Here is a 57,671-nt window from a genome sequence, read left to right as displayed (position 1 = left end):
TGCCGCCCAGTGTGGAAAAGTCCGCACTTGAGGGATCGGGTGGATAAAACAGGCCGTGGCCGGCCACGGCCCGCTGAAACGCTCCGGTGACCACCCCGGGCTGGACAACCCCGATGAAATTGTCGGCATCAATGCGGACAATCCGGTTAAAACGGGTCATCACCAGCACCAGGCCCTGCCTGGCGGCAAGGGCTCCGCCGCTCATGCCCGATCCCGCCCCCCTGGGAGTGACAGCAAAGCCGTGGGCCGTGGCCAGACCCAGGATTTCAGCCACTTGTCCGGGATTTTGCGGAAATGCCACGGCCTCGGGCACGTGCTCCTGACGGGTGGCATCATAGGCATAGCTCACCCGGTCTTCTTTTTGCCGGGAATAGTTATCCGGCCCCAGGATCTGGCTGAGCCGGTCATGGACTTTGGGAGAAATGGGTTTAATCGCTTCCGGACTCCAGTTTTTTCTCGATGATCTGCACCTGTCGGAACAGCTCGCCCTTGAGCTTGAGTTCCTTTTCCACCGAGTTGATGGAATGGATCACCGTGGCATGCTTCCGGTTAAACTTTCTGCCAATGGACTGCAAAGGCTGGCTTGTATGTCTGCGGGCCAGGAAAATGGCCACCTGCCGGGTCCGCACCACGGATTTTTTCCTGGACCTGGAAATCATATCCTTTAGCGGAACCCCGAATTCCCGGCTCACAAGCCGGGAAATGGAATCAATGGTAATGGTTTTTTTCCGGGTGACAATATTTTTGACCACCTGCTCGGCCAAATCAAGATCGATTTGATCGCCCATCAGGCAACTGCGGGAGGCCACGCCGATCAGCCCGTTTTCCAGCTGCCGCACGTTGTCCACCAGTTCGCCGGCCATGTATTCAGCCACCTGCCCGGGCAGTTCAATACCCCGGCAGCGCGCCTTTGCCCGCAGAATCCGGAGCCGGGTTTTGAAGTCCGGGGCATCGATTGCCGTCATCATACTCTGGCCCAGCCGGGATATGAGATGATCGCTCATTCTGGGAATCTCTGAGGGGCTTGCGCAGCTGGAAAATATGAGCTTCTTGCCGGACTCATACAGGTGATCCAGCACCAGGGCCAGTTCGGTCTGCGTGCGGGTGCGGCCCGAAAGCATGTGGATTTCCTCGAGCAGCAGCACGTCACAGCCGTCCCGGTACCGTTTCTTGAAGGTGTCCAATGAATTGCTCTTAATGGCGTGCACCATTTCATTGGTAAAATCCTCAGCACTCATGTAATAGACGCGCTCGCCCGGGGAAACCGACAAAATCTTGTGTCCCACGGCCTGGGACAAGTGGCTTTTGCCCATGCCCGTGCCCGACAGAAGAAACACGGCATTGACGTTTGCGCTTTTTCCGGATGCCAGCTCCATGGTGGCCTGGTAGGCCAGGTTACAATTGTGGCCCACCACAAAATGATCAAAGGTATAATCCTTGCGCAGTATCCGGCCGTTCATGGGCTGGGCGGCTATACCGGGCAGGGTCAGCTGCCGGCCCCGGGTTCTTTGCCCGGCGGCGGGATTGCCGTTTTGCGCCCGGTCATTGTTGTGGGCCTGGTTCTGGTTTGCGCTGTTTACCTGCAGGGAGAATGTCAGCGGCCGGCCGTTTTTGCGGTTGAGCTCATGGTTGATCAGATCCGTGTAATTGGCCATGATTCTTTTTTTGATGAAAAAATTGGGGCATGCCAGAATCATGGTGTCGCTTTGTGCCTCGACAAACTCAATGGGCTCAATCCAGAGGCGATACAGGCTCGGAGAAATCTGGTCCTTGATAGCGGTTTTAACATTGTTCCACACGGTCTTCATGAGCCATTCTCCATTAAAATACAAACAGGATGAACAAAAATATACAGTCACAATCAGCAATGGATATGATATGCTTATGCAAAAGCCGAAAATATCAGAACCGTATCTTTATGGTAAATCAATACGACTGGAAGGTATCCAAACGGCCTTAAATCGCCGGGAAATATTGAATTGACGGGATCTGGCTCCCATCGAATGCCCCTGGTTATAATACAGGGCCCGAAAGCGATCAAGTCCGATGAGACTCGGTTTTCCCCCTTTTCGTCTCAGGCCCTGATGTGTTATGAACAATTCTATATATAGCGGAATCTTCTGCCAATCAGTGGATTGCCGGGCCATTGCTGAATTCTGAAATGGAAAAATTTTGTCGCAATTCTGTAACATTTACCCGCCTCTTTTTTTAAAGACCGGGACAACCGGCCCGGGGCGGGGCATTGAGCGATCTTTTATTTTCGTCAATTTTTGTAAAATTTCAGGGCCAAACGATATTGTCTTGCAGGATGGGATCTTATAATTATAAATAATCATTTCAGATAATTAAACTTGATTGACACCAAAAACACCAGTTTTTTTCACCTTTTGGACAAAAACCGGCAAATCCGCCCGCAGTAAAGGAAAACAAAATGAGCGCCGTTATTACAGGTCTCAAACACCTGGCCCATTGCCCGCTTTCGGACCTGGCGGAAAAACGCCTGGGACTGCTTTGCAACCCGGCCTCAGTGGACGACCGTTTCCGTCATGCCCGCCACGTGATTTCCCGGGTTTTTCCGGGCCGGCTCAAGGCCCTGTTTTCCCCCCAGCACGGTTTTTTTGCGGAAAAGCAGGACAATATGGTGGAATCGGCGGATTTTTTCGACAAGGAACTCCAAATCCCGGTATTCAGCCTCTACGGGGCCACCCGCATTCCCACTGCCGAAATGATGGACGGCATTGACGTTCTGATCGTGGACCTCCAGGACGCCGGAACCCGGGTCTACACCTTTTTCACCACCCTTTCCTATTGCATGGAGGAGGCCGCAAGACAGCAAAAGGCGGTGGTGATCCTGGACCGGCCCAATCCCGTGGGCGGGCTGCAGGTGGAAGGAAACTGCCTTAACCCCTGTTACGCCTCATTTGTGGGGCGCTATCCCATCCCCATGCGCCACGGCCTGACCATCGGGGAATACGCCCGGCTGATTAACGCGGAATTTCACATTGGATGCGATTTGAGCGTAATTGCCATGAAAGGGTGGAAACGGCACATGTACTATACAGACACCGGTCTTGCCTGGATACCCCCGTCGCCCAACCTGCCCACGCCGGCATCGGCAATGGTATATCCCGGCCAGGTCCTGTGGGAAGGGACCAATGTGTCCGAGGGCCGCGGCACGACCCAGCCGTTTGAACTCTTTGGCGCGCCATGGATGGATACCAATGTCCTGGAAAAGGCCCTGGGAGAAACGCCCATTGCCGGCGCAGTGCTCCGGCCTGCGATGTTTGAGCCCACCTCGGGAAAATGGGCCGGAAGATCCTGCCATGGATTTCAGATCCATGTCACTGACCGGGAGAAATACCTGCCCTACCAGACCAGCCTGGCCCTGGTGGGTGCGGTCCGGAAACTTTTTGGCAATGAATTTGCCTGGAAAATGCCGCCTTATGAATATGAGTGGGAAAAACTGCCATTTGACCTGATCACCGGTGATGCACAAATCCGTGTTCAACTGGAAGCCGGTGCAGATGCCGCTGAAATGGCAAGACACTGGCAGGCGCAGACAGAAGCCTACCAGCAGCAGATACGGCCGTATCTGCTCTATGAATAGGGAAAAACAAAAAACCGCACCATACCCGAACAGGAAATATCATGCCAAAAAATGCCGTACCCGGCTGGCGGCGCATGCGCTTTAAAAAAAACAAGGTCTGGGTGGAAACCGACGACCAGGGCCGGCCCGCCATTGAAAACAAGCGGGTCCGAATCAAATACCAGCTTGACCAGCCCCACGAATACCGGGTCAATCCCGATCATCTGTCAGAACTGGAAAACGCGCCGCAGCAGACCAAATCCGGCAAAAAGCGCACAAAACCAAAACCAGCAAACCTTGATGAACAACAAGAAACCACCGCCCACCCTGAAAATGCCGTTGTCATCTATACCGACGGGGCATCGTCGGGCAATCCGGGACCGGCGGGAATCGGTGCGGTGCTTCGCTATAAGGGGAAAAAAAGGGAAATCTCGCAATATATCGGCCACGCCACCAACAATATCGCCGAACTCGAAGCGGTGCGCACCGCACTTGCCGCACTCAAGCGCAGGGACCTGCCTGTACGGGTCCACACTGACAGCAGTTATGTGCACGGACTTTTGGTCAAAAACTGGAAGGCGCGGCAGAATCCGGAGCTGGTTGGCGCGCTGAGGGAGCTGGCAAGTCAGTTTTCAGACCTAAAGATCATCAAGGTCCGCGGGCACAGCGGGGTTGCAGACAATGAACAGGCCGATCATCTGGCCACATCAGCCATTGACAAAAAAGGTGGAGGCAATTGAGCCATATCCGAAAACAAGCCCCCGGCCGGTGGTTTAAAAAATAAAACCCCGCAAACGCCTGGCGCAGCGGGGCCTGGGACCGGAAACAGCCCTGGACAGTTACAGAAGACGGCTATTTTTCCGCTTTTAACTCTTCGAGTTGCTTTTTAAGCTCTTCATTTTCCTTGCGGTATTTTTCCGCTTCGCTTTCGCTCTGGCCAGAGCCGCCGGGCTCCACGCCCGTGTCTTTCTGCCAGGTATCTTTCAACTCGTCAAAGCCCAGATACAAAGCCAGGCAACCGCCGAGGAGCAGCATCACCGGAATGGCACCCGCCAGAAGCTGCAGAAATGCATCAAACCAGATTGCCAGACCGATTACGCCGATTACAGCTGCGACTGCACCGCCAATTAAAGTTTTCATAACGCCACGTCCTCCTTTGTTTAATATTTATGATCGGATCACAATATTGATTGTTTCGATCAGGTGGGACCCACCTCCCGTGCTTTTGATAATAACAAATTTTCATCTAACACAGGCGGATTTGTAAAGCAAGCAAAAACCCTGGGGGCGGATGCCACATCCCTGGGCCGCCCGGAGCACTGATATCCGCACCAAAGGCACGGACAGTTTGCCGCTTGAAAAGCCTTGGCCAACTTGGTATGGTTCCATAAAAACTCTTTACCAAAAAGGCGGCAGCCATGGCTTATAATCGACACCCGCTGCAGGGAAAAACAGCAGCTGACAAAACCCCGCAAGATGACATGAATCCCGCGGACAGCGACATAGCCCCGTTTTTCTGCTATCTGCCGGCCTGCAGAGGATTGCTGGCGCGGCTGATCAGCATCCTTTTGTTTAACCGCCCGAAAATCGATGCCCAGCTCCAGCAGACGGTCCGGGAACTCAGCCATTCAGGCATTGTCGTGTATGTTAGCAAGTACCGCAGCAAATTTGAGTACTTTTTTTACCACTGCAGGTACCGCAAGGAAGGTCTGCCCTATCCTGTTCTTGGTTTTGATTATTCCACCTACTTCTGGCAGCCTTTGAAACGGGTCTTTGACGGCTTTGTTTTTAACGTCAGCCATTTGTTGAAGTATTTTTCCTGGCCGGATCCTTACCAGCAGCACTTTTACCGCAACCGTCTTTTGGCCGGGGATGCGGCAATGGTTTCGCTGATCGAGGAAAAGCAGAGTTACCGCCAGCTTGCCAAATCCGGCACCGACCCCATGGACTACCTCATCGAGATCCAAAAAACCATAGATACGCCAATTTACCTGGTTCCCCAGCTCATTCTCTATGACCGGGACCCGCAGACCACCTGGCTGACGCTCACGGATGTTATTTTCGGCACCCGGGAAAAACCCGGTCGGCTGCGCAGGCTCTGGATGATGCTCAAGCGGCCCGGCAAGATCTGGATTGAGGGGGCTGAAATTGTCAATCTCAAAGATTTTCTCCAGACCCGGGAAGCCACCAGTCTCAATCAGAAAAGCCAGGCCATTTATTTGCGCCGGTTTCTCATCGACCGAATCAACCGGCACCGGCAGTCCATTACCGGACCGGTTCTCAAGACCCGCACGGAAATTATGCAGGGGGTGCTGACCCATCCGGAAACCCAGCGCATCATTTCCGAATATGCGGCCGAACACAAGGTCCCCATTTACAAGGCCCAGAAGGAAGCGGCGGATTTTCTCGATGAAATTGCCGCCAACTACAACCTCAAGATTATCAAGATCTTTGATATCTGCCTGCGCTGGATTTTCCGGGCCATGTTCGACGGCATGGTGGTGGACCAGCAAGGCCTGGACCGGATCCGGCAGGCCTCCAAGACCGGGCCCCTGGTGCTGGTGCCCTGCCACAAAAGCCATCTGGATTATCTGATCCTTTCTTTTGTGTTTTTTCACAACAACCTGCCCTGCCCGCATATTGCCGCAGGCAAGAACCTTTCGTTCTGGCCCATCGGGCCGTTGTTTCGGGGCGGCGGGGCATTTTTTCTCAGGCGGACATTTAAAGGCGAGCCCCTGTATCCAAAGATCTTTTCGGCTTATATCAACAAGCTGCTCACAGAAGGCTTTCACATGGAGTTTTTCATCGAGGGCGGCCGAAGCCGCACCGGCAAACTGCTGCCGCCCAAGATCGGCTTTCTGTCCCTGCTTGTGGATGCCTACATGAAAAACAACTGGGATGACATGCTCTTTGTGCCCATCTTTATCGGATATGACCGGGTCCTGGAGGAAAAGGCCTATATCCACGAAATGGAAGGGGGCAAAAAAAGCCCGGAGAACCTGATCAATATCGTAAAGGCCAGAAAATTTCTCAAAAAGAAATACGGCAAGATTTATATCAACTTCCATGAGCCCTTTTCCTTAAAACAGCATTTCTCCCAAAGCAGCACCCCGTTTTTCAAGCTGGACCGTGAAACCCGGGGACAGAAGCTGCACTCATTCGGGGAAAAAATCATCAGCGCCATTAACAGCCAGGCCGTGATCACCCCCCATGCGGTGGTGGCCGCCACCCTGCTCAACTGCTCCCAGAAGCGCATTTATTATCGCCAGCTGCTGGAACATGCCGAAACCTACATGAAGTATCTGACCACGCGAGGGGTCAGGCTTACCGACACCCTTTACATTGACAACCAGGGGGCCTTTGACACGGTGTTAGACACTTTTATCTCAAACAAATACATTGAGCGATCCGCATCCACCAACCCGGCCGGCACACCGCCGAATCCCATTTTCAAGATCCATGAAAACAAGCGGCCCAACCTGGAATATTACAAGAACAACGGGGTGATCTTTTTTGCGCCCGCAGCCTTTACCGCTCTTTCCATTCTGGCCCTTGACGCGTTCCAGTTTACCGCAGAGGACCTGTATCCCCATTACGGGTTTTTAAAGGATTTTTTCGCCCTGGAATTTATTTTTGACCCTGAAGAGGACGTGGAAGCCTCGGTGCGCAAAAACATCAAGGCGTTTATCGACGATGCCGTACTCACCCCGCATCCGGCCCTGCCGGAGACCTATAACGTGACATCTGCGGGATTTCGCAAGCTCAATCTGTTTGCGGGATTTCTCACCGCCTATTTTGAGTCCTACTGGGTGGTGCTCAATTTCTACATGCGCTATACCCGCGGGCCGATTCTTGAACGCAGAAATTACACCAAAAAAATTCAGGCCCTGGGCAGCCGCATGTACAGGAGAAACGAAATTCTGCGAAAGGAAGCCCTGTTTAAAATCAATTACAAAAATGCAGTGGCGTTTTTTACCAGCCAGGGCTTAAACAATCCGGAAAATCCGGAAGACCAGGAAGTGCTGGACTTTTATACGCAAAAAATCCAGTTCTACCGGCGCTGCCTTCCCAATTAGGATCTGTGGTTTTTCAAATGGCGGATAACGCTTTTAATGCACTGATCCTTGCCGCAGGGCTGGGCACGCGCCTGCGCCCCCACAGCCGGAAGGTGCCCAAACCCCTGTTTGCCGTGGCCGGCCGGCCGGTTATTGACATCATCATCTCCCGGCTGATCGATGCCGGGGTGGGCACCATTGCGGTCAATGTTTTTCATCTTCCTGACCAGATTACCGGATATATCGCATCCCGCAATTACCCGGTGCCGGTGATCTGCCGCCGGGAGCCGCACCTGCTGGGCACTGGCGGTGCCATCGGCAATTTCTCAGACGTGCTGGGAAACCGGCCTTTTGTGATGATCAACAGCGACATCTTAACCGATATTGCCATTGCAGACGTGGTCTGCCAGCACAATGCCAGAGGCCCGGCAGCCACCCTGGTGATGCACGATCATCCGGAATACAACAAGGTGGCCGTGGATTTGGATGGCGGCATCGCCGCCTTTACCCCCCCGGCCGGCCGGAATCAAAGCCTTATGGCATTTACCGGCCTGCAGGTGATCGATCCGGTGATTTATGAATATATTGCCCCCAAACAGGCGGTCAGCAGCATTGACCTGTTTTCCGCCATGATCGCAGACGGCCGGAGAATCGAAGCATACCAAGTCTCGGGCCATTACTGGATGGACCTGGGCACGCCCCATTGCTTCCGGCAGGCGGTAATCGACACCATGGCCCCGGAAATATTCCAACGCCTAACAGGACAAAAGCCCCGTGCAGATGATCTTTACTGCCGGGCCCTGGCCGGGGACGGCTCGGACCGGCAGTGGCTTCGGATTGGGTTTAACAACCAAAGCCTGATCGTGGCCGACCACGGCATCAACACGGACCAGTCGGTCACGGAATTTGATGCCTTTGTGGCCATTGGCCGCCATCTTTTTGACAAGGGTGTTTGCGTGCCCGAAATCCATGCCCATGAACGGTTTTCCGGGCTGGTGTTTGTGGCTGACCTGGGAGACACCCTGCTGCAGCAAGCCGTTGAAAACGCGCCCGGCCCGGACCTTGTTGAAAGATATTACAAAAGCGTCATTGACCGGCTAATGAATATGCACAGTCTGGGCTGTGAAGGTTTTGACCCGGCATGGGCGTATCAGGGCGCGGCCTATGACCGACAGATGATCCTGGAAAAAGAAGGGCGCTACTTTGTGACGGCGTTTTTGCAAAATTACCTGGAAATGACAGAAATTGAAACAAAGGCCCTTGAATCCGAGTTCTGTGCCATGGCAGATGTGATTTCCGAATCCTGTTGTTTCGGGTTCATGCACCGGGATTTTCAGTCCAGAAACATCATGGTCACCCCAAAAGGTTTTTTTTTCATTGATTTTCAGGCCGGCCGCATGGGGCCTCTGGAATATGACCTGGCATCGCTTTTAACAGATCCCTATGTGGCCCTTGCCCCGGAGTTCCAGAACCGGCTTGGGGGTTATGCAATGCACCAATTGGGAATCAGGGCCGGCACAAGAAAAAAAACTTTTCAAAAAGGATACCGCTGCTGCGCCATATCGAGAAACCTCCAGGCCCTGGGCGCCTATGGCCGGCTGGTCCGGGAAAAGGGCAAAACCGGTTTTGCCCGCTACATGCCCGCGGCCCTGGCCAACCTGGAAAGGCTCACCGCCGAAGCCGCAGACCCGCCCCTGCCTGTTCTGGCAAAAACCGTTACCCATGCCGGCCGGCTTCTGAACAGGCGGCGGCACGAAAAATGAGTTTCCCTGGAAATCCTAAAACTGATATAATCGCCAACCAACAAAGAAATAACTTCTCGATTTTACTTAACACTTGATGGCGCTGTAAAAAGTCTGATTTCAGATGGTGCCGTAAAAAGTTCAAGATCAAGACTTGCGCAATTTCGAAGAATGCAGCGTACTTATCCGTACGTGAAATTCTGAGAAATTGCGCGTAACGCAGATATTGGACTTTTTACGGCGCCATCAACACTTAATCACTTAAAACTTAACACTGCCTGTAAAAAAGACTTTTTACAGGCTCACCAATTTTTGAAAGGAAATTTTGTATGCAGCCCATTTCCCTGATGATAAACGGCCTGCCCGGAAACGTGGCCGCCATGCTTGCGGACAAGGCCGCCAAAGACAGCCGGTTTCAGCTCATTGACGCCTCTTTGACCGGTGCTGAGATCACGGCAACCACACACACGGTAAACGGCCGAAACATCGCCCTGATCCCGCCCAAAGACCGGCAGGACGCCGTTGCCGAAATCAAACAAGCCCACAAGGACTTGATTGCCATTGATTTCACCCATCCCTCTGCGGTCAATGACAATGCCCGGTTTTACTGTGAAAACCAGCTCCCCTTTGTCATGGGCACCACCGGCGGCGACCGGCAGGAGCTGGCGGCCACGGTTGAAAACTCGGATACCTGCGCGGTGATCGCCCCGAACATGGCCAAGCAAATCGTGGGCTTCCAGGCCATGATGGCCTATGCGGCCGAAAACTTTCCCAACCTGTTTGCCGGATATGAACTGACCATCGAGGAAAGCCACCAGCAGACCAAGGCCGACACCTCGGGCACGGCCAAGGCCATGGTGGATTATTTCAACAAGCTGGGCACAGCTTTTTCCCAAAACGATATCATCCGGATCCGCGATCCCAAAGAGCAGAAAGACCGGCTGGGCGTGGCCGAACAATACTTGTCCGGCCACGGCTGGCACACCTACACCCTGGTTTCGCCGGACAAGACCGTGACCTTCCGGTTTACCCACAATGTCAACGGCCGGGACATATATGCCCAGGGAACCTTTGACGCGGTTTTGTTTCTGGCCGGAAAAATCGACCAGGGACAAAAGGGCCGGGTCTTTTCCATGATTGACGTGCTAAAGCAGGGTTAAGGGCGGCAAATGGGAAACAAGGCGCTGACGTTCCGGTTTCTTGCGACAGCTGTTGCGGCACTTTTATGGATACTGGCCGCGTCGCCGTGCCCGGCGCAAACCTTTCCGGAACCCGGGTGGCAGGACCGCCCCGACCCCGTGGCATCGCAAAAGGCCCGACAGGGCGGGGAAATCTGCATGTTCGGGGGCCAGTACCCCAAAAGCATGAACTATTACACAGACAACAATGTCTTGTCCTCTCAATTGTTTTCCCTGATGTATGACAGTCTGCTGTCCCTGCACCCCACGAACCTGGAATATGAACCCGGGCTTGCGCAAAAATGGGAAATATCGGCAGACAAAAAAACCTTTACATTTCACATGGACCCGGATGCGCGCTGGAGCGACGGACGGCCCGTGACCGCAGGCGATGTGGCCTGGACCTATGCGGCGATCATGGACCCGGCCCATATGACCGGATCTCACAAGGTCAGCCTGGAGCGGTTCAAGCCCCCTGAGATCATCGATGAGCGCACCATCCGGTTTACCGCAGAATCGGTCCACTGGAAAAATCTGCTGGCCCTGGGCGGGCTCAACATTCTTCCCGAACACGCTTTTTCAGGAAAGGATTTTAACAAGATCAACTTTTCCTTTCCCGTGGTCTCAGGTCCGTACAGGCCCGGACAAATCCGGGAAGGCACGTCTCTGGAAATGGAGAAAAGAGACAACTGGTGGCAGGCCGGTTTTGCCCGAAACCAGGGGAAATACAATTTCAACACCTTGAAATTCCGGTTTTACGCAGAGCGGCAAAACGCCTTTGAAGCCTTTAAAAATGGCAGGATTGACCTGTTTCCGGTCTACACCTCCAGGATCTGGATCCAGGAAACAACAGGGGATTCTTTTTTGCGCAACCACATCCTGAAGCAAAAGATCCACAACCACAAGCCGGTGGGCTTCCAGGGATTTGCCATGAACATGCGCAAGCCGCCCTTTGACGATGTTCGCGTACGAAAGGCCATGGCCCTTTTGCTGGATCGGAAAAAAATGAACCAGACCCTGATGTACAGCCAGTATTTTCTGCACCGCTCCTATTACGAGGATCTTTACTCCGATGCCAACCCGTGCCCGAACCCGCTGATCAAAGTCGATCAAAAGCAGGCCCGCCGGCTGCTTGACCAGGCCGGCTGGCAGGTCAACCCCGAGACCGGATGGCGGGAAAAACAGGGCCGGAAACTGACCATCCGGTTTTTATCCCGGGATGCGGCATCTGAAAAATTTCTGTCCATTTACGCCGAGGACTTAAAGGATGCGGGCATTGATCTGGTGATTGACAAAAAGGACTGGGCCGCCTGGGCCCGGGACATGGATGAATTTAATTTTCAGATGACATGGGCGGCCTGGGGCGCATCCATGTTTAAGGACCCCGAGGGGATGTGGGCATCAGAGGAGGCCGACAGGCAGGGAAGCGCCAATATCTCCGGATTTTCAGATCCAGAGGTGGACCGGCTCATCAAGACCCAGAAAACCGAATTTGACATTGAAAAACGGCACCGAATCTGCCGGCAGATCGATCAAATCGTATTTGCCGCCCACCCTTATGTCCTGCTGTGGAACATCGACTACACCCGGCTTTTGTACTGGAACAAGTTCGGCACCCCGGCCACGGTGCTGTCGAAATACGGCAATGAGATGAGCGCGCTGACCTACTGGTGGCACGACCCGGATGCCGACGCCCTGCTCAAAGAAGCGGTAAAGCGGGATTTGTCCCTGCCGCCAAAAGCGCCGGCAATCTATTTTGACGAAGTGTTTTCAGAAGATTCTTCGCCAACCAGTTCATAGACCTTTTTTAAGGCCTGTTCCAGGTTTTCGGGCCTGGAGCCGCCCGCCTGTGCCATGTCCGGCCGGCCGCCGCCGCCGCCGCCCACTTCTGCGGCCACATGCTTGATGATGTTTCCGGCATGGAAGCGGTCTGTTAAATCCTTGGTCACCACGGCGATCAAAAGCGCCTTTTGCCCCTGGACCGCGCCGAGCACCACCACGCCGGATCCGATCTTTTCCCGGAACTGGTCAGCGATGCTGCGCAGGGCCCCGGGGTTGTCTGCCTGAACGCTTTTGGCCACCACCTTGACACCGTTGACCGAACTGACCTCATCGCCCATCTGGTCAGCAGACGCGGATGCCAGCTTCAGCTTGAGCTGCTCCACCTGTTTTTCCAGGTTTTTCTGCCCGGCAAGCAAGTCCTCCACCCGGCCGGCCACGGCCTCGGGCCGGTCCTTTAACAGGCGGGCGGCCTCATTTAAGCACCGGTTGATCTCCTGGATGTGGGCAAATGCCGCCCGCCCGGTCAGGGCCTCGATGCGGCGCACACCTGAGGCTACGCTGGCCTCGGAGACGATTTTAAAAACGCCGATATCCCCGGTTCGCCCGGTATGGGTGCCCCCGCACAGCTCCTGACTGAAATTCTCAAGGGAAATCACCCGGACCCGGTCGCCGTATTTTTCCTCAAAAAGGGCCATGGCCCCGGTTTTAAAAGCCTCTTCCGCATCCATCTCCTCCACGGACACGGCCAGGTTTTCCCGGATGCGTTCATTGACGCGAATCTCGATTTCCTCAATGGTTTCGGCATCGATCCGGGAAAAATGGGTAAAATCAAAGCGCAGCCGGTCCGGGCCCACAAGCGAGCCGGCCTGGCGCACATGCTCTCCGACCACCTGGCGCAAACACTTGTGCAGGATATGGGTGGCCGTGTGATTGCGGGCCGTGTCCCGCCGGTTTTCCGGGTCCACGGCCAGGGTGGCGGTGTCGTTTTTGCGCACCTTGCCCGAAACCACCCGGCCCCGGTGGATGATCAGGCCCGTGGGGTCCTTGAAGGTATCTTCCACCCGGATTTCAAAGCCGGGCCCGGATATTGTGCCCGTATCTGCCACCTGACCGCCGGATGTGGCGTAAAAAGGCGTTTTTTCCGCCACCACCTCAATGGGGGAATCAGCCTGGGCTTCATCCACGGCTGCACCGTCGACCACCAGCAGCATGAGGGTCGACTCGCAGGTCAGCCGGTCATAGCCCACAAATTCCGGCCGCTGGTCCGTAGAGGCGGAAAAATTGCGGTAGGCCTCACTGATGGACGAAAATGCGGTCACGCTGCGTGACTGTTCCCGGCGCTGTGCCATGGCCTTGTCAAAACCGTCCATGTCCAGATCCAGGCCCTTGTCGCGCACCACGTCCCGGACAATGTCCACGGGAAAGCCAAAGGTGTCATAGAGCTTGAAAATCACCTCTCCCGGCACCACGGTGGAGCTTTCCCGCTGCATCTGCTCCATGGTTTCCGCCAGCAGTTTCAGGCCGTGATCCAGGGTTTCGAGAAACCGCACTTCCTCGTTTTTCACCACATTGGTGATAAACACCCGGTCTTCAAACAGCTCCGGATAGGCCTCCTTCATGATCTCAAAAACCGGCTCCACGGTCTTGTGCAAAAACGACTCGGTCAGACCGATATTTCTGCCGTAGCGGATGGCCCGGCGCATGATGCGCCGCAGCACGTATCCCCTGCCCTCGTTTGAGGGCAGCACCCCGTCTCCGATCAAAAACGCCGCAGCCCGGCTGTGATCGGCAATGACTTTGACCGCCACATCGGTTGTGTCATCAACTCCCATCTGACGGCCGGACAGAGATTCGATGACATCGATGATGGGGGTAAACAGGTCTGTGTCAAAATTGGTGGGCACGTCCTGGATAATGGAGGCAATGCGCTCCAGACCCATTCCCGTGTCAATGCTCGGCCTGGGAAGCGGGGTCATCTGCCCGTCTTCTGAGCGGTTGTACTGCATAAACACCAGATTCCAGATTTCCAGGTACCGGTCGCACTCGCATCCGGGCATGCAGTCTGGCGAGCCGCAGCCGGCGGCCGCGCCCCGGTCGATGAGAATCTCCGAGCAGGGACCGCAGGGGCCGGTTTCGCCCATGGACCAGAAATTGTCTTTCTCGCCCAGGCGGACAATGCGCTCCGGGTCCACGCCGATATGATCGCGCCAGATCTCAAAGGCCTCCTCGTCATCGAGATAAACCGTGACCCACAAATCCTTTGGGGCAAGACCCAGACCATCGACCAGAAGCTCCCAGGCATAGCCGATGGCCTCTTTTTTGAAATAATCGCCAAAGGAAAAATTGCCCAGCATTTCAAAAAAGGTGTGGTGCCGGGCCGTGTAGCCCACGTTTTCCAGGTCGTTGTGCTTGCCCCCGGCCCGCAGGCACTTCTGGGAAGTGGCCGCGCGGTTGTAGGCGCGCTTTTCCTCGCCGAGAAACACCCGCTTGAACTGCACCATGCCGGCATTGGTAAACAGCAGGGTGGGATCATCCCGGGGCACCAGCGAGGAACTGCGGACGATCTGGTGATTTTTTTGTGCAAAATAGTCGAAAAACTTCTTTCGGATCTCATTTCCCGTCATGAGCTTCCCCTATTTTTCCGCTGCTTCGGGTTCGCCGCCGGCGGGCTCCTGGCCGGCTTCGGCTGTGGCCTCCTGCTTTTTGCCCGGGGTCAGGCCCAGGGCCGTCTTGACCCGGTCGCGCAGGTTGGCGTGCAGGTCCGGATTTTCGTGGAAAAACTTCTTGATGTTCTCCCGGCCCTGGCCCAGACGCTGGCCGTCATGGGAATACCAGGAACCGCTTTTTTCAATGACCCCTGCCTTGACCCCCATATCCAGCAGATCGCCTGCGGCAGAGATGCCTTCGCCGTACATGACATCAAACTCAGCTTCCTTAAACGGCGGGGCCAATTTGTTTTTGACCACCTTGGCCTTGGTGCGGTTGCCCATCACCTCCTGGCCCTCCTTGATGGACCCGGTCCGGCGCACCTCGATGCGCACCGAAGAATAAAATTTCAGGGCGTTGCCGCCGGTGGTGGTCTCGGGATTGCCGAAAACCACCCCGATTTTCATCCGAATCTGGTTGATAAAGATCAGGGAGGTGTTGGTTTTGGAAATGGTGCCGGTGAGCTTGCGCAAAGCCTGGGACATGAGCCGGGCCTGAAGGCCCATGTGGGAATCGCCCATCTCCCCCTCGATTTCCGCCCGGGGCACCAAAGCGGCCACCGAATCGATGACCAGGATGTCCACGGCCCCGCTTCGCACCAGCATATCAGCGATTTCAAGGGCCTGCTCCCCGGTATCCGGCTGGGAAACCAGCAGTTCATCAGTATTGACTCCGAGCTTTTTGGCATAAGCAGTGTCCAGGGCGTGCTCGGCATCCACAAACGCGGCAATGCCGCCCTGCTGCTGGGCCTCGGCCACGGCATGCAGGGCAAGAGTGGTTTTGCCCGAGGCTTCGGGCCCGTAGATCTCGGTGACCCTTCCCCTGGGAATGCCCCCGATACCCAGGGCCAGGTCCAGGGCAATGGAACCGGTGGGGATTGCCGGAATATCAATGATGGTGTTGCTGCCCAGCTTCATGATCGATCCCTTGCCGAACTGGCGCTCGATCTGACCAATGGCTGTCTGCACCGCCTTTTCCTTGTCCATGGACTTGCTCATATCCGCCTCCTGAAGGATGTGTCATGCCCCTTGCCTGAAAACCAGGATCCCCGGCGCTTGTGCCGGTGACAATCATTTTTTGCAAGGCTGCAAAATGGATTTCGTGTGTTTGGCCAAAAATATATTAAACCATGGGGTTTGCGTCCAGCCCGTGGCCGGAAATCACCCTGTAAACCGGGCCTTTCGGGGTCAGGGTGCTTTCAAACAATTGCACGGATTGTATTTCAAAAGGGCCTGTGCAAAAATCGCCGAATTGTTCAATGGCATCTGCAACACCGGCCGGATCGGGCTTTGCCTTAAACCGGCCCAGGGTCAAGTGCCCGGTAAATTCCCGGTTCTCCCTTTCAAATTCCAGCTCCGCCATTTTCTCTTCCACGGCCTGCTGCAAGGATGCCAGATATTGGGTCTGTCCCCCGATTCCGGTCCACATGACCCTGGGCCGGCGAATACCGGGAAACACCCCAAGACCCCGGGCGTCTATACACATTTTGGAAAAACCGGAAACCGCATCTGCTATGGCGGCAGAAACCGCTTTTACGGCCGAAGCCGGCACAGGGCCCAAAAATTTCAGGGTCAGGTGAATATTTTCCGGGGCCGTGTATTTCATTTTCAGGCCGGATTTCCGGAGCCGCGCCTGCAGATCGGCCAGGGCCGCTGTCACTTCACCGGGCAGGCTCACTGCGATAAAAGCCCGCACAAAATCGCCCGTTTGGGATTGTGTCCGGTCCTGTTGGGTGTCTTTGTCACTCATGGGCATCCAGGGCCTCTTACCCGAAGCCGGCCGGCAACACGGCCAGGGCTGCGGCCAGAATCACCCGGCAGATCAGGCCTGCGGCCACGTCATCAATGACCACCCCCAGGCCGCCGTCAAACCGCCGTTCCAGCCACCCCACGGGAAAGGGCTTTATGATGTCAAAAATCCGAAACAGCACAAAACCGGAAACCGCCAGGGGCCAGGACAGGGGAAGCCCCACAAAAACAACGGCCATGCCCGCAATCTCATCAATTACAATGGCTCCGGGGTCTTTTTGCCCCATCACGGCCTCGGCCCGTCCCGCAGACCAGACAGCCGCTGCAATCACGGCCAATGTCAGCACCACGGCATAGCCGGTGTGCATCTGCGCCATGACCCAGTACAGCAAAAGGCCCGGAAGCGAGCCAAAGGTGCCCGGGGCAAAGGCAATTTTGCCGATATAGCCGCCCGTGGCCACAGCCACGGACAATTTGGAGATAAAATTCATTTGTTTCTATAATCTGCAGCCGTATGTGTCAAGGCATTGTTCATTAATGCTTTTGGTCCGCGTCATGGGCAAAACAGGCCAGAGCCGATTCATAAACCGCGCGCAAAGCAACATTGCAGGCCTCTGCCGCACGGCGGCAGGATTCATACTCAGGCGCCATGCGCCAGCCGCCTTCCGGGGTTTTGACCTGCTTGGCCGCAATATCGCCATAAGGGGTTGTGACCACAACAGTCCTGCGCTCCAGGACCCGGCGCCGGACCGGGTAATATCGCACCCCGATGGCGCTGGTCTCGCTTAAAATCCGTGACATCAGGTCCTGTTGGCGTTCGCTGTCACACAGCACCTGCAGCAGCACCCCGGGCCTGCCCTTTTTCATGTAAACCGGTATCATATAAACATCCCGGGCACCGTCTGCAAACAACCGGTCTGACACATAAGCGTAAATCTCGGGATTCATATCGTCAATGCAGGTTTCCACCATGACCATGGCATCCGCCCCGGCATCCGGGCTGCTGCCGGTGATGATGCGCAAAACATTGGCGCGCGCCTCCAAATCCCGGGAGCCTGCGCCGTAGCCGGTATTTTCCACCACCATGTCGCAAACCGGGCCGAAACCCCGGGCCAGGGTGGTAATAATGGCCGCTCCCGTTGGGGTGACCAGCTCAAAGGGAATTTGGGAGCCGTATACCGGCACCCCTTTTAACAGGGCCACGGTTGCCGGCGCCGGCACGGGCAGGGTACCGTGGCTGCAGGTGACCGTACCCGAGCCCAGGGGCAGGGGCGAGGCGAACACCTTTTCAATACCCAGGTAATCAATGCCCATGGCCGTTCCCACCATGTCCACAATGGCATCCACGCCGCCCACTTCATGAAAATGAACATGGGCCTTTTCGCATTCATGGATTTTGGCCTCGGCTTCAGCCATCCGGTCAAACATGGCCAGACTCATCTGCCTGACCGGCTCGGACAGGCGGCTTTGGGCGATCATCTGCGAGATGGCCTGGTAATCGCGCTCTGGTCCGTTTTCCGCCTCAACGCTGACAGACGTGGCCGAAATGCCGCAACGTTTCACACGCCGGTCCGTGAGCCGGAAATCATCCAACCCCAGCTGGTCTTTGATATTCTGCGCCAGCCAGTCCACGGGTACGCCCAGTTCCGCCAGGGCCCCAAGGGTCATGTCCCCGCTGATGCCTGAAAAACAATCAAAATAGGCAATCATGGACGATAATCCCCGTGAGCGTGCAGGCCAATGATCTCGGTGAGCAGTTCAACGGTGCGGGCCATGTCATCAACGGCAATGTTTTCCCTCACCGTGTGGATTTCGCGCATGCCCGTGCCGATCACCCCGGTGACAATGCCTTTTCCGAAAAAAATATTGGCATCCGCCCCGCCGCCGGTGCGCCGGCAGACCAGTTCCCTGCCCAGGCGCGCCGCGGCGGTCTTGGCCATGCGCACCACTGCATGTTCTTCCGGAATATGGGTCCTTGGAAATTCGTTTGTCAGGTCAACCGTGACCCGGGGAACGTTTTGTCCGTCCTGCTCCCGGGGCCAGGTGCGGGCCTGGGCGTCAAAGGCATCCAGAATTTTGCGGGTCACTGCGTCCAGCTTTGCCGGATCATGGCTTCTGACCTCGCCTTTGATCCGGGCGGTCTCGGGAACAATATTGGTGGCCCCTTCGCACTGAAACACCCCGATGTTGGCGGTGGTCTCCTCGTCAATGCGGCCGAGTTCCAGAGAAGCAATGGCCCGGCTGGCAAGCACGATGGCATTGATCCCCTTTTCAGGTTCAGCCCCGGCATGGGCGGCTTTTCCGTGAACCACCAGTTCAAAATGATTGGCTGTGGGCGCCCGGGTGATAATGGTTTCAGTGTCCGCAGTGTCCAGGGCATAGCCGTATTTGGCCGAAATCAGGCTAAAGTCCAGGCTCTTGGCCCCCTGCAGTCCGATTTCCTCGCATATGGTAAACACCAGTTCCAGGGGACCGTGATCCGTGTTGTTTTCATGCAGGGATAAAACGGTTTCAATGATGATGGCGAGCGCACTTTTATCATCTGCGCCCAGCACGGTTGTGCCGTCGCTGTAAAACACCCCGTCAACAAACCGGGGCTTGACCCCCCGGCCCGGCTCCACCGTGTCCATGTGGGCATTTAGCATCAGCGGGGGCACATCCCGGGTGCCGGCAATCCGCAAAATAAGGTTGCCGGTATCGCTTCCGGTGTGACGGCCCGCATCATCGATAAAGACCTCCGGGTTTAAGGGTTCGAGCATTTTTCGGATTTCACGCGAGACCCGTCCCTCTTCCCGGGAGACGGAATCGATGGATACAAGGGTTTTAAAGGTTTCTGCCAGCCGTTTTTTGTTGACCATTGCACAATCACCCCAAAGATGTTATTGACAAAAAATACACAATCACTATTGTTTTACAGATCCATGCGGAAGTGCGCAGCTCACTGGTGGGGCTCCCGGACTTCAAATCCGGTGTGGGGCGTTAAAACCGTCCCGGGTGGGTTCGATTCCCATGCACTTCCGCCATTTTAATTGTTTTCAGCAAGTTAACTTTCCAAGCCCATCTAATTTTTCCTGTTTTCTTCTTTCAGACCTATATCAGGGTTTGCCAAACTTGGCAAGCATACCCGCGCCCCCCCGGCTCCGGCCCATCCAAAGCGCAACAATTGAAAACATTACCGGTGCGCTTTTGGATGTCTATTCATGGGAAACCCGTATTGCCCGGATAAGCGGTATCCGCAGTGGTTGAAACAGGGAGGCAAAGTGCGGCCGCTGAAGCGGAATTATTGGACAAAAGACTTTCCGGTATAATGGAATCCATCGGTCATGATTATGAAGCCATGTTTTTGGCCGATCCCAAAGGTGTCATTTATTCAGACGGCAACAAAGGCGCATATCGGGATGTCTCCATTGCTGACAGGCCTTATTTCCAAAAAGCAAAGAGCGGAAAAACCCTTGTGGGCAATCCCATAAAATCAAAGGTCACGGGCGATGTCGTGGTGCCGGTGGCCAGCCCGGTCCAGAACCCGGATGGCAAATTTGCGGGTATTCTGGCATTAATTGTTAAAATTGATTTTATCGCTGAAAAAATCACTTCTGTCAAAATCGGCGAAACCGGGTATCCTTTTTTGGTGAATCAAAAAGGGCTGATTCTCGCTCATCCGGATGAAACCCTTATCCTGGAGACAAACATAACCCAACTGCCTGGCATGGAAGAAATTGCCCGGGAGGCAACAAACGGTCAAACAGGGGTGAAAAACTACATTTACAAAGGGGATAAAAAAATCGGGGGTTTTGCACCCGTGGACCTTACCGGATGGAGCGTTATAACAACCCAGACAGCTGATGATTTCATGGGAACAGCCAATTCCATCCGCAATTTCATGACAATCATGACCATTGTTTTCCTGGGCGCCACAATGCTGATTGTCATCTTTTTCGCCAACGGCATCAGCCGTCGGGTGATGAATATCGTGGACAATTTAAACAGGAGTTCCGAGCAGGTCGCTTCAGCCTCCGGCCAGGTCGCCTCCACCAGCCAGTCCCTGGCGGAAGGATCCAGTGAACAGGCCTCAAGCCTTGAAGAAACATCTTCCTCCCTTGAGGAGATGGCGGCACAGACCCGCCAAAACTCCCAGAATGCGGATCAGGCAGACAATGCTGTCAAGGAGACTTCCAAGGTTGTTGACAAAGGGGTCTCATCCATGGAGCGAATGAATGCAGCCATCAATGAAATCAAGGAGTCTTCCAACGAAACCTCAAAAATTATAAAAACCATTGATGATATTGCTTTCCAGACAAATCTTCTGGCACTTAACGCCGCAGTGGAAGCTGCGCGTGCAGGCGAAGCCGGCAAGGGTTTTGCCGTTGTTGCCGAAGAGGTCAGAAACCTTGCCCAGCGAAGCGCCGAGGCCGCCCAGAACACATCCCAGCTTATTGAAAAATCCCAGGAAAACGCCAACAATGGCGTCAACGTTGCCGAAGAGGTCGCCACGCAGCTCAATTCGATCAAGGAAAGCTCGGCCAAGGTGAATACCTTGATATCAGAAATCGCCGCCGCCTCAAAGGAGCAGACCCAGGGAATCGAACAAGTCAATGTCGCGGTTTCTGAAATGGATAAGGTTGTTCAGCAAAATGCCGCGGATTCAGAGGAATCTGCCAGTGCAGCCGAGGAACTTTCCTCTCAGGCTACAGAAATGGAAAAAATGGTTGCCGAACTGGAAGCGGTTGTGGCAGGCAGCGCTGCCGGGGCAAGCAACCGGTCAGAATATTCACGGCAATCCACGGCCAGGTTTCGCCCCAAACAACAGTCATCGCATCAGCCGGAAAAAAGGGAGCAGAAACAAACCACCAAAAAGCTTACCGGAAGACACCGGTCAAATGACGCAGATCAGGTAATCCCGTTGGACGATAATGATTTCAAAGAATTCTGATACATGAAAAAACAATAAATGCAAACAGGGCGGTCTGACAGGACCGCCCTGTGATAAAATAAACCGGAGGCACCATGAACAATCAGGCAGCAGAAAACGCCATGGACATGTCTGAACTGGCCGGGAAATACCTGACTTTTCATCTCGGGGATGAAGGGTACGGCCTGGAGATCCTGAAAGTTCAGGAAATCATTGGCATGCTGGAAATTACAAAGATCCCCCAAACCCCCAATCATGTAAAAGGTGTCATCAACCTGCGGGGCAAAGTCATACCCGTAATTGACCTGCGCCTCAAATTCGGCATGCCGGAACAGAAATTGACGTGGAAAACATGTATTATCGTGGTCCAGGTCCAAAAAAGTGACACTGCCCTCATTATCGGCATTGTCGTCGACGAAGTCTCCGAGGTCCTGAATATATCCGGAGGACAAATCGAGGCGGCACCGTCGATGGGCATGCAGGCAAACACCCATTTCATCCTCGGCATGGCCAAAACAGAATCCGCTGTCAGGATTCTTCTGGATATCGACAAGGTCTTATCCGCCGAAGAAATGAATGCCCTGACCCGTACCAGCGGATAAACAGAAATAACAGGCGGGTTGTTAAAACCACCCCGGATCAACCGGGTTCAGGAACGCAGCACATGGTAGCAGACCACGGGATCCAGCTTGTTTTTCACGTGGACCTGCCCCCGGCATTCAAACGCGAAATTCTCCGTGTTGGCCAGATAGGTCTGCTCGCCAATGATGATCTCACCGCCGGCGGCCATCTGCTCAAGCCTGGCCGCCACGTTGACGCAATCACCGATGACCGTGTAATCCATCCGGTTGGCCGATCCGATATTTCCGATAATGGCCGTTCCCGTGTTGATCCCGATGCCGAGTTCAAAATATTCCAATCCGGCAGCCATTCGACGCCGCCGCATGGCATCGGTGGCCGCCTGGATTTCAATGGCGGTGCGAATGGCATTTGCCGGCGCATTGCCACCTGTGTCCACCAGGCCGAATACGGCAATCAGCTGATCCCCCACGAACTTGTCAAGCAGGCCGTTGTTTTTAAAAATAATATCCACCATAACGCTGAAATATTCGTTTAGCATTTCCACCACCTCTTCTGCGGCCATACGCTCTGCAATGGTGGTAAATGAACGGATATCGGCAAACAGCACGGTGACATTGCGCCGCTCGGTTTCCAGAAAAACCCCCTCCTTGAGGTTAATGAGCTTGTCCACGAGGTTGTTTCCCACATACCGGCTCAGACGGTTTCGCAATTGCTCTTCACGCTTGCTGCGCTGATAGGACAGGGCCAGATCCCTGGCATAGACCATCAACTGGGTGGCCTGCTGCTGATTTTTGCGATTTAATTCCTCAACCTGGTTTTGCAGCAAATGAAAACAACCCGCAATGTCGGATAACTCCCGGTCCGCGCGCAGTTCTGCCAACTCCGCTTCTCCCCCCTGCCCGATCCGCCCGGTGGCCTGCATTAGTTCCCGGATCTGGGACGCCAGCCGGCGCAGCAAGATATAACCGGAAACCATGCTTGCCAAGGCCAGGGGCAGCACCCAGAGAAGATCCCCGGCCGGATCAGGGGACAGCCGAAATAAAAGAAAAAGCAACAGAAGAACGGGGAAGATGGCCATCAACACAGCCGCCGTCCGGATCCGGCCGACAGCACTAAGGTAATTTTTCCGATTCCGCCGCTTCATTCAGGGCATCCGTTTTCTTCAGGCGCCATGCGCTGAAAATCAAATGCCTGGTGGAAGCAAACAGCAATGCCCTGAAGTCCGGCGTCAGGTTTGGCGCCGCAAGCCTCCGGGCAGTTGATGCGCACCACGCTTGCCTGGTTTCGGATGCAGGCCCGCACGTCTTCGGCGGCATCGAGCATAATGGCCACGTCTATATCCTGGCCCACGTGGTAGCGATCCGGAAAACCGGACAAAAACAATGCTCCGCTGCCTGACACGTCCTGCAGGCGGGTGATTTCCTTAAAAGGGCGGTTGTGGGAATCTTTTCCGGAAATCCGTACCGGGAAGGTAATCTGGTAGCGATCAAAAGAGCGCTTATCAAAACTGCTGTCCGGCTCCGGCACCTGAGGGGACAACTGTTTTGGCCGGGTTCCGGGCAGAATCCGCCGGACAAGTCCCCGCAAACGCGTTTTCAGGGAGTCAAGCAACGGATCGGCTTCCTTTTTTTTAAATCTCAGGGCATCAGGTGATGCACACCCGGCGCACCTCGCTCATATCCGTGAATCCGGCAAACATCTTGGCAATGCCGTCCTGAACCAGCGTGGTCATACCCTCCTGGCTTGCCTGGTTGAAAAGCTCTTCAGCACTGGCCTGCCGCTTGATCATCCGCTTGATCTCCTTGGAGCCGTCCATGAGTTCATGGATGCCCATCCGGCCCTTGTAACCGCTGCTGCACTGATCACAGCCTTTGGGCTTGTAGATGGTCAGATCCTCGGACCAGGCAATACCGGTTTGGTCAAATGCATCCTCGCCGTAGATTTCAACAATCTCATCAAATTCCTCCCGGGTGGGATGATAAGCCTCCCGGCAGTTGGGACACAGGCGGCGCACCAGGCGCTGGGCCAGCACACAGATAAACGCATCGGAAAAATTCAGAGGATTTAACCCCATGTCCAAAAGCCGGGTCACGGTTTCCGGGGCACTATTGGTATGCAGGGTGGAAAACACAAGGTGGCCGGTCAGGGAGGCCTCCACACCAATGGAAGCGGTTTCGTAATCCCGCATTTCACCGACCATGATAACATCCGGGTCAGCCCGGAGAAACGAACGCATGATACGGGCAAAATCCAGCCCGATCTTTTTGTGCACCTCCACCTGGCGCAAGCCCTGCTGGGTAATTTCCACCGGGTCTTCAGCGGTCCAGATCTTGCGCTCGGGAGTATTGATGTGATGCAGTGCTGAATGCAGGGTTGTGGTTTTACCCGAACCTGTTGGCCCGACGCACAGAACCAGCCCATAGGGCTTGGAAATACCCCGCCGCATGACTTCAAGATTGCGCTCGGTCATGCCCATTTCGTCGATTTTCATGGCGCCGGCTGAAGCCAGAATACGCATCACCGCATCTTCCAGACCTCCGGCTGTGGGCAGGGTGGCCACACGGAGTTCAAACTGAGGAACGCCCCGCCGCCGAAATTTGATTTTTCCATCCTGGGGCATGCGACGTTCAGCAATATCGAGCCCGGCCATGATCTTGATACGGGACAACAAGGCATTGGCAAAGGTATTGGGCACTTCCAGAAAGTCCTGGCAAACCCCGTCTATGCGGAAACGGATCTTTGTGCGCCGGGTGATGGGCGATGGTTCCACGTGAACATCCGAGGCGTTTTTCCGGAATGCCGTGATCAGGGCCTGATCCACCAGCCGGACCACCTTGCCGGAGGCCTCGGTATAGCCTTCAAAATCTTCTTCATCCTCTTCATCTTCTTCTTCGAATTCGATTTCCGGCAGACTTTCAAAGGCCTCAGTAGTGGAAAGGCTTTGCTGTTCAGACTTGGCTGATTTTTTCCCAACAAAAAAATGATTGATAATGGCTTCAATGTCTTCCTTGATGCCAACAGAGAAGACAAACTTGCTGGTGTTAAACAGGGCCTTGGCATGATCGAGCTTGCGCAGATCCTTGGGGTCGTCGAGCAGAATTTCGATGTGGTCGATTTCCCATTTCAGGGGCACCCATAAGTCCTGGAGCAGAAAGGGCTTTTTGAGGTTGGCCAGAAGTTCGTAGGGCACCTCCATATTTGAATTGTATTCCTTGAAGGGGCAGTGATAGAAAGCGGATAAGGATTTTCCGATCTCCTCCTTGGGCACCTTGAACTGCTCCATGAGCACCTGCTCCACGCTCTTTTTGAGCTGTTTGGATATGCCCAGGGCCTTCTGGAGCTGATCAGTGGTGACAACCTCATTTCGCAGCAGATAGTCATAGCGGGATTCATACCGCTCGCCCGGTTCTGCGGAAGCCAGCTTTTCCTTGATTTTGGGATAGACCGGATCAATTCCCTGAACGGATTTGTAACACTCAGCAGCCAGTTCCTTATAATCGCGATGCTCAAATGCCAGGCCGAGCTCGTATTTCATGTCCGCCCGGATTTTTTCTGAAAGCTGATTTTCCTGGCCGATGGCATCGATGCGCTCAATGACCTCGGTCGGCGGAAACAAAGCAAAAAGGCACTCCAGCAAATCTGCATAAAACTGGTCCACCGGATAATCGGCTGAAAAAAGCTTTTGATATTCTTTTACCGCTTCCTTGTACAGGCCCAGTTCCTTGAAGGCCGTGGCACTGTCATAGACCTCGGGAGCGCTTTCCCCGAGGGAAAGCCCGGATTTGATGTGCGAGACGTCTTCGGTGGACAGTTCCTTGGCCACGTCCTGGTCCAGGTCCTCGGCCTCCTGGCTCAGGGAATCGATTTTGCTTTGGATTTCGGCCCTTGTCGCTTCGGTTAAATCAGTGAATGATTCAAGCATATCCCGGTATACGGATATGGCTTCTTCGTATAATCCGTGGGCTTCGTATGCTTCTGCAACCTTTTGCCGGGAGTCGAAACCGGGTTGTTTTTCCACGGTCTCCATGTTTCCATCCTTTTTGATTCGCAAAACAGTACAGGCTGCCGGATCCAAATGCAGCCGCATTTTAACAAAAACAAATAAATCAGGCCTTGCGTCTTTTAAATATCTGGCCAAACTTTCGGCCCGGCTTCATCCGGTCCAGAGATGGCAGAAGGATCTCACAATTGAGCCTTACCATTGAAACCGGGGCCAGATCATCTATCAGCACCAGCACATAACCCGGCCTGGCCTTTCGGACATACAGGCGCTTGCTGTCAAAAACGAATTCTGCCTCATTGATCCCGGATAATTCACCGGCAAAAGACGCCCAGTCAAACCTGCCAAGGCGCGACTGCTCATCGCCATATCCGGAAGAAAACTCACTGGCCACCACCTGCCCGTCTCCGGCAATGACGATAACGCCGTGGACGCCTTCGATGGTGATAATATCCTTGAAAATATCTTTCATTGCCCTTTCCGTGCACCTGATAACGCATTTGCGTCCCTGCGGAACCGGCTTTTTTTGAAAATTTTAAAAACCCCTATAGCAGCAGATCAATGATCCGGTCCCGGGAAACATCATGGCTCATCCGTATCACGCTCACCTGGCTGCCTGGCACAATCACCCGCTGGCCCGTGGATTTCTGATTCACATAAACCGCGTTTAGCTCTCCGCTGCCGAAAAGTTTTCCGATCCGCGCGGCTTCTTGCAAAAGACCGGCATAACGCTGATCTTCGTATATATCCTCCACTCCGGAAACCTGTCCGAATATGGATTCCAATTTGCCTTTGGACCGCCCTGCAGCAGAAGCCCCGGAGGGAGAGGACTTTTTGTTGTCTCCTGAACCGGACGGGGAAGCGTCGGTTTCAGAGGGTTCCGCTGGTTCCTCGGACTGAGTGAAAATGGGGCTGTCGAGTAGAATCTGGTCATTTGGCGGATTTTCATCGGGCGAAAAATCCGGCCGGTTTTCATCCTTCTGGCGCATGGCATTTAGCAGCATCGACTGAAGGCCCCCGTCGATCAGCTTTTCGGTGACCTGACAAAAATTTTCAATGGTCAGCGACACCCCGGACCAGGAAAGAATTTCATAGGCCGCCTCGGGACCCTGCCGACCGCCCAGGCGGGCATTGATCAACTCCCCTTCCCTGAAAAACAACACGCCCAGCTGATTGCCGGTCTTGCGGGTCACACGGAGGGTGCAGGTCTGGCTTTCCATTTCAATGAGCTGCAGAAATGTTTCCAGGGAAACATTGTGCAGGCTTCCGCCTTCCGCCTGGGTTCTGAGTATCCGGTTGATGCGCTCGATCAGGTCTTCCGTGCTCAAAGGCTTGACCATGTAGTCGCTGGCCCCGCTTTTAAAAACCACTTCCCGGGTCTTCGGGCGATCATAGGCGGTGACAATCATCACCGGAATATCCGGGTAATCCCGGCTGAGCCGGTTTACCAGCTCAAAACCATCGATTCCCGGCATCCGCAAATCACTGACCACAGCGCTGACATGGTCTGCGGCCAGTATATCCAGCGCCTCCTGGCCGCTTTCAGTGGTTGCCACTGTAAAAGGCGGGGCGTTTTGCTTCAGCTCCTGCTCCATGAGCTGGAGCCAGACCGCATCATCATCGACTATGAGCACTTTTGGTGTCATGATCACCTATTTATATGGATTCCGGCGGTTTTCTCCGCTGCCTGTGCCGTTAAAAACCGGCGGTGCGCTACAATCTTATATCAAATGCAGAAATTTCATCAGCGAATTCCCTGCGCCAGACTTCGAGATTTTTCTGCAGGCGGACCAGCAAACCGTGGCTTTCGGCGATCTCGGTGACACATTCCGCTACCGCGGCCACCAGCTTTTTCTGGTCAGCGCTTCCGGTAAACTGCGCCTTGCCCTCGGCATACCGGAATTCCGCAGCAAACGGATCCAGGAATTCATATTTGTCCACCTTTTCCACGAACTTGCGGTTCAGCAGGGTTTCAAAATCGCCTCTGATTTTGCGGTTAGACCGCACCACGGATTCCAGGGCGTATAACAACCCTCCCAGCATCTCCATTACCCGGGCCGAATCGATCTTTGCCTCCCTGGAACCGGAATCGGCTTTGCCGCTGTTCCCGGCCCGTTCCGGAGCAGATTTTTTGGCGGTCACTGGCTCATCAAGCATCACCCGGCTGACGTTAAAATTGCCGCCATATTCCTTGGACCGCTGAATCAGATCCTGCCGGTACTGCTCGGAGCGGTCCAGGTTGCCGGCACCATCAGCTGAAGAGCCCCCGATGACTTCCCCTTTGTAAATAAACAGCAGGCCGCCCTGTGCGTTTTTGACCTCCACGTCAATATAGCCTGTAAACTTCTCTGCCTCCAGTTTTCGAATCAACCCCTCAAGATTGGTAAACTCGGAGGTCAAATCCGCATACACAACCTTTGACTTCGGCAGATTGGCCCAGAAATAGAGTCGCTCCGGCAGAATCCGATAAACCGAAATCGTAAAATTGTTTCGGCCTGCGCCTTCAACAACGCGCTCAACAGCATCCGTGCCGTGAAAATGCTGTCGCCGGTGGTCCAAAAATCCGTTGACAATGCTTTGCTCGTCAAAAAAAAGCACCGCCTCGGAAACCGGAGACTGAAAATGGACCACGCCGGCACCCAGCTCGCCCTGGTAATGTTCAATGAGCCTGGCAATATCAACGTAGTAGCTGTTTAAATTTTCAACGACCGGCTTTTCTCTGGGAATCAGAAACATTTCTTTTTCCACATTGTATTGTTAACGATCTTCAGTTGCGACAATGATACGGCTGACGGCAAAGCAAACAGGCAATGCGCCGGCACGGGCGGACGCATCGCCTTTTTATCACAATTTGCCCTGCCCGAATCCCGGGCTACCTGCGTCTTCTGAGCCGCTCAATGGAAAACCGCAGACTGTCCTGCATCCGGGAAATCGCTTCAGCAAGGCTGCCGATTTCATCTTTGGAACGCACTTCAATCTCGGCTTCCAGATCCCCGACACTGATGCGGTCGGCCGCCTCGGTCAGGTAGCGAATCTTGCGGGTCAGGCGGTATCCGTAAACTATAATACAAAAACCAATAATCAGAATCGCGCCGCCCAGAATTCCAAGGTTGATATTGCGGGTCTCCATTGTCATCTGCTCGGCATTTTCGCGCAGCCCCTCGGTTCTTTCCGTAAATTCATCCATGTAGGCGGTGGCCAGCAGGGAAAACTTTTTGCCCTCGATGTTAATGGGGGCAATGGCCATGTATTTTTCCCTCAGGTCACCGTCTGTGTCCTTCCACATATATGTTCCGGTGGATACATTTCTGCCCCAGGAATTCTCCAGGATCTCATAGAATCCTTCAAAATACGGGCCCAATGCTTTGCGCAGGGTGTCGATATCCGGAATGCCGATCAGATTGGGATTGGGGTGCGCCCATATAATCGAGTCCCGGTTCGCGGTTTCCTCTTCGATCAAACAGGTATAACCGCTTTCACCAACGGCTTGCACGGCAATCTGATTGAAAGTGGGATCGTAGCTGAAATCCTCACGTTCAAGCTCGGGATGGGTGCGCAGATAAATTTCACACTGAACAGCCACATCCCTGGCTTTTTGAAGCAGCTGCTCCTGGCCGGCCTCGGCAACCAATTCGGTGCTCTGATCAGTGATCTCCGTGGTCAGCTTGTCGATCTGCATGTATGAAAAATAGCCCGAAACCGCCATCAGCATAACCGGGATGACCAGAAAGAGGAAAAACATCTTGCCGCGCAGCCCGATCCATCCGCCGGAAGAAGAATCACCGCCTGAATAATCCGAGCCGCCGGCTACAGCCGAAGACTCTTCTTCGCCCGGCTGCCCCGGGGATAGTCCGGCATCTTCCGCATCCTCCGGCGGCGTATCGGCAGTCGCATAGGAAGGTTCGGAGTAGGTTTCCTCTGGCAGTTCCGTGGTTTCCATCAACCTGGACAACTGGGTCACATGGCCGCATTCTCCGCACCGGACACGTATACTTTGGCCTCTATAGCGCTCAAGCTTATCCGGATCCAGATGATAAACCTTTCCGCATTCCTCGCAAATCACCGTCATGATCTATCCTCCTCGGTCAATTGTTGGCAGCATGAAATAAAATCATTTTCCTTTATCTTCAAAGGAATTCTTTTCTTGTTCAGCAAGGGATCAATCCCGGATTATGCCTGGATTTCCCGCAGCTTTTTGACCATGGCCTGCTGAAAGGCCACTTTTCTTTCCTCGCGCAAGATCTGACGGGCCAGCAAGTCCACAAGCTCGGCTGCCCTATGGGCGGGGAACCGGCTGGCCGTCTCCCCCATCTCCCGGATCTCATCTTCGATCACCACATCCGCAATGGGCCCCATGGCCCGGGAAAGCTGGGAAGAAAGAAATTTCATAAAATCCCGGTCAAGCACGGGCATGCTTTCTTCGGCCACTTCACAGAGCTTGAGCTGATGAAGCTTCTGGACCACGGTACGCAGTTCCTTCATGCTCATTTGCAGAGACTGGGAGACTTCGCTCAGCCTTTTTTTACCGTCGAGTTCCATGAGCACCTGCAGCATCTGGCTGTCAAGGGAGACCTCGCCCTGATCGGCCCGCAGGCTTCGTTTTAATACCATCCTGGAAATATCACCTGAAAAAACAGTTGTCATGCAATGCCTCCGTTTCGAAGGAAGAGGTTTTCATTCCCTGAGTTACGCACCGAGATTCTTGATGATTTGCTGGATGACCTGCAGTTCCGACTTGATGGTTTTCCTCAGCTCTTCAACGATATAATCCAGGGCCTCCTGATTTTCCAGCACAGCCGCAGGCCTGTTCCCGGTGCTCCCGGAAACCTTTTGACTCCCGGCGGATTCCGGGGAAAGCACCCGCTTCTTGAATTCCTTGAATCTTTTGACATCCGCGGAAAGCAGGCGTTTTTTCTCTTTTTCCGGCATTTCCGCACGGGCCAGAACAGTTTCAAAGTTTTTGAACACATCTGCCACAAAACCAATGGCCTCCGGATGCGCCTTGGCCTTTTTGGCCTTGATGTATTTGCCAACGGCCTCCTGGAGCTTTAAAAACATGGAAAGGGTTTTGTCGTCCTGGTAGGTCTCCTGCAGCCGGCGAATCTCTTTTAAAAACGCCCCCATGCTTTCGTCTGAAATCTCCCAGTCAATACCGGCCACCAGCGCTCTAAGCTCCCGGACAGGGGAATTTTGCTCATCAAACCCGGCATCCTCGTCTTCGCCAAACATCTCCTCGAGCCGGCTGGAAACTTCTTCGCCCAGGCCCTCATCATCTTCCGTGCGATTCAATGATTTTCCTCCTATTGCAGTTTTTTCCGCAGGGAACTGACAGTCAGTGCGATAATTTTTTTCATGGTGGCGGCCACATTATCGCCCCGGATGGCGCTACCCGGGAAATAAGGGGCGTTTAACCTGGAGTTCAAATCCTTTTGCAGGGTTTCCTCCGAGAGAATGGGGATGCCTTCATCGGCGAGATCCCGCTTGTTGTACTGCATCACCAGCGGGATGTTAAAGATGTTTTTGTTGAAGGCCTCCAGGTTCTCCTTGAGGTTCTGTAGAGAGCGAATATTCATCTCCCGCCGCAGATCCATGGAATCGGCCACAAAGACAATGCCGTCAACGCCCCGGAGCACCAGGCGGCGGGTGGCATTGTATTTGACCTGACCGGGAACTGTGTAGAGCTGGATCTTAATGCTGTGTCCCTTGATTTCGCCGATGTCAAATGGGAGAAAGTCAAAAAACAGGGTCCGGTCGCCGTAAGTTTTCACCGTGACCATCTCATTTAAAATCCGTTTCTTGAATTTGCGATTGATATATTCGAGGTTCGTGGTCTTGCCGCCGCGGCCCGGGCCGTAGTAAACGATCTTGACCTGGACCTCCCGCTTTTTCGGATTGATTAACGCCAAATCACCTTCCTCCGCAACCCTTTAGGTTTTCTCCACTGCCATTTTATTTTCCGAATATGCGCGTTCACAGGACCTGCAACTGCATTAGATCAACGTCTGAATGCGCTTGATGGCCTCGGCTACTTTCAATCGCAGAAATCCCAGAGAAACATCCCGGTTGAAAATGGTCAAAAGCAGCAAATCCTCCACCACTTTGCTGAAATGGATGCTTTCTTTTTCCCCCTTGTGAAACAGCAGGGAAAATTCCTGCTCCCCGATGATGTTGGCCATGGCGCTGACCGCCCCGTAATTGCCCGCCGCCAGTGCAGCCAGGGAAAACACGTCGTGATTGGCATGCCCGTTGTCAAGATTGACAATCACATTGCCGGCCAAATCCATCAGGATGACACTCTGCACCCCCAGATCGATCAACTCCTGCTGCAGCACATCTTCAATGGATTCGATCTGTTCCTTGGTGAAATCGATTGTAAAATCCATTTACGGTTACCCCTTGCATTCCAAATTGATATGCACCCTTCCCCCCAATGCCGGAAATTCGCTTATACCCGCAATTTGTCCGGTGCGCTGTTTGTTTGCACAAACTCTTTTCTTATATAACAATGATTTACCCGAATCAATGGCAAAATGCCCATTGATTCTATACGGTCTTTTATCCTGATCCCGGTGGATTTCTGTTTGAGAATAACTAACATATTCTCAGTTCCGAATGCAAGCAGGAAAGGAAATCATTTGCGGCATCATGGAGCAGGCGTTTCCGCTATTGCCCCTTTTCCCTGAAATATCGCTCCACCAGGGCTTCTGCCAGTCCCGTATATTCAGACGGGTGAAGATCTTTTAAATCCCGGCGCACAGCCTCGGGAATGGACTCCAGACCGTCGACAAAATCGGCCAGATCCTCCCGGGTGATCCGCTTGCCCCGGGTCAATGCCTTTAACTTTTCATAGGGCCGGCTTTCTCCGTAAACCCGCATGACCGACTGCACGGGTTCGGCCAGCAATTCCTGGTTGGCTTCCAGGTCGGCTGCAATCACCGGCTCATTGGCTTCAACCCGGTCAAGGCCCTTGTATGTGGAGGCCAGGGCCACCATCATGTAGCCAAACACCACCCCCAAATTGCGAAGCACCGTGCTGTCGCTCAAATCCCGCTGGAATCTGGAAATCATCAGCTTGACCGCCATGTGCTCCATCATGGAAACAGCCAGCCCCAGATTTCCCTCGCTGTTTTCAAAATCAATGGGATTGACTTTATGCGGCATGGTCGATGACCCCACTTCCCCCTCTTTGAGCTTTTGCTTGAAATAGCCCAGGGAAATATAGCCCCACATATCCCGGTCCAGGTCCGTGAGAACCGCGGAAATCCGTATCATGGCATGAAGAATGGCGGCCATGTAATTGTTGGGGTTGACCTGGGTGGTGTACATCACAGGCGAAATCTCCAGGTGCTGCTCCATAAACCGGGTGGAGGCGGCCATCCAGTCAATTTCCGGAAACACGAAGTGATGGGCATTGTAATTGCCGCTGGCTCCGTTTAGCTTGGCCTGAATGGGCAGGTCCGAAAGGCATCGCAGTTCATGGCGCAGGCGCCAGGCGAAATTGACCATCTCTTTACCGACAGTGGTGGGCGTTGCCGGCTGGCCATGGGTTCGCGCCATCATGGGAATGCTTTTGTACTCACGGGCCAGATCCTCGATTTTCGCCAGGATCTCCCTGAGCCGCCCGACGATCTGCTCCCGGCCGCTGCGGATCATCAAAGCGTAAGAGGTATTGTTGATATCATCGGAGGTGCAGGCAAAATGCACCCATTCCTTGATATGGGCCAGGCCGGCGGCCGTGAGCTTTTCCTTGATATAATACTCCACGGCCTTGACATCATGATTGGTTTCTTTTTCAATGGCCTTGACCGCTTCGGCGCCATCCACGTCAAAATTTTCATATATGACATCGATTTTTTTCAGTGCCGCATCATCGGCTTCCGCCATGCCCAGATCCCTGAGCAGAAATTTGAGCCACTGCAATTCCACGTAAAGCCGGTAGCGGATCAGGCCGTATTCGGAAAATATCTCCCTGAGCGGGCCGGCATGGCGGGCATATCTGCCGTCGAGTACAGAAATGGCTTCAATTGGCCTTTGTTGGGTCATGATTCTCCTGCTTCCTTGTCAGTGATGTTTGTTCATGGACTGATTTCTTAATTGGCTTCAGCGCCGTCGCCTCCGGATCCCAGGAATGCCGTGGGCCGGGTATCCCGGATATATCGGCGGACACCCTTGACAATGCCGTCGCATAAATGCTTTTGGTAATTCGAATTGGTGAGACGCTGACACTCCCGTTTATTGCTGATAAAAGAGGTTTCAATCAAAATCGAGGGCATCTGGGCGCCCAGAAGAACATAAAACGGTGCCTGCTTGACACCCTTATCATGAATCCGGCTGTAACGGCCGTCCAGATGGCCGATCAGGTCTTTGTGCACATAGGTGGCCAGCCGGCTGGACTCATTGATCTTGGCATTGCGCATCAAATCATCAAGAATCGTCTGCAGCTCGCTGATATTTTTCTCGGATGTGGCATTTTCCCGGGCGGCCACAGCAATGGAGTCCTCATCGGTTGTCAGGTTCAGAAAATAAGTCTCGATGCCGTATGCATTCCGGTTTCTGGCGGCATTGGCATGAATGGAAATAAACAGGTCCGCTTTTTTGGTATTGGCAATGGCAGTGCGCTCCTCCAGGGTCAGATACACATCCCTGTCCCGTGTCAGCAGCACTTCACAGCCCAGTTCCTCGCGAAGCCTGGCGGCAAGTTTTTTTGAAATTTCCAGTACCACGTTTTTTTCATGCACCCCTTTTAAATAACCCGGCGCCCCGTAGTCCTTGCCCCCGTGGCCGGCATCAATGACAATCCGCCGCACGCCCAGGGCGAGCTGCCGGGCAATCGAAGCTTTCTGATCCCGGGATATTTCGGGATCAGAGGAATCGGCCTGCTTCTCTGCAGCTGCCCGGCCCCTTACATCAATGACAATTCTGAAAGGATTTTTCAAAGAAAACACATTGTAATCTTCAAAAGACTTGATATCCACAACCACACGGACTGTATCAGACCGGTACTGGCCTGCGCGCACGTCCTTGAGCAGGGTGTCGTTGATGGCAATCTGCTCCTGGATATGGTTGGCCAGACGGGTGTTGTCCAGATCCACATACAGCCGTTGATTCATCTGGTTGATGGAGGGATCTTTTTTCAACAGGTTGTGCTTAAAATCAGTGGCCTGGTTGGCATCAATGACCACTCTGGTATATTCCGGGTTGGACCAGTAACGGATTCCGGTAACCGTAACCGCCTCTCCCGGTGCGGGCGCATTGCTGCTGTCTGAATGATTCGTGGTGACTTCCCCGGACGCAGTATCTTCTCCGGCAAGATTCACGGGGGTATGCGCACTTGTCGCAGACGCGTCAAGTGCTTTGCGCGCACGCCGGCTGTAGGCGCTCGACGGATACTGCCCGGCCACTTTTTTAAACAGGGACCGGGCTTTTTGCTCATCAGCGGGACTGCGGGAATGAGAATACAGTTGCTGATAGAGCTGTGCGGTCATAAACAACCCGGCCGCCGCCCAGGGCCCTTCCGGATCCCGTTGATGGACGGCTTCGAAGCGCTCAATGCATTTCATCCAGTAGCTGCGGTATTTCTGCCGCTCCGGGTGCTGCTGCAGCTGCCGGTAGCAGGACTCGGCTTCAAAATAGGCCTTTTTTGCCGCCTTTTCATCGGCTTTGAACGCATCTCCGATGTCTTTTAAAGCCGCCCGGGCTTTTTGCCTGTAAGCGCTTTCAGGATATTTTCGGATCACCTGTTGAAAACGGGAAGCCGCAGCCTTGAGGTCTGCAGACCGGTAGGAGTGTCTGTAAAGCTCCCGATACAGGCTTGCGGCCTTATACAACCCGGCCGCAGCCCAGGGACCGTCCGGATCCCGCTCACAGACAGCATCGAAGCGCTCAATGCACTTTAACCAATAGCTGCGGTATTTTTGCCGTTCCGGGTGCTTCTGCAGCTGCCGGTAGCAGGACTCGGCCTCAAAATAGAGCTGATTTGGCGCGGCTCCCGTGGATACGCACGACCCTAATACGCAAATCAGACAAATAAAGAGAATATGAATCAGTCGTCTGTTTTTCATGCAGCTGCTTTGTTGTTTAATGGCCAAAATCTCCGGCTTACGAATTGCCGACGTCAGAATTCCCGGACCGGCTTGCGGATTGGCCCAGAAGTTTCTGCCGCAGTTGGTAAAGCAGGTTCATGGCGTCCATGGGGCTCATGTATTCCACCTCGGCCTGCCTGAGCTTATCGAGCACGTCCTGCTCGGGGCCCTGAAACAAGGGCAGTTGTACAAATCTCTGCTGAACCCGGGTGCGCCGCGCCGGCGCAGCTGCCTCCCGACCCAGGACATGACCCTGTTTTTCCACATTCTCCAATACTTTTTTGGCACGCTCAACAACTTTTTCCGGCATCCCCGCAAGGCGTGCCACTTCAATTCCATAGCTGCGGTTGGTGCCGCCTTCAGCCAGCTGGTGAAGGAAAATAATCTCGTCGTTGATTTCACGCACCGCGATATTGTAATTCTTTACCCGCCTGCGGACGCGGTGCAGCTCCGTGAGTTCGTGATAATGGGTGGCAAACATGGACTTCACCCCTGTGTCATCCAGGTCATGGAGATATTCGGCCACAGCCCACGCAATGCTCAGGCCGTCAAAGGTGGACGTGCCCCGGCCGATTTCATCCATGATCACCAGGCTGCGGGAAGTGGCATTGTTCATGATGTTGGCGGTTTCCTCCATTTCCACCATAAACGTACTCTGCCCCTGGGACAGATTGTCCAGAGCCCCCACACGGGTAAAAATCCGGTCCGTGACAGCAATATCGGCCCGGTCTGCAGGCACAAAAGAGCCCATCTGCGCCATGAGCACAATCAGGGCGGCCTGGCGCAGCACCGTGGATTTACCGGCCATGTTCGGCCCTGTAATGATCAGCACCTGATTTTCCCGGTTATCCATCCGCAGGCTGTTGGGAACAAACCGTTCTGCCTCAACGAGTTTTTCCACCACCGGATGGCGGCCTTCGGCAATATCGATGACACCCTGCTCGTTGACGGCGGGGCGGACATATTGGTTCTGCACCGCGGCCTCGGCCAGGCCGGTTAGCACGTCGATTTGGGCCACGAATGCACCGGCTGCGGCCACGGCCTTATGGGTTTGCGCCACCGCATCGCGAAGTTTGCAGAAAATTTCATATTCCAGCGACGCACGCTGCTCCTGGGCGCCGAGAACCTTTGCCTCAAAGGATTTTAACTCATCGGTGATATAGCGTTCGGCGTTGACCAGGGTCTGCTTGCGCACATAATGGGCGGGCACGGCATCCGCCTGGCTTTTGGACACCTCGATATAATAACCAAAAACCTTGTTGTAGCGGACCTTGAGGGTCTGGATACCGGTTTCCTGTTTTTCCCGGGCCTCAAGCTCGGCCAGAAACGATTTGCCGTCTCTGGCAATGGCAATAAGCTCATCAAGACTGTCGTCATAGCCGGTGCGGATCATGCCGCCTTCATTGACCACGGGCGGCGGGTCATCAACCACCGCGGCGGCAATGGTTTGACCCAGACCGGTCAACTCCGGCAGAATTGACGGATCCGGGCACAAAAGATCCGTGCTGAATCCGGCCAGGTGCCCGTGGATCTCCGGCAAGGCCTCAATGGAGCGCCGCAGGGCCACAAGATCCCTTGCATTGGCCTGGCCCATGACGATTTTGCTTCCCAGCCGCTCAAGGTCCGCCACGGATTTCAGGGACGCGCGAATGGCCTTTCGCTCCATGCCGCATTCCGCCAGCTGATCCACGGCATCGTGCCGGGCCGCCATGTCACCAGCCCCCAGAAGGGGATATCGGATCCAGTGCTTGATCAGCCGGCCGCCCATGGCCGTGATGGTAAAATCCAGCACCGAAAGCAAAGTGGCCTTTCGGGTGCCGTCTCGCAAATTGGCCAGCAACTCAAGATTGCGGCAGGAAATATCATCGATCTGCAGGTACTGGTCCAGAAAATAGGTTTCAAGGCCCGACAAATGGGCGATCTGCTGCTTCTGGGTCTCCTGGACATAAAACAGCAGGGCGCCGGCAGCCCCAATTCCGGCCTGCAGGCCTTCACAGCCAAAGCCCTCCAGGCTTCGGGTCTGGAACTGACGGATCAGGCGCTGACGCGCCGGTTTGTGCTCACAGGCCCCGTCATCCATCCAGGTAATCGCGGACTGCTCAAATGAGGTGCGAAAGATTTCATAATCATCAGCGGTCCGGGCGGCTGCTGGCATCAGGAGTTCACTGGGGGCGATGCGCCTGATTTCTTCGAGCAGCGCGTGCACATCGTTGCTTTCCGTAACCCGGAAGGCCCCTGTGGAAAGATCCAGGCAGGACAGCCCCCACCGGGATGCCCGGCCGAGGATGGAAACAATAAAGTTGTTTGTGCGGGCATCGAGCAGATCGCTGTTTAATACCATTCCGGGAGTGACCACACGCACCACTTCCCGTTTGACCAGCCCCTTTGCCGCGGCCGGATCCTCGGTCTGTTCGCAGATGGCCACCTTGTGGCCTTTTTCAATCAGGCGCCCCAGATAAATCTCAGCGGCCTTGACCGGCACTCCGCACATGGGCACCGGTTTTTTTTCGTTTTTGTTTCTGGATGTCAGGGTGATTTCCAATTCACGGGCGGCTGTATGGGCATCATCGAAGAACATCTCGTAGAAATCGCCCATCCGGTAAAACAGCAGATAATCGGAGTACTGCTCCTTGATCTCCAGGTACTGGCGCATCATGGGCGTCATTTGGGCTTCGCTGGTTTGCCGGCCGGTCATAAAAACTCATCTCCGATCCATTCCATCCCGGATCTCATTGAAAAACCGGATTTTTTACTTTTCGGGCTCAGCAGAAGGCTCCGACTGGGGATCAGCCGCGTCCTTGGGGCCGGCAGGCATAGCCGGGGCCTGTTGTGCCTTGCCTGCAGCCGCCAGCTCTGAGTCAAGCTCGGAAATCCTGCGGTCCTTGGCGGCAAGCTGCTCATTGAGCTGCCGGACGGTCTTGCGGGTCCTGAATTTTGCCGACAGGCTAAAAAAATAACACAGAAGAAATCCGATGAGAAACACCGCAAAGTAATATAAGGCCGTGGGCAGTTCAGGCGAGGCGTATTTGAAAAAATACAAATTGAGCTTAAAACTGCGCTCCACGATGAAAAACCCTTTGTTCTGAAACACCACAACCGCCGCCAATACCACAATCAGCAGCCAGAAAGCATACTTGAGCTTTTTCATGGGCATATCCTCCAACAAGGCTCCGGGTCTTAGGGCACAACAAAAAACAGTGCCGGCTGCAACTGCAATTTGTCCAATGTTTATATGAAACTATTATATTGAAACGTTTGCCGGAAAAACTCAACCGTTTTTTCAGCACCGGCCGGGCGCGAAAGACCCGGATTACCAGGTGCGGATCTGCGGGCGCATGCGCTCCGGGGCCAGGTTTAAAAAATACTGATCCGTCATCCCGGCGATAAAATCCCGGACAATTTCAGCAGGGCAGTGCGCTGACATGTAATCTTCGGCCATACCGGCAATAAAATTGCGGTAAACAGGAGATTGTTTATTGCCGGCTTCAATATCATTGAAAAACCGCTCAAACAGATGGTCAAACAAATTCTCAATTTTGGGTGTGTCCTGCTTGATGGCCGGATTTGAATAAATCGCCTCGTAGTTAAACTGCTTCAGCCGCCGCAGAGCCCCGGAGATCTCCGGGCTGAAAGCCACGGCGTCCTGCTCGTAGCTGGTGCGGATCACATCCGTAACAAGGGTATAGACAATGGTGCCGTTGGTATCGCCCAGGTGCTGCACGCAGTTCTCCGGCAGGTCCGTGCGCCGGATCAGGCCCAGACGGATGGCGTCTTCAATGTCTCTGCCGATATAGCTGATGGTGTCGGAAAAACGCACCACGCATCCCTCCAGGGTCATGGGTACCAGCTCAATTGGCCGGCCGGATTTTTTTTCAGCGAGTTCGGCCTGATGGTCTTCAAAGGTTTTGCCCTGCACAGGCGCCAGGTGACGGTTGTGGACCTCACCGTCATGGCACAGAATGCCGTCTAACGTCTGGAGGCAGAGATTCCAGCCCCGGCCCTTTCGCTCGACTTTTTCCAGAAACTGAACACTTTGCACATTGTGATGATACTGGCCGATGCCAGCGGCCCGGCACAGGTTTGAAAGAAACCGCTCACCGTCATGGCCAAAGGGCGGATGACCGATATCATGGCCAATGGCAACGGCCTCGACCAAATCCTCGTTTAATCCCAAAAACCGGCCGATGGTCCGGGCCACCCTGGAAACCAGCTGCACATGGAGCATGCGGTGTGTGATATGATCATTGCGGATGAGGTAAAACACCTGGGTTTTATCAATATACCGGCTGTAGGCCAAAGAATGCAGGATACGGTCCACATCCACGGCAAAGGGCTGCCGGTAATCGGTTTCCAAACGCTTTTCCGGACGTCTGCGAACCCCCCGGGCACTTTTGGCCGCCCCGGGTGAAAGGCTTTGCTGCTCCCGGTCGTCGAGTATCGCTGTCAACTTCTGAAGGGCGGGAAGTTCAGATCTCTGCATTGGCGATCTTTTCCTCCATGATCCTGTAATAATCCATGCCGGCTGCGGTAAAGCCGGCTTTGCCGTATTTCATGTTGGCTTCAAGAATATATAATCGGTCGTCTGCCATGCAAATATCAATGCCCACATCATCCCACCCGCAGCTGCGGGCTGCATGCAAAGCCAGATCAAGGGCGGATTCAGGCACGGGATCCAGGCTGATTTTGCCGCCGCAGCCCAGATTGGTCCGAAATTCGCCCTGTGCGGCAATGCGCCAGTAGGCATGGGCAATTTTATCGCCGATGACCACCACCCGGATATCCCGGTCAATGGGCAGATATTCCTGGATATAAGCGATATGGGTCAGCTCGCAGTAAGCATCCAGGTCATCGCGGCCGGCAATCAGAAACACGCCCCGGCCCAGGGCCGAACCCCGGGCAATTTTGCCCACAAAGGGAAACCGGAAATGCGACAGAATCTTTTCCGGCAGGCGCCTGCCGTAAAAGGTGCGGGTTCTGGGCCTGGGCAGATCAAGGATTTCAAACAGGGCGCTTTGCTTGATCTTGTCCTGAACAAACCGGTAAGTATGCATGCTCGGGAAAATCGGTTTTCCGGCAGCTGCCAGCAAATCGGCATAAAAAGTGGAAGGGTAATATATTTTCGGGGCATCCCGGATCAATTCCGCCTCATTTGGAGGATAATCGGAAAAATTGGGCCGCACCCCCAGGCAGGTCACGTTGGAACAGGACCGCAGGTGCAGTTCAAGGCAGACGGCCTTTGACGGACAAGCCGTGGATCGAACACTTTCGTGCTTCAAGGCGCTGCATCCGTATTGCCGGGCAGTTCCGGGGAAAAGGCCCGGGCCGGTACGGCTGCATCGGCCCAGCAGCGCTCCACGCTCACCGACAGACGATGACCCTCCGGATCCGAGATCTGAAGTTCAAAAGGCATATTTCGTCCATCTGCAGAGCGCACCTCAAGGATCTGCGCCCGATAGACAGCCCCCTGCCAGGTAAACATTTCCACTTCCCGGACACTGATGGGTTTGCTGGAAAACCGGATGCGCTGTACGGTTCCGGAAAACCGTTTTTTGAGCACCAGCATGGAACCGCCGCCAAGCATTTGATAGGCGGCAACACTATCATGATCCGCTATGGGCACCCCGCCGCCGAGCAGCAGTGCAAGATCATCCACATCAATATCCACCCCGGCAAGCCGTCCCAGACTTCGCCGGCCGGTATCCCTGCGCCGCACCTCCCCGCCTTCCGAAAAGTGAAAGGAGCAAAGGTCCGGACCGCAGATAACCTTGACAAAGGGCTGGCCGGCAAGGCCCATGGCTTCCACCCGGAAACGCCCCCCCGGCGCGCCAAGCCACGCCGCACGAACAGACCATGAACCACTGTCATCGTCGACTCCGATACGACCGATGGCCTTATAGGGGGACATTGTCTTGTTTGCTTCCTGGATGCGGGCAAGAAGGGATTCGGCTTTACCCGCCTCCATCCGGGAAACGGCAGACGGCGGCGGTTTTTCCACAGAAGCGCAGGCCGCTGTGAGCAGAATCAAAAACAACACAATCAGGCGAGCCTTCAAGGCGACACCTCCTGCCGTAGTGCATCCATTTTTTCCTTTACGGCATCCGCATCATCAGCGCCGTTTTCCAGGGCCTTTTTATAATATTGCAGGGCTTGTCCGGGCTGATCGGTTTTGCGGTAGACATCGCCCAGATGCTCAAAAATAATGGGATCATCGCCGATTTTTTCAACCGCTTTTTCCAGGTACTTACGGGCCTTTTGATAATCGCCCTGCCGGTAATGCACCCATCCCATGGAATCCAGGATGTGGCCGCTTTCCGGCTCCAGCTCCAGGGCCCGGCGGATCAAAGACTCGGCCTCCTCGAGACGGATGTTTTGATCGGCATAAGTGTATCCGAGATAGTTCAGGGCGTCTGCGTTTTCCGGGTCCTTTTCGATGACTTGTTTCATTTTTTCAATTGCAGCCTGAACATCGCCCATCTTTTCGTAGAGAACCCCGAGTTCATAGAGCAATTCAGTGCTTCCGGGATTAATGGAAAGCCCCTGCTGCAAAAGCGATTCAGCCTGCCGATAATGCTCCTGTTCCTGATAAAATGCACTCAGATAGGGAATCAGAGCTGCCTTTCCGGATCTGTCGCTTTTTTCCATGGCGGCTTCAAGCAGCCGGACAGCTTGTCCGGTTTTGGACTCCCGGTTGTAAATAATGGCCTGATGGATCATGGCATCAATGTAGAAATCGCTGTCAGACGCCACCTGCTGAAAATGGTCCATTGCAGGACCTGTTTTGTCGGAGAGGTAAAGGGCTGCGCCGGCCAGATAATGCAGAGCGGAATTCTGCGAATCATGTTGCAAAACGCCGGACAGGGCGATTATGGCATCATCGTATCGCTGCCGGCCCAGCATCCCGGTAGCGGCCTTGATCACATCTGAATCCGGCCCGGCACGTCCCGCGAGATCCTCCCAGATTGCCCGGGCCTTATCCATCCGGCCCTGTTTTTTGTAAAAAACCCCGAGTTCAAGGGCGGCGACCGCATTGCGCGGATCGCGTTCAAGGATGGCCTGGTACTGGGAAACCGCCTTGTCGTCTCTGCCCTGGTGCCTGTAAATATCAATGAGTGCGGCACGCGGCTCAATTAAATCCGGCTCAATGGACAGGCTCCGCTGATAAGCGTCTGCGGCATCCCCGAGCCGGCCCAGCTCGTTTAAAGCCTGGCCCAGGTAATAAAACCCCATATAATTTCCAGGAAATCGCTTTACAAAATCCCTCATCAATTCTGCGGCCCGGTTGAACTGCTCCTGCTGCAGATAAAGCCGGGCCAGAATCAGGGCAATATTTTCCCGTTCCGGGGCATTGTCGACGACCTTTTCATAAGCCTGCCGGGCTGCATCCAGCTCTCCGGCACTTTGCCAGAGGGAACCGGCAACGATCAGGGACTCTGTGTTGTCCGGGTCCTGACCCAGGGCCTCCTTGATCACTTCCAGGGCTTTATCCTTCCGGCCCTGCTTGATGTAGAGCATGGCCAGCTCTTTTTTGACAACCACCTGATCCGGAACCTTGTCAACAGCGTCTTTCATAAAGGCCACAGCCTCTTCCAACCGGCCGGAACGGGCAGCCAGCTGCGCCCGTAAAAAATCATAATAATGGCTGACCGGCCGCTGCTGCCCGGCAGCGGGCGAAATGATGTCAGGAGGGGGTTGTGCAGCCGGGACCGAAGGCCCGGTGCGATCCCTGCCCGCGCACCCGGCCATGAGGGCAGCCATGACCATTAACCCTCCGAACAGGGCAAACATGCGGATCCCGAGGCGTGGCCACGGGCTTGAATTCATGGGCTCTTCACTTTTTATGGTTCCTGAAAGCCCCATGATGTTACTCGTTTTCCTCGGGATGTTCATAAGCAGCGAAGTCCGGAATCTCCTTTTCGAAAAAGACCCGCATTTTCTTGACAATATTTTTTTCCAGCTGCCGCACCCGCTCCCGGGAGATCTGATATTTGTCCCCGATGTCCTGAAGGGTATCGGGGGTATCGGTGAATATGCGCCGCTGAAAAATATCCAGCTCCCGGTCTGAGAGCTGCTTTTTAAAATCCCCGAGCTTTTCGCGCAGCAGGGATTCAACTTCCTTGCGGGCCACCTGGGATTCAATGGACTCGGTATCTGAACTGAAAAAATCGCCCCGTTCAGTGTCCGAGTCATCCTTTAAGGGCTCATCCAAAGACACGTCCCAGCCGTCGAGGCGCAGATCCATGTCCCGCACTTCCTGCTCGGAGACGCCCAGGCGGCTGGAAAGCAGCTTTGTCTCCGGGGCAAAACCCTGTTCCACAAGTTTCTGTTTTTCCTTTTTGAGCTTAAAAAACAGCTTGCGCTGACCCTGGGTGGTGCCGATCTTGACCAGGCGCCAGTTGTCCATGATGAATTTCAGAATATAGGCCTTGATCCAGAAAGCTGCGTAATAGGAAAACTTGACGTTCTTGTAGGGATCAAACTTCTGCACCGCATGCATCAGGCCGATATTGCCCTCCTGGATCAAGTCCATCAGATTCTGCATCCAGGTGCGCTGAAACTCCATGGCAATCTTGACCACCAGCCGAAGATTGGATGTGGCCAGTATATAAGCCGCATCCGGATCCCCTTCCTCCTGCAGCCGCCGACCCAGTTCAACCTCTTGATCACGGGTGAGCAAGGGGTAGCGGCTGATTTCGGAAAGATACCGCTGGAGCGGATCATAGGGGACAAGCTGGCCCTTTTCTTCGGGCAGAGTTACTGCCTTTTTCAAATTCCGCGTTGCTGCCGAATCGCTGTGGCTCCCACCATTGCCGGGGGCCTCGGCATTTTCGGGTTTTTCAGTATTATCAGTTGGCATCTGCCTGCTCATAACCTTACTTGATGGTTTCGTAAAAAGCTTTTTATACCGCGTCCGCTGTTTGTAAGGAAGGAAGCCCTGCGGTCGGCGTCGGCTTTTTCGCTCCTGACCGTTTTTGCGGATTGATCAAATGCCTTTGCTTAAAATTGACAAATCCGCTCTACCTTGCTCAAACAGTTTGAAATTTTCACGCAAAAACGCTCAATGTCGCTTCAAAAGCCGACCCCGCCCTTGGACTTCCTTGGAAGTATTTCCCCAGGGCCGCAGCCCGGGACCGAACACTGCAAATAACTTTTTGCCGCATGCTTAAAAGCTTTGATTTTATTTTTTTGCACTTTGAACTTTGAACCTTGCACCTTGAACAAAGTTATTTAGAAGCTTTTTACGATTTTATCCTTGTTAACGCATCGTCGTTTTTTTGATCCGGACCCTGTCAATGCAATAATAACTGCAACCGGCGTAAAAATCACACTAGAAATTGTCTTTTTATAATGGACAAAACTGCTGTCCAATGGTAAAGAAAAAAATTTCCGGATCTCAGGCTGTCTGTTTGGTCAAAACAGTTCAAAAAACAAAAAAGATCCAAGACATGCGCGCCTGTAGCTCAGTCGGATAGAGCAACGGACTTCTAATCCGTAGGCCGCAGGTTCGAATCCTGCCAGGCGCGCCAGCCCCAGCATCCCCTTTATTTTTTCAGCAAACATTTCGCGCGTGGATCAGGGTCCAGTACCCCAGAAGATTGACCGGGCAGGTCTCCACCACATCAAGGGGATTTTTCTCAAGAAACGCCTCCATCGAAAAGCGAGGACTGAACCCCAGCAGGCCTTTGAAGGGAACCATAACCGTTTCCACCATCCTGGGCACCAAATGATGGTTGCTGAAATGATTGACCACGAAAATATCCCCTCCGGGCTTGCACACCCGCCGGATTTCCTCCATCATCTTCTCCGGTTCGGGCACCACGGTGACCACGTACATGACAGCAACCTGGTCAAAGCTGTTATCGGCAAAACTCATGCACTGGGCGTCCATCAGAGAAAGACTGCAGGTGCCGGGGGCACCGCCGTTTGTATAGTTTCGGGCCTGCCACAGCATGTGCGGTGAAATGTCGATTCCCACAACCGATACATCCGGCGGATAAAGGGGCAGAGAAAGCCCGGTACCCACACCCACCTCCAGAATCCGCTGGCCCGGGGTAAAATTCATTTTCCCGATAAGCGCCCGGCGGCCGTGCTCAAAAACTTTTCCAAAAATCCGGTCATAACTTCCGGCATAGCGCTTATATGCCTTTATAATCGCCTGATCATCCATTGTTTGACTCCAGGGTGCTTTCTTTTCCGGCAGCGTTGCGCCCGGCTGCCACATTTGACAAATAAAACAAATTCATTTATTTAACCTTGGGCATGAACATTATTTTATTATCAAAGATCCGCCCGGTTTGAAAGTGTTTTCTGCTTTCGCCCCCTTTAACCCGCTTACATATGGAGGCTGACATGTCATATGAAACCATTGAGGTCGATGTTGCCGATGCCATCGCCACCATCACCATCAACCGCCCCAAATCCTTAAACGCACTCAACGCACAGGTGATCGCTGAAATGCACGCAGCCGTTGATGAAATCGCGGAAAACGATGATATCCGTGCGCTTCTGATCACCGGCGCCGGGGACAAAGCATTTGTGGCCGGCGCTGACATCAGCGAACTGGCCAAACTCAACCCGGTCAGCGCCAAGCATTTTGCCTCCCGCGGCCACGAACTCATGTTCAAAATCGAAGCCCTGCCCATTGCCGTTATAGCCGTAGTCAACGGTTTTGCATTGGGCGGCGGCCTGGAACTGGCCCTTTCCTGCGATTTCATTTATGCCGCGGACAACGCCAAAGTGGGACAGCCGGAAATCAATCTGGGCATTATCCCGGGATTCGGCGGCACCCAGCGCCTGGCCCGCATTGTAGGCAGGAACCTGGCCCGGGAGATGATTCTCACGGGCATGATGCTCTCAGCTGAGGAGGCTGAGAAAAAAGGCATTGTCAACCGGGTGGTACCGGCTTCCGAACTCATGGAAACCGCCGGGAAAACCGCCAAAACCATTGCCCGAAAGGGGCGTGTGTCGGTCCAGGCGACCAAGCAGACCATCGCAAACGGCATGGACACGGACCTGGAAACCGGCTGTGAAATTGAAATCAACGCTTTTGCATTGTGCCTGGCCAGCGAAGATGCAAAAGAGGGCACCAGCGCATTTCTGGAAAAACGCAAGCCTGAATTTAAGGGCAAATTAAACCAGTAACGGTTTTTTTCTTGACAGATCCGGCCGGGGCTGTTTAATGTAGCGTATCTGTTTTTTTCAGCACATATTTTTTCAAAATTTCACAAGGTCTGCCAACGCATGAGACAAGCATCTGAGCATGCCGGTTTTGGGAACTTTTTTTTCTTTAAAAAGTCTTCCCATGGATCGGCGCAGTAAAAAAGCCAAACGAAATACGCAAACAAGGCCATGGGAAGACGCAAACAGGCAACCCATGGCCTTTTTTCATGCCAAAAGGCTGTGGGTTTTCCCGCAGCCTTTTTTTATGGGCAAACCCATCGACCCGGGCCAGACAGCGGTTGTATGAAGAACCACACCACGCACAAGGAGGACAACGATGATATACGACATCGAGTATGAAACCATGCCCCGGGAAGCCCTGGAATCCATCCAGCTGCGGCGGCTGCAGGCAACGGTTTCCCGGGTGTATGCAACAGTTCCGCATTACCGGAAAAAATTTGACCAGGCCGGGCTGAAGCCCGGTGACATTCAGCGAATGGAAGACCTTCAGCGGCTGCCTTTCACCATTAAGCAGGATTTGCGGGACAATTATCCCTTTGGCATGTTTGCCGTTCCCATGGACAACGTGGTGCGCATTCACGCCTCCTCGGGCACCACGGGAAAACCCACGGTTGTGGGCTACACCTCCCGGGATATCAACACCTGGGCAGAACTCATGGCCCGGGCGCTTTCCGCAGGCGGGGCCACCCGGGGCGATATCATCCACAACGCCTACGGATACGGTTTGTTTACAGGCGGGCTGGGCGTGCACTACGGGGCGGAAAAGCTCGGAGCATCCGTCATCCCGGTATCCGGTGGCAACACCAAGCGACAGGTAGTGATCATGCGCGACTTTGCCCCCACCATTCTCACGGCCACCCCCTCTTACTCCCTGCACCTGGCCGAGGCGGCCGAGGACATGGGGGTATCATTTAAGGATCTGAGCTTTAAGTTCGGCATTTTCGGTGCTGAGCCCTGGTCCGAGAACATGCGAAAGGAAATCGAGGAAAAACTCAATCTCTCGGCCGTGGATATCTACGGGTTAAGCGAAGTGCTCGGTCCCGGGGTTTCCATAGAATGCCACGAGGCCAAAAACGGCCTGCACATCGCAGAAGATCATTTTATTGCCGAAATCATTGATCCGGTCACCGAAGAAGTGCTGCCCTACGGAGAAACCGGCGAACTGGTGCTGACATCCATCACCAAGGAGGCCTTTCCGGTCATCCGCTACCGCACCCGGGACATCACCAGCCTAAATCCCGAACCGTGCGTTTGCGGGCGCACCATGGTCCGGATGGACAAAATCAGCGGCAGAACCGATGACATGCTCATTATTCGGGGCGTGAATGTGTTTCCCTCCCAGATCGAAAGCGTGCTCATGGAAATCGATGGCGTGGAGCCCCATTACCAGATGGAAGTGGACCGCAAAGACAACCTGGATACCGTCACGGTCCGGGTGGAAGTCAGCCAGCAGATGTTTTCCGACGAGGTCAAGGAACTCCAGCGCTTTGAACAGCGCATTGAAAACGATATCAAGGAACTGCTGGGCATATCCGTGGATGTCAAGCTCGCAGAGCCCAAGAGCATTGCCCGAAGCGAAGGCAAGGCCGCCAGGGTCATTGACAAACGAAAGATTTAGCATCCACCCCAAATGCAGAATAAGGAGAGATCCATGCAAGCCGAACAGATTTCGATTTTCCTGGAAAACAAAGCCGGCCGCCTCTCGGAGGTGACCGGGATTCTTTGGCAGAATCAGGTCAACATCCGGGCCCTGGCTGTGGCCGACACAACCGATTTCGGCGTGCTGCGCCTGATTGTCGATGACAATGCCAAAGCCGAGCAGGTTCTGAAGAATGCCGGATTCACGGTGCGCAAAACCAAGGTGGTGGCCGTGGAGGTTGCAGACCAGCCCGGCGGACTTCACAGCATCCTGGAAATGCTCTACAGAGCCGGCATCAACGTGGAATACATGTATGCCTTTGTCCGCCAGAGCGGGGACAATGCCGTGATGATCTTCCGGTTTGACCAGCCGGATCAGGCCATTGACGTACTTTCCCAAAACGGGGTGGCCATTGTGGAAGGCGCCAGACTCTATACCATGTAACCGGCAATGAAAACGCCCCGAAACCATTTCACAGAAAAGGAGCCCGATCATGCGCTTTGTCAGAAAAGACAGCCCGCTTTTGCTGGCTGCAGCCCTGCTGACTGCAGTTGTTTTTGCATCCGCTTTCCCGGCCCTGGCCGAATCCGGAGAGAAAACATGGAAAATCGGCGGCATATTTTCAATTACCGGACCTGCGTCCTTTCTCGGCGATCCCGAGAAAAAATCCATGGAACTGGCCATTGAAGAAATCAATGCCGCAGGCGGCGTTGACGGCCGGATGCTGGAAGCCGTTATCTATGATACCGAGGGAGATCCGTCAAAAGCCGTGATGGCAGCCGGCAAACTCATCAACAAGGACCGGGTCACGGCGATTGCGGGCCCCAGCAGAACACCCACAACACTGGCCGTAGTTCCCATGGTTGAGCGGGCCAACCTTCCCTTTGTCAGCTGTGCGGCCGGCAACAAAATCGTCGAACCCATAAAGCCCTGGGTTTTTAAAACCGCCCAGAGCGACATCCAGGCCGTGGCCTCCATCTATGCCCACATAGAAAAACAGGGCATTGACAGAATCGGCACTCTCACTGTGGCCAATTCATTTGGTGAAAGCGGCAGGGAACAGTTAATAGAACAGGCAGGGGATTTCGGCATCACTGTGGTGCGCAGCGAAAGCTTCGGTGCCGGGGATACGGACATGACCTCCCAGCTCACCAAAATCCGTCAGGAAAAACCCGGGGCCGTCATCTGCTGGGGAACCAATCCGGGTCCGGCGGTTGTGGCCAAAAACGCCGAACAGCTCGGCCTTGACATTCCCCTCTACCAGAGCCACGGTGTGGCATCCCCGAAATTCATCGAGCTGGCCGGAGATTCGGCCGAAGGCATACTGCTGCCAACCGGAAAGATCCTCGTGGCCGATCTGCTGCCCGATGATGACCCCCAGAAGCAGGTGCTCACCGATTACATTGACGCCTATGAAACCAGGTATGACGAAACGGTTTCCGGATTCGGCGGATATGCCTATGATGCGGTTTATCTGCTGGCCCGTGCCATGGAAGGCACCGGCGGAGACAAGGAAAAAATCCGTGAAAACCTTGAAAACATAAAAGGCCATGTGGGCATCAGCGGGGTATTTTCCTTCAGCCAAACCGATCACAACGGCCTGGACCCGTCGGCTTTTGTCATGGTGCGCATTGCCGACGGCAAGTGGCAGCTTGTGAAATAACCCGCCAATCCGGGAAAAAGCCCATGCAGGAACTTTTGCAATACCTGTTTTCAGGCATGACCAACGGGGCTGTGTACGCGGTGATTGCCCTGGGGTTTTCCATGCTTTACAGTTCCACGGACCTGATTAATTTCGCCCACGGGGAATTTGTCATGCTCGGGGCCCTGTGCATGGTCAGCCTGACAGCAGGTGCGGGGCTCGCCCTGGTACCCGCATTTTTTGTCACCGTGGCGGCGGTCGCCGCGGCAGGGATGCTTTTTGAACGACTGGCCATCCGGCCGGTACGGCATCCCCAGCCCATTGTGCTGATCATCATTACCGTGGGGGCCTCAATCTTTCTGCGGGGCACGGGCATGCTTATCTGGGGAAAGGATGCCCACAGCATGCCCCCGTTTCTCGACATTGCCCCCATTGACATCGCAGGCGCCCGCCTGCTGGCCCAAAGCGTCTGGATTCTTGTGATTGTCACCGCGCTTGCCGCCGGCCTGCACCTGTTTTACAAAAAAACACTTACCGGAAAAGCCATGACCGCCTGTGCGGTAAATAAAAAAGGGGCATGGATCGTCGGAATCCCGTTTAAATGGATGGTGCTGCTGGCATTCGGCATGTCCACCGGCCTGGGGGCCGTGGCCGGGGCCAGCATCGCACCGATTACCATGTCAAGCTACGACATGGGCACCATCCTTGGGCTAAAAGGGTTCTGCGGGGCCATGCTCGGCGGCCTGGGCAGCCTCTGGGGGGCGATTTTAGGCGGCTTTCTGCTCGGGATCCTCGAGGCCATGGGCGTTGGGTTTGTCTCCTCGGGATTTAAAGATGCAACCGCCTTTTTGCTGCTTTTGCTGGTACTCTATGTCCGGCCCCAGGGCATTTTGGGCACGGCCGAGGTCAAACGGTTTTAACATGGACGATAAATATCTGCCCGCAATCTATACAGGCTTTGCCCTTGGCATCGCTTTTCTGGGATGGCGCATTGATAATGCCTATTATCTGCAGCTGCTGATTTTCATCGGCTTAAACACCCTGCTGGCCCTTTCCCTGAACATGCTCATGGGCTATGCCGGCCAGATATCCCTGGGACATGCGGCCTTTTACGGCATTGGCGCGTATGTGACCGCAATACTGAGCACCACTTACCAGGTGCCGCCCCTGCTGGCCCTCCCGGCCGCTGTTGGTGCAGCCATGTTGATCGCCTGGATCGTTGGCATGCCCACGCTTCGGCTCTCCGGCTATTACCTGGGCATGGGAACCCTGGGATTTGGCATGATTGTCCATATTGTGCTCCGGGAATGGAGCAGTGTAACCGGGGGCGCGTCCGGATTTGTGGGGATTCCGCCTCTGACGGTCGGCCCGGTGGAATTTGCCTCCAACAAATCCTACTTTTTTCTGGTATGGGCGGTGGTGCTGGCAGTGATCTTCCTTTGCCGGCGCATCATCGACTCCCGGGTGGGCCGGGCTCTTTGTGCGATCCATGACGGGGAAAAGGCTGCGGCCGCCGTGGGCGTCAACACCCGGCGCCTAAAGCTCCAGGTATTTGTTTTAAGTGCGGGAATTGCGGCTCTGGCCGGGTTTCTCTACGCCCACCTGGTGTTTTTCATCAGCCCGGGCAGCTTTGGTTTCATGGCTTCAATCAAAATTGTGACCATGGTGGTCATCGGCGGGATGGCCAGCATCTGGGGAGCGCTTTTCGGCGCATCGCTTCTCACCCTTTTGCCGGAATGGCTCCATGCCTTCTCGGAATTCGAGATGGTGGTATACGGCCTGATCCTCATGGTCGTGATGATTTTCATGCCCCGGGGGCTGACCCGGGGACTGATGGACATTTATGAACGGTACCGCAAAACCCATGACCGGCAGTGACCCCATACTGGAAATCCGTGACGTGGACAAGGCCTTTGGCGGCGTCCAGGCCCTGGACCGGATCGGCTTTGCCCTGGAAAAAGCTTCGATCACCGGATTGATCGGCCCCAACGGCGCGGGCAAGACCACTTTGTTTAATGTGATCACGGGAATATTCGCCCCGGATGCCGGCGACATACGCTTTGCAGGCCAATCTATTGAAAATCTGGAAGTCCACCAGCGGGTCTCCCTTGGCATTGCCCGCACATTTCAGAATGTGGAGCTTTTCGAAAGCATGACCGCTATGGAAAACATTCTGGTGGGCCTCTATACCCGGACCCGGGCGGGCATGATCCAAAGTATGCTGCGCCTGCCCCGCACCCGGCAGGAGGAAGCCCGTGCCCGGGATCAGGCCATGGAACTTTTAAAATTTGTGGGGCTCCAGGACTACGCAAGCCGCAAAAGCGGGGATCTGCCCTTTGGATGGCAGCGGATGCTGGAGGTGGCCCGGGCCATGGCAGCACAACCGCACCTGCTGCTGCTCGATGAGCCGGCAGCCGGATTAAACATGTCAGAAACCGGCCATCTCGGAGAATTGATCAAAGAAATCCGCAAACAGGGCATCACGATTCTGCTGGTGGAGCATGATATGAGCCTGACCATGTCCATTTCCGATCAGATCGTGGTGCTTGACCAGGGCAGAAAAATCGCCGAAGGCACTCCAAGGGCGGTTCAGGAAGACGAGGCGGTCATGGCGGCCTACCTGGGCAAAAAAGCAAACCCGACAAACGATTGACGACTTCCTTATGCTGCGCATTCGCAATCTCAAATGTTTCTACGGCCGGATCATGGCGGTCAAAGGCGTGAGCCTGTCGGTAAACCCCGGGGAAATCATCTGCCTGATCGGTGCCAACGGCGCGGGCAAAACCACGCTGCTTTCAGCCGTGTGCGGCCTGCTGACCGACTGGAGCGGGCAGATCGATTTTGAAAAAAAAAGCATAAAAGGCCTGGACCCCCCCGCCATTGTGCGCGCCGGCATCAGCCTGGTGCCGGAGGGGCGGCAGATTTTTGCACCACTTTCCGTGCTCGACAATTTAAGACTCGGTGCCTATACCATGTACAAAAAAAAGGCCCATGCAGCCATACAACAGGACCTGGAATCGGTCATGGAGTTGTTTCCCATTCTGCGGCAGCGGCAGCGGCAGCCGGCAGGCACCCTTTCAGGCGGAGAACAGCAAATGCTGGCCATTGGAAGGGCGCTGATGGCCCGGCCCAGACTCCTGCTGCTCGATGAGCACTCCATGGGACTGGCACCCATGGTGGTGGAAAAAATCCTGGAAGTGATTTCCCTGCTGCGCTCCCGGGGCCTGACCATCGTTTTGGTGGAACAAAACGCCCTGGCCGCCCTGGAAGTCTCGGACCGGGGGTATGTATTTGAAACCGGAGCCGTGGTGCTCCAGGGCGGGGCCGGGGAACTGATGGCGGACAAGGATGTCAAACGCGCCTATCTGGGCAAGGATTATGGAGATTTTTACGATGCCGGATAATCCCTTTTTTCAACTCTCAACCGAAGAAAAACAACAGGTACAGTTAGAGCGGCTCCAAAGCACGTTAAACCGGGCCTGCCGCCATGTGCCCTTTCATGCCAACCGACTCGGCGTACTGGGCATGGAACCCTCGGACATCTCCGCCCTTGCCGACATTGCCCGCCTGCCCTTTATGGAGCGGGCGGATTTCAGCGAACATTATCCTTACGATCTGTTTGCCGTGCCCTTAAGAGACATTGTGCGCATCCACACGGCACCCGGCACCACCCGCAATCCCACGGTCAGCGGCTATACAGCACAGGACCTGGAGCACTGGCGGCGGATTCCGGGACGGGCGCTTCGCACGGCGGGCATCGGGGCCAATGATATCCTCCAGATTGCCCTGAATCCGGGCCTGGCCAACTGGGGGCGGGATTACAAGGACGGCGCCGAAGCCATCGGGGCCAGCGTGATTCCCAACACCCCGCTTTCAGTGGAAAAACAGCTCATGGTGCTGCGTGACTACAAAACCACAGTGCTGATCACCACCCCGGCCATGGCCGGTCACCTTGCCGATTACACGGCGGAAAAAGGTATCGGGCCGGCATCGCTTTCCCTGCACACCCTGGTTTTGTGCGGGGAGTTCATTGATCCGGAGTTTCGAAACAGCATTGAAACCCGGCTGCATGTGCGCACATGGCTGCACTACGGGTTAAGCGAAATTCCCGGGCCGGCGATTGCCTTTGAATGCCAGGCACACGGCGGACTCCATATCCAGGAGGATCATTTTCTGGCTGAAATCATTGACCCGGAAACCCGGGAGGTGCTTTCGCCGGGCAGCACCGGGGAACTGGTGCTCACCACCCTTACCACCCGGGCCTTTCCCCTGATCCGTTTTAAAACCGGTGACCGTGCCCGGCTGCTGGAAGATCCCTGTTCGTGCGGCAGCACGCTTGTGCGCATGAAATGGGATTCAGAGCGCACAGACGATATCATGAACATTGACGGAGTCAATGTTCACGGCAATCAGGCGGGATTTCATCTCAAAGAAATGATGGGGATGGATCCGCGGCGGATTTCCTATCGGGTGGCGCATCAACAGGGCCGCAAGGTCCTGGAAGTACTCATGGAAATGAACGATGCCATATTTTCCGATGAAATAAAGGAGCTGGAACAGCTGCTGCGCCGGTCTGAAAACCGGCTCCGGGAAAATCTGGGCGTGCCCGTGGCCATCCGCCTGGTGGAATCAAAAGGATAAACAAGGGGGCAAGCTCCCTGCCCCCCGAAAAATTGATTTATTCCACGATTTCATGGGATGTAATCACCACTTTCAACCCGTCGGGAAGACCTTCGGGGACTTCAGAGCCGCTCTGGGCGGAGTAAAAGGCCACTTCCTCAAATTCAAATTCTTCCTGGGCACCGGCCGCGAGATAATTGATCACGTCCATTTGATTGGGCATTTTGTCCACATCACTGACAAACCAGGTGGCGTTAATGATCTGATCGCCGCAGGATTCGCACATGCCGGTGACTTTCACGTTTTTGACATCCACATCACCGGTGTTGGCAATGGTGCCGCTGGCATCAATCACATAGGAAATATCACTGTCTTTTCGGATTGAAAATTCAGAATCCACAATCTCAAGACTGGCCTGTTTTTCCTCCTTGGCGCATCCGAGCAAACACAATCCTCCCACCAGAATCGACAAAACAATTAACCCAACGTATTGCAACCTTGTGCGCATCTTTTCCTCCCTGTCTGCTTCGTGAAAATTTTTCCCGACACACCAAAATGACTTTTTTCCCCTGAACAAAGTACTAAAACAAAATTCTTCCAAATCATCAAGCCCTTTTTATATATCCCCCAAACCGAGTGTTTCAAATTTTGAAACGCTCGGTTCAGGTATCAGGAAAGTCCCCTGGAACCCGCTTGTGCGTATACGGTTTTTTCTTGCATTGAAAACAAACAGTGAGTTATTATGAAACTGATCCAGTTTAAAAACACCATTACAAAACTTGTCAATACTTGCAACAATTCACCACAAGAGGTTGGTCATGAAAAAACAACTCACCACCGCGCTGGCATGGATAGCAATTGTCCTGATTTCCTCGGCCGGCAGCGCTGCCGGGGCAAACATGCTTTACAACGGGGGTTTTGAAGGTCCGGTGGAAAATGGAGAACCCGATGGCTGGAAGACAACGATCAACCGGAGCACAACGGCTGAAATAAACCTGGATTCAAGGGAGAAACACAGCGGCCAGCTATCCTTGAAAGTTGCCATTACCCCGCCGGGCGGCCGGGTCATCGTATACCTGGATGAAGCCGGGGCCGCACCCATCACCCCGGGAGCGACCTATGAGGCCTCCTGCTGGATCAAGACCCAAAACCTGGATTACAACCGCTTCCACGAGGCCCCGGCCTTCCGGTTAAATTTTCGCCCCCAGCGGATACGGCCCGGCAAGATGGTGGATCTGATCAACAAATTACAGGGGACTTCGGACTGGGTGCAAATCTCCCAGAAAGCCACGGCGCCGGCAAACAGCAGCCGGATCCACCTGGATTTTGTGCTCACCAGCGGCACCGTCTGGATCGATGATGTCGAAGTCCGCCGGGTTCAATAATCCCGGGCCATGATTGAAAACGCATAAAAAGCAGGTTTTTACTCCAGCAGATTCCTGCGCATCGCATCAATGACCGCCGGCCGCAGCCCGGCCTTGCCTACCAGGTAATCCACTGCCGTGCCGTATGTGTCTGTCAGGTAATCAATCACGCCCACAATGCATTGCCGGGGCGCAGTCAGGTACGGAAACAGCCGGTCCGGATCAATTCCGGCCCGCTCCATTCTCCGGTAGAGCCGGGGAAGCAGTTCTGCAATATAAATATTGGACAACTGGTGATCGTCAATCACAGTTTCCTCGGCCACGCCCAGGGCCAGCAGAATCAGGGCCGCACAGGTTCCGGTGCGGTCCTTTCCGCCGGTGCAGTGAAATACCACCGGCGCGTGGCTGTTTTCCGCAAGGTCTCGTATCACAGCCGCCCAGCAGTGGGCAAATTGTTCAAGGTTGCCGATATAGCCGTTGATCATGAAATCCGGTGTCAGCCAGCCATCTTCTCCGTTTTGCAAAAGCCGGATCGCCTCTGCAAAATCAAAATTGCCGTGAGTGACCGGCAAATTGTTTGCATGAACCGGTTTTATTACCATAGCCTGCAATAGCCCGGCAGACAAGGACAAAACACCAATGCCGCCGGCAATGGTGGCATGGATTTATCCGCCGGGTTTTGTTATACCGAAATTGAGCGTTTCAGATTTTTAAAAGCAATTAATTTTAAAGGATAACACCAAGTTATATTTTAAAAATCTGAAACCCTCCGGGATTTCCAATTTTACCGCAGCTACTGCGTCAGATGCAACCTCGCATAGTTGACTATAGCGAGTCTGCATCTTCCTTGTATCTACG

49 protein-coding genes, 2 tRNA genes and 2 pseudogenes (1 of these 53 running past the window's edge) are annotated in these 57,671 nt (G+C 54.4%); 21 read left to right on the top strand and 32 right to left on the bottom strand.

The genetic code is table 11. The features are described 5' to 3' along the window. Together ACTCIA_RS04630 and dnaA are read right to left on the bottom strand one after the other, a co-directional pair. Positions 1 to 349 carry the 5' portion of an FAD-binding oxidoreductase gene (locus tag ACTCIA_RS04630; RefSeq protein ID WP_463000631.1) on the bottom strand. Its footprint begins 950 nt before the window's first position, so only the first 349 of its 1,299 coding nucleotides appear in the window; the start codon lies at positions 347 to 349; its stop codon lies off the left edge, out of view. A 79-nt stretch (positions 350 to 428) separates the two neighbouring features. Then, positions 429 to 1,808 carry a chromosomal replication initiator protein DnaA gene (dnaA, locus tag ACTCIA_RS04625; protein ID WP_463000630.1) on the bottom strand — a complete coding sequence of 460 codons (1,380 nt, stop codon included), beginning with the start codon at positions 1,806 to 1,808 and terminating at the stop codon, positions 429 to 431. Between the two features lie 623 nt (positions 1,809 to 2,431). Between dnaA and ACTCIA_RS04620 the strand changes: the two genes are divergently transcribed. After that, positions 2,432 to 3,607 (top strand): exo-beta-N-acetylmuramidase NamZ family protein, encoded by a 1,176-nt coding sequence (locus ACTCIA_RS04620; protein ID WP_463000629.1) that lies wholly within the window; start codon positions 2,432 to 2,434, stop codon positions 3,605 to 3,607. Positions 3,608 to 3,648: 41 nt separating this feature from the next. Next, on the top strand, positions 3,649 to 4,326 hold the full coding sequence (locus ACTCIA_RS04615; protein WP_463000628.1) for an RNase H family protein: 678 nt from the start codon (positions 3,649 to 3,651) through the stop codon (positions 4,324 to 4,326). Between the two features lie 112 nt (positions 4,327 to 4,438). Here the strand turns inward: ACTCIA_RS04615 and ACTCIA_RS04610 are convergent, their stop codons facing one another. After that, complete coding sequence (locus ACTCIA_RS04610) at positions 4,439 to 4,726, bottom strand: hypothetical protein (RefSeq protein ID WP_181551433.1); 288 nt, start codon at positions 4,724 to 4,726, stop codon at positions 4,439 to 4,441. Positions 4,727 to 5,004: 278 nt separating this feature from the next. On the opposite strand from ACTCIA_RS04610, the gene ACTCIA_RS04605 reads away from it, so the two are divergent. The 4 genes from ACTCIA_RS04605 to ACTCIA_RS04590 all read left to right on the top strand — a co-directional run bounded on the left by ACTCIA_RS04605 (position 5,005) and on the right by ACTCIA_RS04590 (position 12,361). Further along, a complete protein-coding gene (locus ACTCIA_RS04605) occupies positions 5,005 to 7,662 on the top strand; it encodes a 1-acyl-sn-glycerol-3-phosphate acyltransferase (RefSeq protein WP_463000627.1) in 2,658 nt (885 codons plus the stop codon). A gap of 17 nt (positions 7,663 to 7,679) precedes the next feature. Continuing rightward, positions 7,680 to 9,404, top strand: a complete 1,725-nt coding sequence (locus tag ACTCIA_RS04600) for a sugar phosphate nucleotidyltransferase (protein WP_463000626.1) — start codon at positions 7,680 to 7,682, stop codon at positions 9,402 to 9,404. A gap of 308 nt (positions 9,405 to 9,712) precedes the next feature. Continuing rightward, complete coding sequence (gene dapB / locus ACTCIA_RS04595; RefSeq protein ID WP_463000625.1) at positions 9,713 to 10,543, top strand: dihydrodipicolinate reductase; 831 nt, start codon at positions 9,713 to 9,715, stop codon at positions 10,541 to 10,543. A 9-nt stretch (positions 10,544 to 10,552) separates the two neighbouring features. Then, positions 10,553 to 12,361, top strand: coding sequence for an extracellular solute-binding protein (locus ACTCIA_RS04590; protein ID WP_463000624.1), 1,809 nt, complete (start codon positions 10,553 to 10,555; stop codon positions 12,359 to 12,361). Here the strand turns inward: ACTCIA_RS04590 and alaS are convergent. The 6 genes from alaS to ACTCIA_RS04560 form a co-directional block, all read right to left on the bottom strand. Then, positions 12,313 to 14,967: an alanine--tRNA ligase gene (gene alaS, locus ACTCIA_RS04585; RefSeq protein WP_463000623.1), complete on the bottom strand. Its 2,655-nt coding sequence runs from the start codon at positions 14,965 to 14,967 to the stop codon at positions 12,313 to 12,315. The two genes, ACTCIA_RS04590 and alaS, sit on opposite strands and share 49 nt — an antisense overlap. 9 nt (positions 14,968 to 14,976) lie before the next feature. After that, positions 14,977 to 16,047, bottom strand: a complete 1,071-nt coding sequence (recA, locus tag ACTCIA_RS04580; RefSeq protein ID WP_463000622.1) for a recombinase RecA — start codon at positions 16,045 to 16,047, stop codon at positions 14,977 to 14,979. Positions 16,048 to 16,171: 124 nt separating this feature from the next. After that, positions 16,172 to 16,798, bottom strand: coding sequence for an RNA 2',3'-cyclic phosphodiesterase (thpR, locus tag ACTCIA_RS04575; protein WP_463000621.1), 627 nt, complete (start codon positions 16,796 to 16,798; stop codon positions 16,172 to 16,174). A 16-nt stretch (positions 16,799 to 16,814) separates the two neighbouring features. Continuing rightward, positions 16,815 to 17,288: a phosphatidylglycerophosphatase A family protein gene (locus ACTCIA_RS04570; RefSeq protein ID WP_463000620.1), complete on the bottom strand. Its 474-nt coding sequence runs from the start codon at positions 17,286 to 17,288 to the stop codon at positions 16,815 to 16,817. 43 nt (positions 17,289 to 17,331) lie between these two features. Continuing rightward, entirely contained in the window at positions 17,332 to 18,507 is a 1,176-nt protein-coding gene (gene larC, locus ACTCIA_RS04565; protein ID WP_463000619.1) for a nickel pincer cofactor biosynthesis protein LarC, read from the bottom strand. After that, positions 18,504 to 19,655, bottom strand: coding sequence for a M20/M25/M40 family metallo-hydrolase (locus ACTCIA_RS04560; protein ID WP_463000618.1), 1,152 nt, complete (start codon positions 19,653 to 19,655; stop codon positions 18,504 to 18,506). Before ACTCIA_RS04560 ends, larC begins: the two co-directional genes overlap by 4 nt. A 67-nt stretch (positions 19,656 to 19,722) precedes the next feature. Between ACTCIA_RS04560 and ACTCIA_RS04555 the strand changes: the two genes are divergently transcribed. The 4 genes and pseudogenes from ACTCIA_RS04555 (at position 19,723) to ACTCIA_RS04540 (ending at position 22,308) form a co-directional block, all read left to right on the top strand. Further along, positions 19,723 to 19,820, top strand: a tRNA-Sec gene (locus tag ACTCIA_RS04555). A gap of 215 nt (positions 19,821 to 20,035) precedes the next feature. After that, a pseudogene (locus ACTCIA_RS04550) lies at positions 20,036 to 20,614 on the top strand (cache domain-containing protein); the annotation flags it as partial. A 33-nt stretch (positions 20,615 to 20,647) separates the two neighbouring features. Then, positions 20,648 to 21,485: pseudogene (locus ACTCIA_RS04545) on the top strand (methyl-accepting chemotaxis protein); the annotation flags it as partial. 316 nt (positions 21,486 to 21,801) lie between these two features. Then, positions 21,802 to 22,308 carry a chemotaxis protein CheW gene (locus ACTCIA_RS04540; protein WP_463000617.1) on the top strand — a complete coding sequence of 169 codons (507 nt, stop codon included), beginning with the start codon at positions 21,802 to 21,804 and terminating at the stop codon, positions 22,306 to 22,308. Positions 22,309 to 22,355: 47 nt separating this feature from the next. Here the strand turns inward: ACTCIA_RS04540 and ACTCIA_RS04535 are convergent, their stop codons facing one another. The 20 genes from ACTCIA_RS04535 to ACTCIA_RS04440 form a co-directional block, all read right to left on the bottom strand. Next, positions 22,356 to 23,366, bottom strand: coding sequence for an adenylate/guanylate cyclase domain-containing protein (locus ACTCIA_RS04535; protein ID WP_463000616.1), 1,011 nt, complete (start codon positions 23,364 to 23,366; stop codon positions 22,356 to 22,358). 62 nt (positions 23,367 to 23,428) lie between these two features. Beyond that, positions 23,429 to 23,899 carry a PilZ domain-containing protein gene (locus ACTCIA_RS04530; RefSeq protein WP_463000615.1) on the bottom strand — a complete coding sequence of 157 codons (471 nt, stop codon included), beginning with the start codon at positions 23,897 to 23,899 and terminating at the stop codon, positions 23,429 to 23,431. 34 nt (positions 23,900 to 23,933) lie between these two features. Continuing rightward, the gene (locus tag ACTCIA_RS04525; RefSeq protein WP_463000614.1) at positions 23,934 to 26,315 is read right to left on the bottom strand and encodes a GspE/PulE family protein; all 2,382 of its coding nucleotides are present in this window, start codon (positions 26,313 to 26,315) and stop codon (positions 23,934 to 23,936) included. 79 nt (positions 26,316 to 26,394) lie between these two features. Further along, the gene (locus ACTCIA_RS04520) at positions 26,395 to 26,760 is read right to left on the bottom strand and encodes a hypothetical protein (RefSeq protein WP_463000613.1); all 366 of its coding nucleotides are present in this window, start codon (positions 26,758 to 26,760) and stop codon (positions 26,395 to 26,397) included. Positions 26,761 to 26,833: 73 nt separating this feature from the next. Then, the gene (locus tag ACTCIA_RS04515) at positions 26,834 to 27,934 is read right to left on the bottom strand and encodes a response regulator (RefSeq protein ID WP_463000612.1); all 1,101 of its coding nucleotides are present in this window, start codon (positions 27,932 to 27,934) and stop codon (positions 26,834 to 26,836) included. Between the two features lie 67 nt (positions 27,935 to 28,001). Beyond that, complete coding sequence (locus tag ACTCIA_RS04510; protein ID WP_463000611.1) at positions 28,002 to 29,024, bottom strand: hypothetical protein; 1,023 nt, start codon at positions 29,022 to 29,024, stop codon at positions 28,002 to 28,004. Between the two features lie 136 nt (positions 29,025 to 29,160). Beyond that, positions 29,161 to 30,357: a HAMP domain-containing protein gene (locus ACTCIA_RS04505; protein WP_463000610.1), complete on the bottom strand. Its 1,197-nt coding sequence runs from the start codon at positions 30,355 to 30,357 to the stop codon at positions 29,161 to 29,163. A gap of 101 nt (positions 30,358 to 30,458) precedes the next feature. Continuing rightward, positions 30,459 to 30,932 (bottom strand): hypothetical protein, encoded by a 474-nt coding sequence (locus ACTCIA_RS04500; RefSeq protein WP_463000609.1) that lies wholly within the window; start codon positions 30,930 to 30,932, stop codon positions 30,459 to 30,461. A 42-nt stretch (positions 30,933 to 30,974) separates the two neighbouring features. Then, positions 30,975 to 31,577 carry a hypothetical protein gene (locus ACTCIA_RS04495; RefSeq protein WP_463000608.1) on the bottom strand — a complete coding sequence of 201 codons (603 nt, stop codon included), beginning with the start codon at positions 31,575 to 31,577 and terminating at the stop codon, positions 30,975 to 30,977. 11 nt (positions 31,578 to 31,588) lie between these two features. Next, positions 31,589 to 32,194 carry a GTP-binding protein gene (locus ACTCIA_RS04490; RefSeq protein ID WP_463000607.1) on the bottom strand — a complete coding sequence of 202 codons (606 nt, stop codon included), beginning with the start codon at positions 32,192 to 32,194 and terminating at the stop codon, positions 31,589 to 31,591. A gap of 84 nt (positions 32,195 to 32,278) precedes the next feature. Next, the gene (locus tag ACTCIA_RS04485) at positions 32,279 to 32,671 is read right to left on the bottom strand and encodes a roadblock/LC7 domain-containing protein (RefSeq protein WP_181551411.1); all 393 of its coding nucleotides are present in this window, start codon (positions 32,669 to 32,671) and stop codon (positions 32,279 to 32,281) included. 280 nt (positions 32,672 to 32,951) lie between these two features. Beyond that, positions 32,952 to 34,331: an adenylosuccinate lyase gene (gene purB, locus ACTCIA_RS04480; protein WP_463000606.1), complete on the bottom strand. Its 1,380-nt coding sequence runs from the start codon at positions 34,329 to 34,331 to the stop codon at positions 32,952 to 32,954. Positions 34,332 to 34,378: 47 nt separating this feature from the next. After that, complete coding sequence (locus tag ACTCIA_RS04475) at positions 34,379 to 36,349, bottom strand: N-acetylmuramoyl-L-alanine amidase (protein WP_463000605.1); 1,971 nt, start codon at positions 36,347 to 36,349, stop codon at positions 34,379 to 34,381. 37 nt (positions 36,350 to 36,386) lie between these two features. Beyond that, positions 36,387 to 39,065 (bottom strand): DNA mismatch repair protein MutS, encoded by a 2,679-nt coding sequence (mutS, locus tag ACTCIA_RS04470; protein WP_463000604.1) that lies wholly within the window; start codon positions 39,063 to 39,065, stop codon positions 36,387 to 36,389. 54 nt (positions 39,066 to 39,119) lie between these two features. After that, entirely contained in the window at positions 39,120 to 39,518 is a 399-nt protein-coding gene (locus ACTCIA_RS04465; RefSeq protein ID WP_463000603.1) for a LapA family protein, read from the bottom strand. Positions 39,519 to 39,680: 162 nt separating this feature from the next. After that, positions 39,681 to 40,850, bottom strand: coding sequence for a deoxyguanosinetriphosphate triphosphohydrolase family protein (locus ACTCIA_RS04460; protein ID WP_463000602.1), 1,170 nt, complete (start codon positions 40,848 to 40,850; stop codon positions 39,681 to 39,683). Continuing rightward, a complete protein-coding gene (locus ACTCIA_RS04455) occupies positions 40,837 to 41,646 on the bottom strand; it encodes an ATP-grasp domain-containing protein (RefSeq protein WP_463000601.1) in 810 nt (269 codons plus the stop codon). Before ACTCIA_RS04455 ends, ACTCIA_RS04460 begins: the two co-directional genes overlap by 14 nt. Further along, positions 41,643 to 42,422, bottom strand: coding sequence for a hypothetical protein (locus ACTCIA_RS04450; RefSeq protein WP_463000600.1), 780 nt, complete (start codon positions 42,420 to 42,422; stop codon positions 41,643 to 41,645). The genes ACTCIA_RS04455 and ACTCIA_RS04450 overlap by 4 nt, the downstream gene beginning before the upstream one ends. Further along, positions 42,419 to 44,131 carry a tetratricopeptide repeat protein gene (locus ACTCIA_RS04445; protein ID WP_463000599.1) on the bottom strand — a complete coding sequence of 571 codons (1,713 nt, stop codon included), beginning with the start codon at positions 44,129 to 44,131 and terminating at the stop codon, positions 42,419 to 42,421. The genes ACTCIA_RS04450 and ACTCIA_RS04445 overlap by 4 nt, the downstream gene beginning before the upstream one ends. A gap of 100 nt (positions 44,132 to 44,231) precedes the next feature. After that, on the bottom strand, positions 44,232 to 45,224 hold the full coding sequence (locus ACTCIA_RS04440) for a sigma-70 family RNA polymerase sigma factor (protein WP_463000598.1): 993 nt from the start codon (positions 45,222 to 45,224) through the stop codon (positions 44,232 to 44,234). 593 nt (positions 45,225 to 45,817) lie between these two features. Between ACTCIA_RS04440 and ACTCIA_RS04435 the strand changes: the two genes are divergently transcribed. Beyond that, a tRNA-Arg gene (locus ACTCIA_RS04435) sits at positions 45,818 to 45,894 on the top strand. A 23-nt stretch (positions 45,895 to 45,917) separates the two neighbouring features. On the opposite strand, the gene ACTCIA_RS04430 is transcribed toward ACTCIA_RS04435, so the two are convergent. Next, a complete protein-coding gene (locus ACTCIA_RS04430) occupies positions 45,918 to 46,535 on the bottom strand; it encodes a class I SAM-dependent methyltransferase (RefSeq protein ID WP_463000597.1) in 618 nt (205 codons plus the stop codon). A gap of 182 nt (positions 46,536 to 46,717) precedes the next feature. Here ACTCIA_RS04430 and ACTCIA_RS04425 point away from each other — a divergent pair, with 182 nt between their 5' ends. The 9 genes from ACTCIA_RS04425 (at position 46,718) to ACTCIA_RS04385 (ending at position 55,470) form a co-directional block, all read left to right on the top strand. Continuing rightward, positions 46,718 to 47,509, top strand: a complete 792-nt coding sequence (locus tag ACTCIA_RS04425) for an enoyl-CoA hydratase/isomerase family protein (RefSeq protein ID WP_463000596.1) — start codon at positions 46,718 to 46,720, stop codon at positions 47,507 to 47,509. A gap of 355 nt (positions 47,510 to 47,864) precedes the next feature. Beyond that, positions 47,865 to 49,166 carry a phenylacetate--CoA ligase family protein gene (locus ACTCIA_RS04420; RefSeq protein WP_463000595.1) on the top strand — a complete coding sequence of 434 codons (1,302 nt, stop codon included), beginning with the start codon at positions 47,865 to 47,867 and terminating at the stop codon, positions 49,164 to 49,166. Positions 49,167 to 49,199: 33 nt separating this feature from the next. Next, positions 49,200 to 49,631, top strand: a complete 432-nt coding sequence (locus ACTCIA_RS04415) for an ACT domain-containing protein (RefSeq protein WP_463000594.1) — start codon at positions 49,200 to 49,202, stop codon at positions 49,629 to 49,631. Between the two features lie 49 nt (positions 49,632 to 49,680). After that, the gene (locus ACTCIA_RS04410) at positions 49,681 to 50,850 is read left to right on the top strand and encodes an ABC transporter substrate-binding protein (RefSeq protein ID WP_463000593.1); all 1,170 of its coding nucleotides are present in this window, start codon (positions 49,681 to 49,683) and stop codon (positions 50,848 to 50,850) included. A gap of 23 nt (positions 50,851 to 50,873) precedes the next feature. Then, positions 50,874 to 51,749 (top strand): branched-chain amino acid ABC transporter permease, encoded by an 876-nt coding sequence (locus tag ACTCIA_RS04405; protein WP_463000592.1) that lies wholly within the window; start codon positions 50,874 to 50,876, stop codon positions 51,747 to 51,749. Between the two features lies 1 nt (position 51,750). Further along, positions 51,751 to 52,707: a branched-chain amino acid ABC transporter permease gene (locus ACTCIA_RS04400; protein ID WP_463000591.1), complete on the top strand. Its 957-nt coding sequence runs from the start codon at positions 51,751 to 51,753 to the stop codon at positions 52,705 to 52,707. Beyond that, positions 52,694 to 53,482 carry an ABC transporter ATP-binding protein gene (locus ACTCIA_RS04395; RefSeq protein ID WP_463000590.1) on the top strand — a complete coding sequence of 263 codons (789 nt, stop codon included), beginning with the start codon at positions 52,694 to 52,696 and terminating at the stop codon, positions 53,480 to 53,482. The genes ACTCIA_RS04400 and ACTCIA_RS04395 overlap by 14 nt, the downstream gene beginning before the upstream one ends. Before the next feature lie 10 nt (positions 53,483 to 53,492). Further along, entirely contained in the window at positions 53,493 to 54,233 is a 741-nt protein-coding gene (locus ACTCIA_RS04390; protein ID WP_463000589.1) for an ABC transporter ATP-binding protein, read from the top strand. Next, on the top strand, positions 54,223 to 55,470 hold the full coding sequence (locus ACTCIA_RS04385; RefSeq protein ID WP_463000588.1) for a phenylacetate--CoA ligase family protein: 1,248 nt from the start codon (positions 54,223 to 54,225) through the stop codon (positions 55,468 to 55,470). The genes ACTCIA_RS04390 and ACTCIA_RS04385 overlap by 11 nt, the downstream gene beginning before the upstream one ends. A 37-nt stretch (positions 55,471 to 55,507) precedes the next feature. Here the strand turns inward: ACTCIA_RS04385 and ACTCIA_RS04380 are convergent, their stop codons facing one another. Further along, a complete protein-coding gene (locus ACTCIA_RS04380; protein WP_463000587.1) occupies positions 55,508 to 55,957 on the bottom strand; it encodes a hypothetical protein in 450 nt (149 codons plus the stop codon). Between the two features lie 310 nt (positions 55,958 to 56,267). Between ACTCIA_RS04380 and ACTCIA_RS04375 the strand changes: the two genes are divergently transcribed. Next, positions 56,268 to 56,834 carry a carbohydrate binding domain-containing protein gene (locus tag ACTCIA_RS04375; RefSeq protein WP_463000586.1) on the top strand — a complete coding sequence of 189 codons (567 nt, stop codon included), beginning with the start codon at positions 56,268 to 56,270 and terminating at the stop codon, positions 56,832 to 56,834. A 38-nt stretch (positions 56,835 to 56,872) separates the two neighbouring features. Here ACTCIA_RS04375 and ACTCIA_RS04370 read toward each other — a convergent pair whose 3' ends face one another. Beyond that, positions 56,873 to 57,415 carry a tyrosine-protein phosphatase gene (locus tag ACTCIA_RS04370; protein ID WP_463000585.1) on the bottom strand — a complete coding sequence of 181 codons (543 nt, stop codon included), beginning with the start codon at positions 57,413 to 57,415 and terminating at the stop codon, positions 56,873 to 56,875. Between the last annotated feature and the right edge of the window lie 256 nt (positions 57,416 to 57,671).

Source organism: Desulfosalsimonas sp., from assembly GCF_055149105.1.
Note: the sequence above shows the minus strand (reverse complement) of the source record. Positions and strands in the feature narration are given on the sequence as shown.

Excerpts from the sequence above, each read along its gene's own strand:
- dnaA (WP_463000630.1), bottom strand. The coding sequence starts at position 1,808 with ATGAAGACCGTGTGGAACAATGTTAAAACCGCTATCAAGGACCAGATT.
- ACTCIA_RS04620 (WP_463000629.1), top strand. The coding sequence starts at position 2,432 with ATGAGCGCCGTTATTACAGGTCTCAAACACCTGGCCCATTGCCCGCTT.
- ACTCIA_RS04615 (WP_463000628.1), top strand. The coding sequence starts at position 3,649 with ATGCCAAAAAATGCCGTACCCGGCTGGCGGCGCATGCGCTTTAAAAAA.
- ACTCIA_RS04610 (WP_181551433.1), bottom strand. The coding sequence starts at position 4,726 with ATGAAAACTTTAATTGGCGGTGCAGTCGCAGCTGTAATCGGCGTAATC.
- ACTCIA_RS04605 (WP_463000627.1), top strand. The coding sequence starts at position 5,005 with ATGGCTTATAATCGACACCCGCTGCAGGGAAAAACAGCAGCTGACAAA.
- ACTCIA_RS04600 (WP_463000626.1), top strand. The coding sequence starts at position 7,680 with ATGGCGGATAACGCTTTTAATGCACTGATCCTTGCCGCAGGGCTGGGC.
- dapB (WP_463000625.1), top strand. The coding sequence starts at position 9,713 with ATGCAGCCCATTTCCCTGATGATAAACGGCCTGCCCGGAAACGTGGCC.
- ACTCIA_RS04590 (WP_463000624.1), top strand. The coding sequence starts at position 10,553 with ATGGGAAACAAGGCGCTGACGTTCCGGTTTCTTGCGACAGCTGTTGCG.
- alaS (WP_463000623.1), bottom strand. The coding sequence starts at position 14,967 with ATGACGGGAAATGAGATCCGAAAGAAGTTTTTCGACTATTTTGCACAA.
- recA (WP_463000622.1), bottom strand. The coding sequence starts at position 16,047 with ATGAGCAAGTCCATGGACAAGGAAAAGGCGGTGCAGACAGCCATTGGT.
- thpR (WP_463000621.1), bottom strand. The coding sequence starts at position 16,798 with ATGAGTGACAAAGACACCCAACAGGACCGGACACAATCCCAAACGGGC.
- ACTCIA_RS04570 (WP_463000620.1), bottom strand. The coding sequence starts at position 17,288 with ATGAATTTTATCTCCAAATTGTCCGTGGCTGTGGCCACGGGCGGCTAT.
- larC (WP_463000619.1), bottom strand. The coding sequence starts at position 18,507 with ATGATTGCCTATTTTGATTGTTTTTCAGGCATCAGCGGGGACATGACC.
- ACTCIA_RS04560 (WP_463000618.1), bottom strand. The coding sequence starts at position 19,655 with ATGGTCAACAAAAAACGGCTGGCAGAAACCTTTAAAACCCTTGTATCC.
- ACTCIA_RS04540 (WP_463000617.1), top strand. The coding sequence starts at position 21,802 with ATGAACAATCAGGCAGCAGAAAACGCCATGGACATGTCTGAACTGGCC.
- ACTCIA_RS04535 (WP_463000616.1), bottom strand. The coding sequence starts at position 23,366 with ATGGCCATCTTCCCCGTTCTTCTGTTGCTTTTTCTTTTATTTCGGCTG.
- ACTCIA_RS04525 (WP_463000614.1), bottom strand. The coding sequence starts at position 26,315 with ATGGAGACCGTGGAAAAACAACCCGGTTTCGACTCCCGGCAAAAGGTT.
- ACTCIA_RS04520 (WP_463000613.1), bottom strand. The coding sequence starts at position 26,760 with ATGAAAGATATTTTCAAGGATATTATCACCATCGAAGGCGTCCACGGC.
- ACTCIA_RS04515 (WP_463000612.1), bottom strand. The coding sequence starts at position 27,934 with ATGACACCAAAAGTGCTCATAGTCGATGATGATGCGGTCTGGCTCCAG.
- ACTCIA_RS04510 (WP_463000611.1), bottom strand. The coding sequence starts at position 29,024 with ATGTTTCTGATTCCCAGAGAAAAGCCGGTCGTTGAAAATTTAAACAGC.
- ACTCIA_RS04505 (WP_463000610.1), bottom strand. The coding sequence starts at position 30,357 with ATGACGGTGATTTGCGAGGAATGCGGAAAGGTTTATCATCTGGATCCG.
- ACTCIA_RS04500 (WP_463000609.1), bottom strand. The coding sequence starts at position 30,932 with ATGACAACTGTTTTTTCAGGTGATATTTCCAGGATGGTATTAAAACGA.
- ACTCIA_RS04485 (WP_181551411.1), bottom strand. The coding sequence starts at position 32,671 with ATGGATTTTACAATCGATTTCACCAAGGAACAGATCGAATCCATTGAA.
- purB (WP_463000606.1), bottom strand. The coding sequence starts at position 34,331 with ATGACCCAACAAAGGCCAATTGAAGCCATTTCTGTACTCGACGGCAGA.
- ACTCIA_RS04475 (WP_463000605.1), bottom strand. The coding sequence starts at position 36,349 with ATGAAAAACAGACGACTGATTCATATTCTCTTTATTTGTCTGATTTGC.
- mutS (WP_463000604.1), bottom strand. The coding sequence starts at position 39,065 with ATGACCGGCCGGCAAACCAGCGAAGCCCAAATGACGCCCATGATGCGC.
- ACTCIA_RS04465 (WP_463000603.1), bottom strand. The coding sequence starts at position 39,518 with ATGAAAAAGCTCAAGTATGCTTTCTGGCTGCTGATTGTGGTATTGGCG.
- ACTCIA_RS04460 (WP_463000602.1), bottom strand. The coding sequence starts at position 40,850 with ATGCAGAGATCTGAACTTCCCGCCCTTCAGAAGTTGACAGCGATACTC.
- ACTCIA_RS04445 (WP_463000599.1), bottom strand. The coding sequence starts at position 44,131 with ATGGTCATGGCTGCCCTCATGGCCGGGTGCGCGGGCAGGGATCGCACC.
- ACTCIA_RS04440 (WP_463000598.1), bottom strand. The coding sequence starts at position 45,224 with ATGCCAACTGATAATACTGAAAAACCCGAAAATGCCGAGGCCCCCGGC.
- ACTCIA_RS04430 (WP_463000597.1), bottom strand. The coding sequence starts at position 46,535 with ATGGATGATCAGGCGATTATAAAGGCATATAAGCGCTATGCCGGAAGT.
- ACTCIA_RS04425 (WP_463000596.1), top strand. The coding sequence starts at position 46,718 with ATGTCATATGAAACCATTGAGGTCGATGTTGCCGATGCCATCGCCACC.
- ACTCIA_RS04420 (WP_463000595.1), top strand. The coding sequence starts at position 47,865 with ATGATATACGACATCGAGTATGAAACCATGCCCCGGGAAGCCCTGGAA.
- ACTCIA_RS04415 (WP_463000594.1), top strand. The coding sequence starts at position 49,200 with ATGCAAGCCGAACAGATTTCGATTTTCCTGGAAAACAAAGCCGGCCGC.
- ACTCIA_RS04410 (WP_463000593.1), top strand. The coding sequence starts at position 49,681 with ATGCGCTTTGTCAGAAAAGACAGCCCGCTTTTGCTGGCTGCAGCCCTG.
- ACTCIA_RS04405 (WP_463000592.1), top strand. The coding sequence starts at position 50,874 with ATGCAGGAACTTTTGCAATACCTGTTTTCAGGCATGACCAACGGGGCT.
- ACTCIA_RS04400 (WP_463000591.1), top strand. The coding sequence starts at position 51,751 with ATGGACGATAAATATCTGCCCGCAATCTATACAGGCTTTGCCCTTGGC.
- ACTCIA_RS04395 (WP_463000590.1), top strand. The coding sequence starts at position 52,694 with ATGACCGGCAGTGACCCCATACTGGAAATCCGTGACGTGGACAAGGCC.
- ACTCIA_RS04390 (WP_463000589.1), top strand. The coding sequence starts at position 53,493 with ATGCTGCGCATTCGCAATCTCAAATGTTTCTACGGCCGGATCATGGCG.
- ACTCIA_RS04385 (WP_463000588.1), top strand. The coding sequence starts at position 54,223 with ATGCCGGATAATCCCTTTTTTCAACTCTCAACCGAAGAAAAACAACAG.
- ACTCIA_RS04380 (WP_463000587.1), bottom strand. The coding sequence starts at position 55,957 with ATGCGCACAAGGTTGCAATACGTTGGGTTAATTGTTTTGTCGATTCTG.
- ACTCIA_RS04375 (WP_463000586.1), top strand. The coding sequence starts at position 56,268 with ATGAAAAAACAACTCACCACCGCGCTGGCATGGATAGCAATTGTCCTG.
- ACTCIA_RS04370 (WP_463000585.1), bottom strand. The coding sequence starts at position 57,415 with ATGGTAATAAAACCGGTTCATGCAAACAATTTGCCGGTCACTCACGGC.